This is a genomic window from Streptomyces sp. NPDC055815, assembly GCF_053616475.1.
The window spans coordinates 1-54,696 of sequence record NZ_JBSHDU010000004.1; the positions used below are offsets into that span (position 1 = coordinate 1).

Annotated in this window: 55 protein-coding genes and 1 pseudogene (1 of these 56 only partly in view); 34 read left to right on the forward strand and 22 right to left on the reverse strand. The window is 72.5% G+C overall.

What is annotated here, in order from left to right; translation table 11 throughout:
• The 5 genes and pseudogenes from ACWGN5_RS04260 to ACWGN5_RS04280 form a co-directional block, all read right to left on the reverse strand.
• Positions 1-274 (reverse strand): annotated as a pseudogene (locus ACWGN5_RS04260) (hypothetical protein); the annotation flags it as partial.
• Positions 267-1,574 carry an O-antigen ligase family protein gene (locus ACWGN5_RS04265; RefSeq protein ID WP_453511163.1) on the reverse strand — a complete coding sequence of 436 codons (1,308 nt, stop codon included), beginning with the start codon at positions 1,572-1,574 and terminating at the stop codon, positions 267-269. The pseudogene ACWGN5_RS04260 and the gene ACWGN5_RS04265, both read right to left, overlap by 8 nt.
• 2 nt (positions 1,575-1,576) lie before the next feature.
• The gene (locus tag ACWGN5_RS04270; RefSeq protein WP_453511165.1) at positions 1,577-3,025 is read right to left on the reverse strand and encodes a sugar transferase; all 1,449 of its coding nucleotides are present in this window, start codon (positions 3,023-3,025) and stop codon (positions 1,577-1,579) included.
• Positions 3,022-4,158 (reverse strand): glycosyltransferase, encoded by a 1,137-nt coding sequence (locus ACWGN5_RS04275; RefSeq protein ID WP_453511167.1) that lies wholly within the window; start codon positions 4,156-4,158, stop codon positions 3,022-3,024. Before ACWGN5_RS04275 ends, ACWGN5_RS04270 begins: the two co-directional genes overlap by 4 nt.
• Position 4,159: 1 nt before the next feature.
• Complete coding sequence (locus tag ACWGN5_RS04280; protein WP_453511169.1) at positions 4,160-5,218, reverse strand: DUF3344 domain-containing protein; 1,059 nt, start codon at positions 5,216-5,218, stop codon at positions 4,160-4,162.
• A gap of 382 nt (positions 5,219-5,600) precedes the next feature.
• Here ACWGN5_RS04280 and ACWGN5_RS04285 point away from each other — a divergent pair, with 382 nt between their 5' ends.
• The 6 genes from ACWGN5_RS04285 (at position 5,601) to ACWGN5_RS04310 (ending at position 9,843) form a co-directional block, all read left to right on the forward strand.
• Positions 5,601-5,840: a chaplin gene (locus ACWGN5_RS04285; protein WP_453511170.1), complete on the forward strand. Its 240-nt coding sequence runs from the start codon at positions 5,601-5,603 to the stop codon at positions 5,838-5,840.
• A gap of 276 nt (positions 5,841-6,116) precedes the next feature.
• A complete protein-coding gene (locus tag ACWGN5_RS04290; protein WP_453511171.1) occupies positions 6,117-7,049 on the forward strand; it encodes a hypothetical protein in 933 nt (310 codons plus the stop codon).
• Between the two features lie 221 nt (positions 7,050-7,270).
• Entirely contained in the window at positions 7,271-7,546 is a 276-nt protein-coding gene (locus ACWGN5_RS04295; protein WP_453511172.1) for a hypothetical protein, read from the forward strand.
• 233 nt (positions 7,547-7,779) lie between these two features.
• Positions 7,780-8,634 (forward strand): hypothetical protein, encoded by an 855-nt coding sequence (locus tag ACWGN5_RS04300; RefSeq protein ID WP_453511174.1) that lies wholly within the window; start codon positions 7,780-7,782, stop codon positions 8,632-8,634.
• Between the two features lie 153 nt (positions 8,635-8,787).
• Positions 8,788-9,264, forward strand: a complete 477-nt coding sequence (locus tag ACWGN5_RS04305; RefSeq protein WP_453511175.1) for a hypothetical protein — start codon at positions 8,788-8,790, stop codon at positions 9,262-9,264.
• 300 nt (positions 9,265-9,564) lie between these two features.
• Positions 9,565-9,843, forward strand: a complete 279-nt coding sequence (locus ACWGN5_RS04310) for a chaplin (protein WP_453511177.1) — start codon at positions 9,565-9,567, stop codon at positions 9,841-9,843.
• A gap of 61 nt (positions 9,844-9,904) precedes the next feature.
• On the opposite strand, the gene ACWGN5_RS04315 is transcribed toward ACWGN5_RS04310, so the two are convergent.
• On the reverse strand, positions 9,905-10,771 hold the full coding sequence (locus ACWGN5_RS04315; protein ID WP_453511178.1) for a tyrosinase family protein: 867 nt from the start codon (positions 10,769-10,771) through the stop codon (positions 9,905-9,907).
• Positions 10,755-11,171 carry a tyrosinase family oxidase copper chaperone gene (locus tag ACWGN5_RS04320; protein WP_453511179.1) on the reverse strand — a complete coding sequence of 139 codons (417 nt, stop codon included), beginning with the start codon at positions 11,169-11,171 and terminating at the stop codon, positions 10,755-10,757. Before ACWGN5_RS04320 ends, ACWGN5_RS04315 begins: the two co-directional genes overlap by 17 nt.
• A gap of 150 nt (positions 11,172-11,321) precedes the next feature.
• Between ACWGN5_RS04320 and ACWGN5_RS04325 the strand changes: the two genes are divergently transcribed.
• The 3 genes from ACWGN5_RS04325 (at position 11,322) to ACWGN5_RS04335 (ending at position 13,510) form a co-directional block, all read left to right on the forward strand.
• Complete coding sequence (locus tag ACWGN5_RS04325) at positions 11,322-11,825, forward strand: DUF5949 family protein (RefSeq protein WP_453511181.1); 504 nt, start codon at positions 11,322-11,324, stop codon at positions 11,823-11,825.
• A 19-nt stretch (positions 11,826-11,844) separates the two neighbouring features.
• Positions 11,845-12,492 carry a vitamin K epoxide reductase family protein gene (locus ACWGN5_RS04330; protein WP_453511183.1) on the forward strand — a complete coding sequence of 216 codons (648 nt, stop codon included), beginning with the start codon at positions 11,845-11,847 and terminating at the stop codon, positions 12,490-12,492.
• 88 nt (positions 12,493-12,580) lie between these two features.
• The gene (locus ACWGN5_RS04335; protein ID WP_453511468.1) at positions 12,581-13,510 is read left to right on the forward strand and encodes a glycoside hydrolase family 26 protein; all 930 of its coding nucleotides are present in this window, start codon (positions 12,581-12,583) and stop codon (positions 13,508-13,510) included.
• Here the strand turns inward: ACWGN5_RS04335 and ACWGN5_RS04340 are convergent.
• Complete coding sequence (locus tag ACWGN5_RS04340; protein ID WP_453511184.1) at positions 13,496-14,098, reverse strand: TetR/AcrR family transcriptional regulator; 603 nt, start codon at positions 14,096-14,098, stop codon at positions 13,496-13,498. The genes ACWGN5_RS04335 and ACWGN5_RS04340 overlap by 15 nt on opposite strands.
• Positions 14,099-14,116: 18 nt before the next feature.
• Positions 14,117-14,803, reverse strand: a complete 687-nt coding sequence (gene trhA, locus ACWGN5_RS04345; protein ID WP_453511186.1) for a PAQR family membrane homeostasis protein TrhA — start codon at positions 14,801-14,803, stop codon at positions 14,117-14,119.
• A gap of 198 nt (positions 14,804-15,001) precedes the next feature.
• Here trhA and ACWGN5_RS04350 point away from each other — a divergent pair, with 198 nt between their 5' ends.
• Positions 15,002-16,819 (forward strand): phosphoenolpyruvate carboxykinase (GTP), encoded by a 1,818-nt coding sequence (locus tag ACWGN5_RS04350; protein ID WP_453511188.1) that lies wholly within the window; start codon positions 15,002-15,004, stop codon positions 16,817-16,819.
• Between the two features lie 127 nt (positions 16,820-16,946).
• Here the strand turns inward: ACWGN5_RS04350 and ACWGN5_RS04355 are convergent, their stop codons facing one another.
• The 6 genes from ACWGN5_RS04355 to ACWGN5_RS04380 form a co-directional block, all read right to left on the reverse strand.
• On the reverse strand, positions 16,947-17,537 hold the full coding sequence (locus tag ACWGN5_RS04355; RefSeq protein WP_453511190.1) for a hypothetical protein: 591 nt from the start codon (positions 17,535-17,537) through the stop codon (positions 16,947-16,949).
• Positions 17,524-19,104, reverse strand: coding sequence for a substrate-binding and vWA domain-containing protein (locus ACWGN5_RS04360; RefSeq protein WP_453511192.1), 1,581 nt, complete (start codon positions 19,102-19,104; stop codon positions 17,524-17,526). Before ACWGN5_RS04360 ends, ACWGN5_RS04355 begins: the two co-directional genes overlap by 14 nt.
• Positions 19,101-20,318: a toxic anion resistance protein gene (locus ACWGN5_RS04365; RefSeq protein WP_453511194.1), complete on the reverse strand. Its 1,218-nt coding sequence runs from the start codon at positions 20,316-20,318 to the stop codon at positions 19,101-19,103. Before ACWGN5_RS04365 ends, ACWGN5_RS04360 begins: the two co-directional genes overlap by 4 nt.
• Positions 20,315-21,451 (reverse strand): hypothetical protein, encoded by a 1,137-nt coding sequence (locus ACWGN5_RS04370; protein WP_453511196.1) that lies wholly within the window; start codon positions 21,449-21,451, stop codon positions 20,315-20,317. The genes ACWGN5_RS04365 and ACWGN5_RS04370 overlap by 4 nt, the downstream gene beginning before the upstream one ends.
• Before the next feature lie 154 nt (positions 21,452-21,605).
• Entirely contained in the window at positions 21,606-22,001 is a 396-nt protein-coding gene (locus ACWGN5_RS04375; protein ID WP_453511197.1) for an SCO4983 family protein, read from the reverse strand.
• Between the two features lie 100 nt (positions 22,002-22,101).
• Entirely contained in the window at positions 22,102-23,313 is a 1,212-nt protein-coding gene (locus tag ACWGN5_RS04380) for a pyridoxal phosphate-dependent aminotransferase (RefSeq protein ID WP_369146207.1), read from the reverse strand.
• Between the two features lie 146 nt (positions 23,314-23,459).
• Between ACWGN5_RS04380 and ACWGN5_RS04385 the strand changes: the two genes are divergently transcribed.
• The 3 genes from ACWGN5_RS04385 (at position 23,460) to mptB (ending at position 27,951) form a co-directional block, all read left to right on the forward strand.
• Positions 23,460-23,909, forward strand: coding sequence for a hypothetical protein (locus ACWGN5_RS04385; RefSeq protein ID WP_453511199.1), 450 nt, complete (start codon positions 23,460-23,462; stop codon positions 23,907-23,909).
• Between the two features lie 530 nt (positions 23,910-24,439).
• Positions 24,440-26,458 (forward strand): bifunctional polysaccharide deacetylase/glycosyltransferase family 2 protein, encoded by a 2,019-nt coding sequence (locus ACWGN5_RS04390; RefSeq protein WP_453511470.1) that lies wholly within the window; start codon positions 24,440-24,442, stop codon positions 26,456-26,458.
• Between the two features lie 11 nt (positions 26,459-26,469).
• Entirely contained in the window at positions 26,470-27,951 is a 1,482-nt protein-coding gene (mptB, locus tag ACWGN5_RS04395; protein ID WP_453511200.1) for a polyprenol phosphomannose-dependent alpha 1,6 mannosyltransferase MptB, read from the forward strand.
• On the opposite strand, the gene ACWGN5_RS04400 is transcribed toward mptB, so the two are convergent.
• Together ACWGN5_RS04400 and ACWGN5_RS04405 are read right to left on the reverse strand one after the other, a co-directional pair.
• Positions 27,925-29,517: an N-acyl-D-amino-acid deacylase family protein gene (locus ACWGN5_RS04400; RefSeq protein WP_453511201.1), complete on the reverse strand. Its 1,593-nt coding sequence runs from the start codon at positions 29,515-29,517 to the stop codon at positions 27,925-27,927. The two genes, mptB and ACWGN5_RS04400, sit on opposite strands and share 27 nt — an antisense overlap.
• A 21-nt stretch (positions 29,518-29,538) precedes the next feature.
• A complete protein-coding gene (locus ACWGN5_RS04405) occupies positions 29,539-30,813 on the reverse strand; it encodes an alanine racemase (protein ID WP_453511202.1) in 1,275 nt (424 codons plus the stop codon).
• 123 nt (positions 30,814-30,936) lie between these two features.
• Here ACWGN5_RS04405 and ACWGN5_RS04410 point away from each other — a divergent pair, with 123 nt between their 5' ends.
• From ACWGN5_RS04410 to ACWGN5_RS04420, 3 genes are read left to right on the forward strand one after another with little or no spacing between them, the layout of a single operon-like run.
• On the forward strand, positions 30,937-32,187 hold the full coding sequence (locus tag ACWGN5_RS04410) for a sugar kinase (RefSeq protein WP_453511203.1): 1,251 nt from the start codon (positions 30,937-30,939) through the stop codon (positions 32,185-32,187).
• Positions 32,184-32,945: an IclR family transcriptional regulator gene (locus ACWGN5_RS04415; protein ID WP_453511204.1), complete on the forward strand. Its 762-nt coding sequence runs from the start codon at positions 32,184-32,186 to the stop codon at positions 32,943-32,945. The genes ACWGN5_RS04410 and ACWGN5_RS04415 overlap by 4 nt, the downstream gene beginning before the upstream one ends.
• Entirely contained in the window at positions 32,942-33,352 is a 411-nt protein-coding gene (locus tag ACWGN5_RS04420; protein WP_453511206.1) for a RidA family protein, read from the forward strand. The genes ACWGN5_RS04415 and ACWGN5_RS04420 overlap by 4 nt, the downstream gene beginning before the upstream one ends.
• A 51-nt stretch (positions 33,353-33,403) precedes the next feature.
• Here ACWGN5_RS04420 and ACWGN5_RS04425 read toward each other — a convergent pair whose 3' ends face one another.
• The gene (locus tag ACWGN5_RS04425; protein WP_453511207.1) at positions 33,404-34,756 is read right to left on the reverse strand and encodes a M14 family metallopeptidase; all 1,353 of its coding nucleotides are present in this window, start codon (positions 34,754-34,756) and stop codon (positions 33,404-33,406) included.
• A 114-nt stretch (positions 34,757-34,870) separates the two neighbouring features.
• On the opposite strand from ACWGN5_RS04425, the gene ACWGN5_RS04430 reads away from it, so the two are divergent.
• A complete protein-coding gene (locus ACWGN5_RS04430) occupies positions 34,871-36,256 on the forward strand; it encodes a serine/threonine-protein kinase (protein ID WP_453511208.1) in 1,386 nt (461 codons plus the stop codon).
• A gap of 62 nt (positions 36,257-36,318) precedes the next feature.
• On the opposite strand, the gene ACWGN5_RS04435 is transcribed toward ACWGN5_RS04430, so the two are convergent.
• Complete coding sequence (locus ACWGN5_RS04435) at positions 36,319-38,040, reverse strand: chitinase (RefSeq protein ID WP_453511210.1); 1,722 nt, start codon at positions 38,038-38,040, stop codon at positions 36,319-36,321.
• Positions 38,041-38,397: 357 nt separating this feature from the next.
• Between ACWGN5_RS04435 and ACWGN5_RS04440 the strand changes: the two genes are divergently transcribed.
• Complete coding sequence (locus tag ACWGN5_RS04440; protein ID WP_453511212.1) at positions 38,398-39,384, forward strand: hypothetical protein; 987 nt, start codon at positions 38,398-38,400, stop codon at positions 39,382-39,384.
• Between the two features lie 73 nt (positions 39,385-39,457).
• Positions 39,458-40,177 carry a Flp pilus assembly protein CpaB gene (gene cpaB / locus ACWGN5_RS04445; RefSeq protein WP_453511214.1) on the forward strand — a complete coding sequence of 240 codons (720 nt, stop codon included), beginning with the start codon at positions 39,458-39,460 and terminating at the stop codon, positions 40,175-40,177.
• Positions 40,178-40,189: 12 nt separating this feature from the next.
• On the opposite strand, the gene ACWGN5_RS04450 is transcribed toward cpaB, so the two are convergent.
• Complete coding sequence (locus tag ACWGN5_RS04450; RefSeq protein ID WP_453511216.1) at positions 40,190-41,416, reverse strand: RNA-guided endonuclease InsQ/TnpB family protein; 1,227 nt, start codon at positions 41,414-41,416, stop codon at positions 40,190-40,192.
• A 50-nt stretch (positions 41,417-41,466) separates the two neighbouring features.
• On the opposite strand from ACWGN5_RS04450, the gene ACWGN5_RS04455 reads away from it, so the two are divergent.
• The 11 genes from ACWGN5_RS04455 to ACWGN5_RS04505 all read left to right on the forward strand — a co-directional run bounded on the left by ACWGN5_RS04455 (position 41,467) and on the right by ACWGN5_RS04505 (position 49,417).
• On the forward strand, positions 41,467-41,625 hold the full coding sequence (locus tag ACWGN5_RS04455) for a toxin-antitoxin system HicB family antitoxin (RefSeq protein ID WP_453511217.1): 159 nt from the start codon (positions 41,467-41,469) through the stop codon (positions 41,623-41,625).
• Positions 41,626-41,721: 96 nt separating this feature from the next.
• Positions 41,722-42,972, forward strand: a complete 1,251-nt coding sequence (locus ACWGN5_RS04460; protein WP_453511219.1) for an AAA family ATPase — start codon at positions 41,722-41,724, stop codon at positions 42,970-42,972.
• 3 nt (positions 42,973-42,975) lie between these two features.
• A complete protein-coding gene (locus ACWGN5_RS04465; protein WP_453511221.1) occupies positions 42,976-43,344 on the forward strand; it encodes a TadE/TadG family type IV pilus assembly protein in 369 nt (122 codons plus the stop codon).
• On the forward strand, positions 43,341-43,772 hold the full coding sequence (locus ACWGN5_RS04470; protein ID WP_453511222.1) for a TadE/TadG family type IV pilus assembly protein: 432 nt from the start codon (positions 43,341-43,343) through the stop codon (positions 43,770-43,772). Before ACWGN5_RS04465 ends, ACWGN5_RS04470 begins: the two co-directional genes overlap by 4 nt.
• The gene (locus ACWGN5_RS04475; protein WP_453511223.1) at positions 43,769-45,109 is read left to right on the forward strand and encodes a CpaF family protein; all 1,341 of its coding nucleotides are present in this window, start codon (positions 43,769-43,771) and stop codon (positions 45,107-45,109) included. The genes ACWGN5_RS04470 and ACWGN5_RS04475 overlap by 4 nt, the downstream gene beginning before the upstream one ends.
• A gap of 139 nt (positions 45,110-45,248) precedes the next feature.
• On the forward strand, positions 45,249-46,193 hold the full coding sequence (locus ACWGN5_RS04480; protein WP_453511224.1) for a type II secretion system F family protein: 945 nt from the start codon (positions 45,249-45,251) through the stop codon (positions 46,191-46,193).
• A gap of 11 nt (positions 46,194-46,204) precedes the next feature.
• Entirely contained in the window at positions 46,205-47,092 is an 888-nt protein-coding gene (locus ACWGN5_RS04485; RefSeq protein ID WP_453511225.1) for a DUF5936 domain-containing protein, read from the forward strand.
• A gap of 215 nt (positions 47,093-47,307) precedes the next feature.
• A complete protein-coding gene (locus ACWGN5_RS04490; RefSeq protein WP_453511227.1) occupies positions 47,308-47,523 on the forward strand; it encodes a Flp family type IVb pilin in 216 nt (71 codons plus the stop codon).
• Entirely contained in the window at positions 47,520-48,197 is a 678-nt protein-coding gene (locus ACWGN5_RS04495; RefSeq protein ID WP_453511472.1) for a pilus assembly protein TadG-related protein, read from the forward strand. Before ACWGN5_RS04490 ends, ACWGN5_RS04495 begins: the two co-directional genes overlap by 4 nt.
• Before the next feature lie 14 nt (positions 48,198-48,211).
• The gene (locus tag ACWGN5_RS04500) at positions 48,212-48,784 is read left to right on the forward strand and encodes a hypothetical protein (RefSeq protein ID WP_453511228.1); all 573 of its coding nucleotides are present in this window, start codon (positions 48,212-48,214) and stop codon (positions 48,782-48,784) included.
• Between the two features lie 9 nt (positions 48,785-48,793).
• The gene (locus tag ACWGN5_RS04505) at positions 48,794-49,417 is read left to right on the forward strand and encodes an OmpA family protein (protein ID WP_453511229.1); all 624 of its coding nucleotides are present in this window, start codon (positions 48,794-48,796) and stop codon (positions 49,415-49,417) included.
• A gap of 312 nt (positions 49,418-49,729) precedes the next feature.
• Here ACWGN5_RS04505 and ACWGN5_RS04510 read toward each other — a convergent pair whose 3' ends face one another.
• Positions 49,730-50,692 (reverse strand): hypothetical protein, encoded by a 963-nt coding sequence (locus tag ACWGN5_RS04510; protein WP_453511230.1) that lies wholly within the window; start codon positions 50,690-50,692, stop codon positions 49,730-49,732.
• A gap of 122 nt (positions 50,693-50,814) precedes the next feature.
• On the opposite strand from ACWGN5_RS04510, the gene ACWGN5_RS04515 reads away from it, so the two are divergent.
• Together ACWGN5_RS04515 and ACWGN5_RS04520 are read left to right on the forward strand one after the other, a co-directional pair.
• Positions 50,815-51,201: a hypothetical protein gene (locus tag ACWGN5_RS04515; protein ID WP_453511232.1), complete on the forward strand. Its 387-nt coding sequence runs from the start codon at positions 50,815-50,817 to the stop codon at positions 51,199-51,201.
• Between the two features lie 31 nt (positions 51,202-51,232).
• Positions 51,233-52,483 carry a hypothetical protein gene (locus ACWGN5_RS04520; RefSeq protein ID WP_453511233.1) on the forward strand — a complete coding sequence of 417 codons (1,251 nt, stop codon included), beginning with the start codon at positions 51,233-51,235 and terminating at the stop codon, positions 52,481-52,483.
• Here the strand turns inward: ACWGN5_RS04520 and ACWGN5_RS04525 are convergent.
• Complete coding sequence (locus ACWGN5_RS04525) at positions 52,455-52,826, reverse strand: DUF192 domain-containing protein (protein WP_453511234.1); 372 nt, start codon at positions 52,824-52,826, stop codon at positions 52,455-52,457. The two genes, ACWGN5_RS04520 and ACWGN5_RS04525, sit on opposite strands and share 29 nt — an antisense overlap.
• A gap of 40 nt (positions 52,827-52,866) precedes the next feature.
• On the opposite strand from ACWGN5_RS04525, the gene ACWGN5_RS04530 reads away from it, so the two are divergent.
• The gene (locus ACWGN5_RS04530; RefSeq protein ID WP_453511236.1) at positions 52,867-53,604 is read left to right on the forward strand and encodes a prepilin peptidase; all 738 of its coding nucleotides are present in this window, start codon (positions 52,867-52,869) and stop codon (positions 53,602-53,604) included.
• Positions 53,605-53,792: 188 nt separating this feature from the next.
• Positions 53,793-54,696: the 5' portion of a DUF2079 domain-containing protein gene (locus ACWGN5_RS04535; protein ID WP_453511238.1), read on the forward strand. It continues 593 nt past the right edge of the window; only the first 904 of its 1,497 coding nucleotides appear in the window; its start codon is at positions 53,793-53,795; the stop codon falls past the right edge of the window.

Here is a 54,696-nt window from a genome sequence, read left to right on the forward strand (position 1 = left end):
CCCACCGGGCCCCGGCGATCAGCCCGGTGGCGGACGGCCGCCCCCCGGCCTCGGCGCGGGCGGCCCGGACGGCGGCGGCCCCCGCCCCCGCGGCCGAACCGTCCCCCGGCAGCACGACGGCCCCCGGGGGCCACGGGGAGTCCGTGGGGCCCGGAGGCGTGGTCGGCCAGGGGTCGGTCAGCGGGGCGCCGCAGGGCGGCCGGGGCGAGGGGGGCGGCCCGCCGGCCCACGGCGCGTCCGTGGGCTCCGGTTCCCCGGCCCACGGGTCACGCACGCCTCACCTCCGCCAGCGACCACCAGGCCGCCAGACCGAACACGACGGACATCAGGACCGTCGACGGGCCGCCGATGTCCGCGTAGAAGAAGTCGATGAGCTGCCAGGCGAGCAGGCCCGTCGCGACGAGCGCGCAGTCCGCGCCGAGCCGCCGGCGGCGCAGCGCGCCGACCAGCAGCGCCACCCAGCTGCCCGCCAGGGCGAGCAGCCCCACCAGGCCCTGCTCGCTCAGCACGAGGAGGTACATGTTGTGCGGGGACAGCAGCGGCTGGCGCGCGAAGGCCGCCCCGGCCCCGGCGGTGTCGCTGCCGGAGGAGAGCGCGAGGGAGGCGTTCGAGTCGCGGTACTGGGGGAAGCCCTTGAGGCCGACGCCCGTGACCGGCTCCGCCCGCCACATCCGGCCCGCCGCCGCCCACATCGTGTACCGGTCGGTCACCGACTGGTCCGGCGCGGCCGTCACCTGCGTGATGCTGGCGACCCGCTCCTTCACCATCTCCGAACCGATCCCGAGGCCGCCGACGAGGACCACCCCGAGCGCGGCCGCCACCAGCGCCACCCGCGCCGCCCGCCGGATCCCCGCGAGCAGCAGCTGGATCGCGCAGGCGAGGACGGTCGCGATCCACGCGCCCCGGCTGAACGACAGCACCAGCGGCAGGAACAGCAGCCCCGCGCAGACCGTCGCGGCCGTGCGGACCCGCCCGGGACCGCTGCCGAGCGCGATCCCGACGGCGACGACCAGCCCGTACGCCACGACCGTCGCCATGCCCATCACGTCGGTGGCGCCGAAGGTGCCGACCGCCCTGATGTCCTCGCCCTGGTACGAGGCTCCCGTGCCGGTCAGGTACTGGACGACGCCCACCGCGCCCTGCAGCAGCGCGAACGCGACCAGACCCCAGGCGATCACGGCGAAGTCCCGCCGGTCACGGATCATCAGGAGCACGGCCGCCGGCACGAGCACGAAGATCTGCACGTAACGGGCGACGCCCGGCAGGCTCGCCGCCGGGTCGTGCGAGGTGATCGCGGCCAGACAGATCCCGAACACCGGAAGCCCGAGGACGACGGCCGCCGCCCGGGTCAGCGGCCGGGTCCCGCCGCGCAGCACCCGCACCAGACAGATCAGGACCAGCAGCCCGGAGGCCGCGTCCGCGACCGTCCCCGTGCCGCCGGTGCCGCCCTGCGCGCCGCCGCCGCCCGGGACGAGCAGCAGCGCGATCACGGCGAGGACCGGGGACAGCGCCCCGGCCCGGCGGGCCCAGTCCCGTACCTCCGGCGCCGCCGGCACCGTCACGGCCGTGGCCATCCTCAGCTCCCCGTCGGTCGGACGAGCCCGGCCGCCGTGCGCAGCAGGATGCAGACGTCCTGCCAGAGCGACCAGTGGTCGATGTAGTGGTTGTCGAAGCGGCAGCGGTCCTCGATCGAGGTGTCGCCGCGCAGCCCGTGCACCTGCGCCAGACCCGTGAGCCCCACCGGCATCCGGTGCCGCGCCGCGTACCCCGTGTGGATCTTGCTGAACTGGGCGACGAAGTAAGGCCGTTCGGGCCGGGGCCCGACCAGGCTCATGTCCCCCCGCAGCACGTTCCACAGCTGCGGAAGCTCGTCGAGCGAGGACTTCCGCAGGAAGCTGCCGGCCGCGCTCATCCGCCGGTCGCCCGCCACGTTCCAGCGGGTCGCCGACTCCGTCTCGTCGGAGGGGCGCAGCGTACGGAACTTGAGGAGCGTGAAGTGGCGCCCGTGCTGGCCCACCCGCTCCTGCCGGAAGAGCACCCCGGGACCGTCCGAGAGCCGCACCGCGAGCGCGCACAGCAGCAGCACCGGCAGCGCGAGCGCGAGCGCGGGCGCGGCGAGCGCGATGTCGAGGGCGCGCTTCGCGGCCCGGCCGCGCCGCTCGCCCAGCGGGACGACCCGCTGCCAGGCGTACCCCCACATGTGCGCGCCCATCGGCCCGTCCTGCTGCCGGCCGCCGACCCGCCAGGTGGTGCAGCCGTACTGCTGGAAGAGCGACACCAGACCCGGGTCGTCGTCGAGGAACACCGCGTCGCGCACGGCGTTCTGGATGACGGCCCGGTGGATCTCCTCGGTCGTGGTGAGCACCGGAAGCCCGGCCTCCCCGGCGCTCCGGGCACCGCCCTGCTCCGGCACTCCGACGATCCCGACCGGCCGCACCCCGTACTCGGGGTGCTGGGCGGCCGCCGCGGCGAACCGGCGCGCGGCACCGGTCCCGCCGATGACGAGCGCCGAGCGGGGCCGCTCGCGGGCGATCCGGCGCCGCCGCCCGAGCAGCATCGCGCGGACCAGACAGACCAGGGCGACATGAAGGCCGTAGGCGGCGCAGAGCCGCAGCGGGCCGATCGCCAGGGCGGGGGAGTACGCGGCGACCGCGGCCGCCGCCAGACACCAGGCGAAGCCGGCGCGGGAGCCCAGCGCGGGCAGTTCGTCGAGGGCCCGGGTGTGCGCGGCCGGCCGGTAGAGCCCCGCGTGTCCGTCGAGGACGAGGACGACCGCCATCACCGGCAGCAGGAGCCGGACGTCCTGGTGCGCCGCGCTCAGCACCGACGCGGCGGCGAGGACTGCCAGCGCGTCGGCCGTCACGAGCGCCGCCACGCCGGACCGTTGCCGCACGCGCCGGTGGCGCGGCAGCGCGAGCCGGCCGGGCGCCCCGCGGCGCGGCGCGAGGGAGGCGAGGCCGAAGGCCTGGCCCGCCGTGGGCCAGGGGCCCGGCGAGGAGGGAACGCTGGTACTTTCCGTGGTCACTGCGCAATCGGCTCTCTGTGCTCGGCCCCCCGCACCCCGGCCAGCTCGCGGTAGACGTCCGCGACCGCCGCGCCCGTGCGCCGGACATCGAATCTGCTGAGGACGTGCTCATGGGCCTCGCGGCCCAGGCGGTGCCGCAGCTCCGGCCGGCCGAGGAGGCGGCCCAGAGCGGCGGCGAGCGCGGCCGGGTCCTCGGGCGGGACCAGGCACAGGGGTTCATGGGCGGACGGCAGGCTCTCGCGCGCCCCGTCCACATCGGTGACGACGACCGGCCGGCCGGCGGCCATGGCCTCCAGCGGCGCGAGCGCCATGCCCTCCCAGCGGGACGGCAGGACGGCCACGTCGGCGGCCCGGTACCAGGGCACGGTGTCCTCGACGGCCCCGGTGAACCGCACCGAAGGACCCGCGAGGGCCCGCAGCGCCTCCTCGTCCGGGCCGTCGCCGACCAGGACGAGCCGGGCCGTGGGCACCTCGGCGAGGACGGCGGGCCAGGCGGCGAGCAGGACGTCCTGCCCCTTCTGACGGCAGAGCCGGCCCACGCAGACGACGGTGGGCGCCGGGTTGCCGGGCGGACCGCCGGTCGCGAACCGGGCCGTGTCCACACCGTTGTGGACGACGGACCAGTCCGCCGCCACCCCGGCCTCTTCGCCGGTACGGCGCTCGGCCTCGCTCACACAGAGGATCCGGTCCGTCCACCGGGCGCCGAACCGCTCCCAGCGCCGGGCGAGCGCGGCCGTCCTCCCCTCGACGGCCTCGAACGACCAGGCGTGCGGCTGATAGACCGTCGGAATCCGTCCCCGCACGGCGAGTCGGGCGCACAGCCCGGCCTTGGCGCTGTGCGCGTGGACGAGCCCGGGACGGACCGTACGGACCAGCCGCCCGAGGTCCCGCGTCTCGCGGAGGACGGCGGGACCGGGGTCGCGGCCGGCCCGCCAGTCATGGGTCTCGGCGCCCTCGGCGCGGACGGCGGCCGACAGCCAGGTGCCGGGCGGGCAGGCGACCGCGACCCGCAGGCCGGCGGCGCGTTGGGCGCGGACCAGGTCGACGACGACACGGGCGACCCCGCCGTCGCCGGGCTGGACCGCGTGCAGGACGGTGAGGGACCCGAGGTCCGCGGAAAGTGGTGACAGCACGTCAGCGCCGGACGTCCGCCTGGAGGAAGACCGCGCCGAGCCAGACGGTGTCCTTCCGGCTGCCGACCCGGACGTGGACCCGGTCGCCCCCCGCGCGCAGCGCCCCCCGCAGGTCGAACACGTCGGAGTCGTATCCGAGGGTGTTCGTACGATCGGGCCGTCGTACGGTACGTCCGGTGCCGAATTCCGTGATGCTGGAGTTCAGCACGTCGTCCGCGGAATTGGCGGAATCGGAGAGACGGGTGCTCTTCGACCGGCCCGTTTCCACCGTCAGGTAATCCCCGGAAGTGCCGCGGTCGCCGTCATAGGCGATCAACCCGAGGCGCCCGGACACCCCCTTGGGAAAACGGTTTCCGTCGATCGGCACGCGCAGCTCGCCGGCGCGCGGACCGACCGTTTGGAAACCGTCCCAGACACTGATCCTGCGCAGCGGTTCCGAGGCCTTCTCGTACGCGGCGACGAGCGTCCAGCCGCCCCAGCCGCCCACCGCGGAACGGCCCATGGCCACATTGACCTGGGCCACGGTCCACAGCCCCGGGTGCGAGCGGCGGACCAGATCGGTGACGTCGGCGGAGGCCTGGAAGGCGTCGGCGCCGTCGGCCGTGCGATGGCCGATCAGGGAGTCCGCGCGCAGCGCCTTGTACTGCCCGCCGGGCTCGGCGATCAGGACGCGGCCGTTGTCCTTGGGCGGCTTCTGCTCGCCCACCCGCAGGTTCCCGCCCCAGTAGAGACGGGCCCAGGTGACGCGCGCGCCCGCGGGTACGGCGAGCTCGGCGCGGCTGGAGTTGTACGTGTTCGGGTCGCGGTCCACGTCGACGTACCGGATGACGGCGCCGTCGTTGGCCCGCTCGGTGCCCTTCGCGCCCTTCGCTGAGCTGTTGGCGGCGCGCACGATCCCCCCGTGCTGCACGGCCTGGTGGCGCGCGGCGAAGGGGACGCGGCTCGCCTCCCGCGGCTGGGGTGCGGCTGCGGAGGCGCCGGGCAGCGCGGCGGACAGGGCCGCACACGACACGGCGCACAACACGCCGCGACGCACAGCAAGAAGCGCTGAATTCCGCATACAGGTTCTCCGCTTTGATGAGAGAAGGGAGGGAAGACCCGAGTAGGCCGGGGGAGAAGAAGGTGTCGTCCGCACGAAATGGGTGAACGCGCGGCGGGCCCGGAAGCAACGTTCGGGAACGTTATAACCCCGATGCGGGGCGATAGTAAGCATTAGATGCCCGGAAACGCTAACTCCCGTATCCGCGCGGCCGGTTCCTCGTTGAGCGTGTTGCGCCATTCCACGCCCAGTCCCTCGAATGGCCCTCCTATGGCCCAAAGATCGGTTGAACGTCACCCGTTCGGGAGAGCAACCGATGAAAAGCCGGGGCGTTGTTGAGGGAGCCGGGCCGAACAGTCCGCGCAGTACGAGTCCGATGAATTCGATCGAGGAGCGCCTCCCCATGTCCCGTATCGCCAAGGCCGTTGTCCTGACCGCGGGTGCCGCCGCCGCCGTCGCCGGTGCCGCCGGTGCCGCCTCCGCCGACGCCGGCGCCGAGGCTGCGGCCGTGAAGTCCCCCGGTGTCATCTCCGGCAACGTCGTCCAGGTTCCGGTCCACGTGCCGATCAACCTCTGCGGCAACACCGTCAGCGTCATCGGCGCGCTGAACCCGACCTTCGGCAACACCTGCATCAACGCCTGATCTCGCACGCCTGATCGGTCCTTCCGAAGCCGGTGCGCCCACCCCGCCGGGGTGGGCGCACCGGCTTTTCCCTTGCCGCCACTGGTTCGGTCCTCGTTCGGACGCACCCTCGTGCGCCGTTCGGTGCAACGGCGTACGCCCCTCAGGGGGGCAGGCCGCGGGGGTGGATTCACTCGAACGGAGGCGTGGCGCTCCGTAGTTCTGCGGTTGCGGAGGGCTATACCCGCAGGCACGGTGGGAGAGAAGTTGTCCGACGCATAAGGAAAAGGAACATATATGCGTCCCCTGGCTACACGCCGCCTCACCGCCCTGGCGATATCCGCCGCCATCACCCTCGGCACGGCGGGAACCGCCTTCGCCGGCGAACACCACCCGTCCACCGCGGCCGAACGGGCCGCCCACGCACCCCTTCCCGACGCCGCCGCCCTCCTGGCCCAGGCCGAGGCGCTCGGCGACCTCGGTTCGGTGACCACCCCGGTGACCGAACTCGTCACGGCAGCGCTCAAGGCCGACTCCGGCCAGCTGTCCGCCGCCGACGCCGAATCCCTCAAGAGCAAGATCGCCGCGGCGGTCGAGGAGGCCAAGGGCACGGTCCCGGCCCCGCTCCCGGACACCCCGGCGACCCCGCCGGCGGCCGACCTCCCCGTGACCCCGCCCGCGGCCGACCTCCCGGTCACGCCCCCGGCCGCGGACCTCCCGGTGAAACCGCCGGCCGCGGACACGCCGGTGAAACCGCCGGCCGCGGACACCCCGGTGAAACCGCCCGCGGCCGAGCTGCCGGTCACCCCGCCCGCGGCCGACCTGCCGGTGAAACCGCCCGCCGCCGAGCTCCCCGTCACGCCCCCGGCCGCGGACCTTCCCGTGAAACCGCCCGCCACCCTGCCCGTCGCGGCCGGTGCGGCGGCCGCCGCGGCCGCGCCCGCGGACATCGTGTCCGACGCGCTCGCGAGCATCGAGAAGGCCGTCGCCGGACTGCTCGCCGCCGTCACCTCCGGGGACGCCGGCGGAGTCGTACCGCAGATCACCTCGACCCTGACCTCGCTGGTCAACCTGGCGGTCGCCACGGTGCTCGGCAGCGGGCTGCCCGCACCGGACCTGCCCGGTCTGCCCAAGCTCCCGGCACTCCCGGTCACCGCGCCCGAGCTGCCCGTCGACCCGCCGGTCGCCGCGCCCGAGCTGCCGCTCAAGCCGTCGCTGCCGCTCCGGTAGCACCCGCACGTCTGTGCCGGTCCGGCGTCCGCCGGACCGGCACAGACGTGTGCGATCGGCAAATCACACCGGTCCGCATCGATCGGGTGCAGTACCGAGAAATCCTTCCTCCCGGAGTTTCCGGCGCGCTCACTCCTCGTTACAGAAGCAGAACGATGTACAGGATTCGGCCAAGAACCCTGTACAGAACGTGACTTGAAAGCACAGAGGAAGGATTCACCATGAAGCCCACCAAGGTCGCCGCGGTCGTCGCCGGTTCGCTCATGGCCCTGGGTGCCGCCGCGCCCGCCATGGCCCAGGAGGCGCTGACCCCCACCAGCCTGAACGGTGGCCTCGAAGCGATCGCCGCCAACGGGCTGAAGAGCGACATGCTGAGCAGCACCACGGACGGCTCCCCGGTCCAGACCGTCACCAAGGCGGCGGAGCAGCTGAACACCGCCACCAAGGGCGCCCCGCTGCTCGGTGGCCTCCCGGTCCCCGGCGGTCTGGCCGGCTGACGTCACATCAGTACCACCGCCCCCACGGGCATTTACGGCGGTCTCCGTGCCGCTGTTCCTCACGGTCGGCTGATCGAATGATTTTCTGATCAGCTGCCGTGTGGCCCCGGTGGCACGCCGGGCGCCGACCCATACCCTCTGGCCGATCCCTCGTGAACTTCGGTGTGGATCAGGCCGGTCGGAGCGAGGGGGGATCCTCGCCGGTCTCTCCCTTTATCCAGAGGAAGAGCGGTATGCGGTCCATCATCAGCAGGAAAGTACTCACCGCGGCGGCAGCGACCGGCATCCTGTCGCTGAGCGGCGGATTCGCCCTGGCCGCGAACGCCCACGCCGGTTCGGGCGACGGGCCCGGCCCGGGCGCGGTCGGCCATGTGCAGGCCCCCCTCCCGGCCGACGTGTGCGGCAAGAGCATGGAACTCGGCGGTTTCGTCGCGGAAGCCGTCGGCGACCTCTGCGAGCAGGCGGAGGAACCCGGCGGCTACGGCGAGGAGCCGGGCCCCACGCACCCGTCCCACACCCCGCCGACGCACACGACCCCGCCGACGCACACGACGCCGCCCACGCACACGACGCCGCCCACGCACACGACCCCGCCCACGCACACGACCCCGCCCACGCACACCACGCCGCCGACACACACGACGCCTCCCACGCACACGACGCCTCCCACGCACACCACCCCTCCCACCCACACCACGCCGCCGACCCACACCACACCCCCCACGCACACCAAGCCGCCCACCCACCCGGGCCCCGGCGACTGCGACGAGGACTCGGGTTACGGGTGCGAGGGCCCCACGACGCCGCCGACGCACACGACGCCTCCCACCCACACCACCCCGCCGACCCACACCACCCCGCCCACCCACCCGGGCCCCGGTGACTGTGACGAGGACTCGGGGTACGGGTGCGAGTGGCCCACGGATCACCCTTCGTCGCCCGGACACCCCAGCCACCCCGGGCACCCGCAGCTCCCCGAGACCGGTAGCGAGCCCATGCTCATGGGCGCCGCCGCCATCAGCGCCGCCCTGATCATCGGCGGCACCGTCGTCTACCTCCGCGGCGGACGCATCGCCCGCCGGCACTGATCCCGCGGTCGAGCACCACGTCAACCAGGGCCCTCGCCTTCACCGGTGAGGGCCCTGCGCGTTGCTGCACATGGGTTCGTCCCGCGACGTTTCGGCCAAGGGGCTCGTTCTCCTCGTATGACTCTGCGTTCTCACGCGGGCATGGGACTCCTCATGACCGCATTCGCCTCCGCCGCCCTGGCCTCCCCCGCCGCCGCCGTCGAGGCCCCGGTGATCGTCCCGCTCCAGGGCCTCGAGCCGGTCCTGCCGATGGACGCGCCGACGGTGGCGACCGGCGTTCCCGTACCGATGCCCGGCGCGCCCACCGGCTTCCAGAAGGGCCTCGGCGCGCTCCCGGACCTCGCCCTGCCCAGCGTCCCGCTGACCGGCACCCTGCCGGAGACCGTCGTCGACGCGCCGCTGCCCGAGCTCCTCAAGGGCAGCGAGCCCGGCCACGCCCTGCTGAGCAGCCCGCACCGGGAGATGAAGGCGGCCACCCCGGGCGCCGTCGTCGGCAACCCGCTGGAGGCCCCCCGCGGCAACGGCCTCGAGGCCATTCCCGACCTGGCGGAACCTCAGGTCGGTCTGCTCACCCCGGTGCTCAGCGGCGCCCTCGACCCCCAGCTGGGTCTGGCGCCGGACGCGGGCTGACACGAGCCGCGTCCCCGTTCATTCGTACGACCGTTGACCGGGCGGGTGAAGACACGATTCTTCCCCGCCACCCCAAGGGATGTCGGTCGTTGCAAGAGAAGGCTTGTCGCATGGCCGCGGCCCGCGGGCCGAAGCCGTTCCGTCGTATCCGGCGGCGGACGGCATTCGGGTCGCGGGCCAATTTTCGGTTTTCCTTCCTCTCGTTCGGCCCAATGACCGTGACCCGGGACGGGGATCGGCGTTGAACGGAAGTGACGGCCGTGATTCCTGCGGTCGCTTTCCACGTCCAAGGAGTTCTTGATGTCTCGCATCGCGAAGGCTGCCGCTGTTCTCGCCGGCACGGGTGCCGTTGCCCTCAGCGGAGCCGGCCTGGCCGTCGCCGACTCGGGCGCCGAGGCCGTCGCCGCCCACTCTCCCGGTGTCGCCTCCGGCAATGTCGTCCAGGTTCCGGTCCACGTGCCGGTCAACCTCTGCGGCAACACCGTCAACGTCATCGGGCTGCTGAACCCGGCGTTCGGCAACACCTGCATCAACGCCGACGGTGGCCACGGCCACGACGACGGCGGTTACGGCGGCTGATCCCCCGCTTCACACGGATGTCCCCCCGGCCGTCGGCCGGGGGGACATCCGTGTGTGGGGCTCAGGCGTACCGGTAGATCCGGCTGTGGTCGAACATCGACGCCGGGGTCACGCCCCAGGGCGCCATCGGCTCGTGCCGGGCGGCGACCTTGCGGTACTGCGAGTCGCCCAGGGGCGGTGGTTCCGCCGGCAGATAGCCGGCGCCGGGGTTGCGCTGCTGCCAGCGCGACCAGACCAGGTCGACGAAGGAGTGGTGCAGCCAGAAGACCGGGTCGTTCACGGAGCCGCCGCCGAGCATCAGACCGCCGACCCAGCGGTGCACCCGGTTGTGCAGCCGGAACCGCTCGTTGCCCTGGCCCGGCGCCCAGCCCTCCAGGGCGTTGCGGAAGCCGGTCGAACTCGTCGAGTTCCAGGGAGCGGCGTCGTACACCCGCTCGCGCATCACCGCGTCCAGCTGGGCCGGGGTGGGGAGCGTGATCGGGTCGCGGGGGCGGCCGAAGTCCCTGGTCAGATAGCGGACGTCGGTCATCGACTGGGTGATCGTCCACCGTCCGGTGGCGTGCGCGAAGGGGCCCGTCATCACCTGGAGGTCGGCCCGGCGGCCGTTGCCGCCCATGAAGTCCTCGCGCCAGATCGAGGACGCCGGGGAGTTGTCCCGGGTCCAGTCCCAGTACGGGACGGAGACCGTCGGGTCGATCCGGCGCAGGGCCGTCTCGAACTCCAGCAGGAACTTGCGGTGCCAGGGCAGGAAGCTCGGGGTCATGTGGGCGATCCGGAGCCGGCCGCCCCCGTCGGCCGTGTAGTGGTCGATGTGGGTGCGGACGAAGCGGTCGTACTCGCCGGTGCGCTTGAGCTCCAGGACGGCGGCGACGAACGTGCGGCGCTCGGCGCCGGTCAGATCGCGCTGGTTCTTACGCGTGTACACCACGCGGGCTCCCTCCCGTCGGGTCGGTGGGGACGCCGTGGGCGCCCGCGAGCGGGGAGAGCCGGGCCGTGCCCAGCTCGTCCACGGCCGTGCGGGTGGCCGCCAGGGGCGTCGGACAGGACTCGTAGTGGTCGATCGGGGTGACCCAGCCGCCGTCGGCGCAGCGCATCAGATGCAGCGGACGGCCGTCGACGAGGGCGGTCGGCTCGCCGCCGGGGCCGGAGAAGCCCAGGAGGCGACGGCCCCGGTACATCTCGTCGAAGGCGTGCGGATCGCGGGCACCCCCCGATGCGGGTCGGGCCGATTCCGGTCGGCTCGCGACACGGCCGAGCGCACCGCCGGTGAAGGCGGTGACGGCCAGGGCGAACAGGGACCGCAGTGCGACGCGGCGCGGGACGATCATCAGTGATCTCCTGGTGGTCGGCTTATGCCCTCAGGGCACAACGATGAAAACCCGGGTTCGTTGCGGCGGATATGCCAGCGGCGTGAATGTCGGCCGTTCGAGTGAATTCGGCGCGGGGAAAGGGTGGTTGGAGCACTAGCATCCGTATTCATGACCACTTCCAACGTCGTTTCCTCGGCGCGCAGCGCCTCTCCGCTGGGAACTCTCACGGTGATTCCGTGGTCCAGCGAGCCCTCCGCCGAATCGGCGGGAACGCCGTTCCTGATGGCGTATTCGCTCGGCGACGGCCGGGACGGTCCCGAGGCCGGCCGGCAGGCGATGCGGGCGGCCCTGGAGTCGATGGGCCTCTCGGTCGGCGACCGGCTCTTCGACCTGGAGAAGGACGCGGGGATCAAGGCCTCGCTGCTCGTCGAGGCCGGTTCGGCCGTGCTCACGCTGCCCTTCCTGAAGGTGCAGTGCCCGGTGCCGGACGAGTGGCAGGCGGCCGCCCGCGAGCAGGGCAAGGTCTACTTCCTCTGCTCCGTGCGGCCCTGGGCCGAGGGCGTGCCCGGGGAGCCCGTCGAGGAGGAGAAGCTGAAGGCCTTCGTCTCGGACGAGGAGATGCTCGCCGACAGCGCCCACGTCCTGCTGCCGGTCCGCCGCATCCAGGGCTGACCGGGAAGGGGTCCGCGTCATGGCGACGGCGAACGTACGGGGCGGGGTGCCGGGGCAGCGGCAGGAGGAGGCCGAGCCCGAGACCGGTGGGCCGATCGGCGCGAGCCGGGCCCTCGGCTGGCTGCTGCTCGTCACCGGCGCGGCGGGCGTGCTCGCCGGCTGGGTGATCACGATCGACAAGTTCCTGCTCCTGGAGGACCCCGGATTCCAGCCCGGGTGCAGCCTGAACCCGGTCGTGTCCTGCGGCAACATCATGAAGAGCGAGCAGGCGGCGGTGTTCGGCTTCCCGAACCCGATGCTCGGACTCGTCACGTACGCCGTCGTCGTCGCCGTGGGTGCCGGGCTGCTCGCCGGGGCCCGCTACCGGGGTTGGTTCTGGCTCGGGCTCAACGCCGGGATGCTCTTCGGGGTCGGCTTCTGCACCTGGCTGATGTACCAGTCGCTGTACGAGATCAACTCGCTCTGCCTGTGGTGCTGCCTGGCTTGGGTCGCGACCATCGTCATGTTCTGGTACGTCACCGCGCACAACGTCCGGGAGCGGGTGCTGCCCGCCCCGGCGGGGCTGCGGACCTTCCTCGGCGAGTTCACCTTCGCCCTGCCCGTCCTGCACATCGGGATCATCGGGATGCTGATCCTGACCCGCTGGTGGGACTTCTGGACGAGCTGACGTGCGTCACCTCCCCTTCTGGTTCACCTGGCCGCGGGCCGCACTGACCGTGCTGCTCGCGGCCGTCGTCGTCCTGCTGTTCGTGCTGATGTCCGGGCGGACCGGGACGCGGACCGTGCCCGAGGCGGCGCCGGAGCCGCTGACGGGCGTCCCCTCGGGCTTCTTCACCGGCTCCGACGAGGCCGGGGTGCGGCGGATCGCCGAGGTGCAGGAGTGGCTCGGCGGCGGTTCGCTGACGGTCGGTCACACCTATCTGCCGGGCGACCGCTGGTCCAACATCGAGGGGCATCCGGCGCTCTTCGGGCCCTGGGCGCGCTGGAAGGCGGAGCGGCCGGGCCGTCTCTTCGTGCTGAACGTGCCGCTGCTCGACCGGAACGAGGCCGGGCTGCCGGACACGGAGGTGCGGGCCGGGCTGCGGCAGGGCGCCGGCGGTGCGTACGACGGGCACTTCAGGACCCTGGGGGAGCGGCTCGTCGAGCACGGGCTCGGCGACGCGGTCCTGGTGCTCGGCTGGGAGATGAACGGCACCACGTACAGCCATCGCTGCGGCCCGGACCCGACGGCCTGGAGGGCGTACTGGCGGCGGGTGGTGGGGGTGCTGCGGGAGGTGCCGGGGCAGCGGTTCCGCTTCGACTTCACGCCGAGCCGGGGTCTCGACGCGATTCCCTGGCCGCACTGCTACCCGGGCGACGACGTCGTCGACATCATCGGGATGGACGCCTACGACCAGCCGGCCGGGCTCTCCTTCGAGGAGCAGGTGGACGAGGAGTACGGGCTCGCGCACCATGTGCGGTTCGCGGCGGCGCACGGCAAGCCCGTCTCGTACCCGGAGTGGGGGCTCTTCAGGAACGGGGACAACCCGGCGTACGTACGGGGGATGCTGGACTGGTTCGCGGCGCACCGGCCCGTCTACCAGACCGTCACGGACTACTGCCCGCACGGGGTGTGGGAGTGCGCCGACAATCCGGAGTCGGCGCGGCTGGTCAGGGGTGCGCTGGGGGCGTCAGGCCGACGGTGAGGGCGTCAGGCCGGTCTTGAGGGTGTCGACCGTGCGGTTCAGGAGGGCGATCAGGTCGTCGGTGCGGCCGTGCTCGGCCCAGTACAGGGTCGCCTCGCGGAGCGCGCCGAGGGCGGCCGCCGTGAAGATCCGTACCTCCAGGTCGTCGGCGTCCCGGCCGGTGCGGTCGGCGATCGCGCGGGCCAGCCGGCGGCCCGTGGTGGCGGTGGTCTCGGTGAGCCGGGCGCGGACGGCGGGGATCTCCGCCATGAGCCGGGCGCGCAGCCGGGTCTCCTCGGGCTCCTCGTCGAGGGCGGCCCGGACGGCTTCGAGGACGACGGCCCGGAGCGATTCGAGCGGTTCCTCGGCGGCGGGCCGGGCGCGCAGCCGGGCTTCGAGGAGCTCGTCGTTCTCGTCGGTGAGGAGGATGTCCTCCCGGACCGGGAAGTAGCGGACGACGGTGGAGGGGGAGACCTCGGCGGCCGCGGCGATGCGATCGGTGGTGGTCGCGTCCCAGCCGTGCTCGGCGGCGAGCCGGTAGGTGGCCTTCCGGATCGCCGCGCGGGTCTTCGCCTTCTTGCGTTCGCGGAGGCTGGGGCGTTCGTTCATGACCTTCATCGTCCCAGGTCACGCGTGCTGGTACGCCACCAGGGAGATGCCGACGTAGTGGACGATGAAGGCCGCGAGGGTCAGCGAGTGGAAGACCTCGTGGAAGCCGAACCAGCGCGGGGAGGGGTTCGGTCGCTTGATGCCGTAGATGACGCCGCCCGCGCTGTAGAGCAGTCCGCCGACGATCACCAGGACGAGGACGGCGATGCCGCCGGCGCGCATGAAGTCGGGCAGGAAGAAGACGGCGGCCCAGCCCATCGCGATGTAGCAGGGCGTGTACAGCCAGCGAGGGGCGCCGACCCAGAAGACGCGGAAGGCGATGCCGGCGGCGGCCGCGGCCCAGACCGCCCACATGAGCGGCTTCGCGGTGGAGTCGGGGAGGAGCAGCAGGGTGAGCGGGGTGTAGGTGCCCGCGATGATCAGGAAGATGTTGGCGTGGTCGAGGCGCCGGAGCACGGCCTCGCCGCGCGGGCCCCAGTTGCCGCGGTGGTAGAGCGCGCTGATGCCGAAGAGCAGGCAGGCGGTGAGGACGTAGATCCCGCAGGCGATGCGCGCGCGGGGCGAGTCGGAGAGCGCGACGAGGGTGAGGCCCGCGACGATCACGGCGGGGAACATGCCCGCGTGCAGCCATCCTCTGAGCCGGGGCTTCGTCGGGAGCGACGCGGTGCGCTCGATCGGGGTCACTTCCGGCGTGGCTGCAGTCATGAGACGGAATCCTAGCTACGGCTCCGTAGGTACCGGATATGAGTGGCGATGCTCACGTGTGCACCCCCCTGGACATATGGGCGAATCCGTCGGATGATCAAATGAGTGCGGTCGGCACCGGATGAGCAGCTACGACGCATCCGGGTCGCAGCCCCCACGGGGCATACAGCGGAATACACCCCTCAACAAGGAGCAATCGTGGCGCGCGACAACGCGGCTCCCCTTCCCACCCAGCACCAGGAGCTCGTCTCCTGGGTGAACGAGATCGCCGAGATCACCCAGCCCGACAACATCGTCTGGTGCGACGGCTCCGAGGCCGAGTACGAGCGCCTGTGCGAGGAGCTCGTCGCCAAGGGGACCTTCAAGAAGCTCGACCCGGTCAAGCGCCCGAACTCGTACTACGCCGCCTCCGACCCGTCCGACGTCGCGCGCGTCGAGGACCGGACCTTCATCTGCTCCGAGAAGGAGGAGGACGCGGGCCCGACCAACCACTGGAAGGCCCCGGCGGAGATGAAGGACATCTTCGCGGGCGAGAAGGGCATATTCCGCGGCTCCATGCGCGGCCGCACCATGTACGTCGTGCCCTTCTGCATGGGCCCGGTCGGCTCCCCGCTCTCCGCCATCGGCGTCGAGATCACCGACTCCGCGTACGTCGCCGTCTCCATGCGCACCATGACCCGCATGGGACAGGCCGTCCTCGACGAACTCGGCACCGACGGCTTCTTCGTCAAGGCCGTCCACACCCTCGGCGCTCCGCTCGCCGAGGGCGAGGCCGACGTGCCGTGGCCCTGCAACTCCACCAAGTACATCTCGCACTTCCCGGAGACCCGAGAGATCTGGTCGTACGGCTCGGGCTACGGCGGCAACGCCCTGCTCGGCAAGAAGTGCTACGCGCTCCGCATCGCCTCCGTCATGGCCCGTGACGAGGGCTGGCTCGCCGAGCACATGCTGATCCTCAAGCTCACGCCGCCGCAGGGCGAGGCCAAGTACGTCGCCGCCGCCTTCCCGTCGGCCTGCGGCAAGACCAACCTCGCGATGCTGGAGCCCACGATCTCCGGCTGGACCGTCGAGACCATCGGCGACGACATCGCCTGGATGCGCTTCGGCGAGGACGGCCGCCTCTACGCGATCAACCCCGAGGCCGGCTTCTTCGGCGTCGCTCCCGGCACCGGCGAGCACACCAACGCCAACGCCATGAAGACCATGTGGGGCAACTCCGTCTTCACGAACGTCGCGCTCACCGACGACGGCGACGTGTGGTGGGAGGGCATGACCGAAGAGGCGCCCCAGCACCTCATCGACTGGAAGGGCAACGACTGGACGCCGGAGTCCGAGACGCCGGCCGCCCACCCGAACGCCCGCTTCACCGTCCCGGCCGGGCAGTGCCCGATCATCGCGCCGGAGTGGGAGGACCCGAAGGGCGTGCCGATCTCGGCGATCCTCTTCGGCGGCCGCCGCGCCTCCGCCGTCCCGCTGGTCACCGAGTCCTTCGACTGGCAGCACGGTGTCTTCCTCGGCGCGAACGTCGCCTCCGAGAAGACCGCCGCCGCCGAGGGCAAGGTCGGCGAGCTTCGCCGCGACCCCTTCGCCATGCTGCCGTTCTGCGGCTACAACATGGGCGACTACATGGCCCACTGGATCAAGGTCGGTCAGAACGCGGACGCCGCGAAGCTCCCGAAGATCTACTACGTGAACTGGTTCCGCAAGAACGACGCCGGCAAGTTCGTCTGGCCCGGCTTCGGCGAGAACAGCCGCGTCCTGAAGTGGATCGTCGAGCGCCTCGACGGCAAGGCCGAGGGCGTCGAGACCCCGATCGGCATCCTGCCGACCGCCGAGTCCCTCGACACCGACGGCCTGGACCTGCCGGCCGAGGACCTGGAGTTCCTCCTCAAGGTCGACCGTGACGTGTGGCGCGAAGAGGCCGCCCTCGTCCCGGACCACCTGAACACCTTCGGCGACCACACGCCGAAGGAACTGTGGGACGAGTACAACGCGCTCGTGGAGCGCCTCGGCTAGTCCCTCTCGAACTCGTGGTGGGCTGCCCCGAAACACCGCCCTGACCAGTGGGGTCACGACGGTCCATCACGACGCAACCGGCCCCCGGAGCCCCCTCAGGCTCCGGGGGCCGGCGCATGTCCTGACCTCAGTTGCCCCGCTCCTCCACATAGCGGGTGTGGACCTCCTGGCGGATCGCCTCCGCGTCCCGCAGGGCGGCCGCGATCGCCGTCATCTCCTCGTGCAGCGCGGCCAGCTGGCGTTCGAGGTGGCTCTCCGGGGGCTCGGCGCCCGGCGTGAACCGCGACCACCACCGCGTCCGTACGAAGGTGTCGACGGCCTCCGGGACGTCCTGGCGGACCGCGCGGGCCAGCACGTGGAGGTGCTCAGGATCGCTCACCCAGCCCGGTTCGAGGAGGGCCTCGACCAGGGTCTCGAGCGCGGTCACCTTCTCCCGGGTGTCCGGCGGCAGCTCCACCTCGGTGAGGTACGCGCGAAGGGTCGCGAAGTCGTCCCGCAGCGCGTCGAGTTGCTCGTCCGCGCTCGGGAAGTGCGGGGTGTCGGGGCGCTCCGGCGGCGCGATCAGCGCCCCCGCCGCGTACAGACCGCCGACGACCAGCGGCCACAGGCCGCCCGCCGCGCCGGTGAGGGTGATCCCGACGCCGGCCAGACCGCAGACGCTGCCGGTCAGGTTCTTGCGGGACTCGACGTACCCGAGCAGGCGGCTACTGGTACCCACGGATCTCCTCGAAGGCGCCGTCGAGCGAACCCTGGTGGGCGTCGAAGAGCTTTCCGCCGGTCAGGCTCGCGATGTGGTCGAGCTCGCCCCGGTCGGAGTCCCCGAAGAGGATCGGGAAGACCGGGGTGCGCTGCTGTTCGGCCGGGAGGGAGCGGTAGAAGCTGTCGAAGGCGGACGCCGGATCGCCGTCGGTGTTCTCCCCGTCCGTCATCAGGACGACCGAGGTGAAGGTGTCGCCCGGCGCCATACCGTTTCGGGGCTGCCCGAGGAACTTGTACGCCTCCTGGAGGCTGGAGTAGATCGCCGTGCCGCCGGAGGCCGAGAGCTTCCCCGCGTCGTCGCGGATCGCGTCGAGCGCCGCCTTCGGGGAGGCCGGGTCGACCGTGTGCGTACGGACCTCGTTCTGCTTCACCGCGGAGCCGAAGGGCATCAGGGTGACCTCCTCCCGGTCCCGGAAGTCACCGGTCAGCTCGACGAGCGCCGACTTCAGCCGGTCGAGCCGCTCGCCGCGCATGGAGCCCGAGGTGTCCAGCACGTACACCGTGCGGGAGGGCCTGCGCAGCGTGTTGTCGTACGCGTCGAGCAGATCGTCGGCGACCGCCCGGCTGCCCGGGAACGGCAGCTCGCGGCGCGCGTCACGGGCGAGCGCCGGAGCCGGGCGGACCCCGGCGACCACCGGGCGGCGCAGGGTCGTCTCCGTGATCCTCCGCTGGGCGTCCGGGGTGCGCAGCCAGGTGGTGAGCCGGTTCGCCGCCTCCTTCGCCTCGGGCCGGGCCGCGGTGAGCAGGGTCAGCGGGTAGTCGGCGGTCACGACACCGTCGGACGGCCGGATCACGGTCAGCTTCTCGGGCGCGGACAGCAGCACGGACTCGTAGTTCACCAGCGCGTCGACGTCGGTGCGGCGGGCGTAGGCGGTGGCGAGCCAGCCCGAGGAGCCCGAGGTCAGCTTCTGGCCGGTGAAGAACTCCTTGAGCTTCGGGGTGGCCTTGGTGACGTCCTGCTCGGTGAGGGCCGACTGCGCGCCGGACAGGCCGGAGGCGACCGAGACGAGCGCGGAGAAACCCGAGTTGGAGCGCTTCGGGTCCGTCATGCCGTACGTCAGCTTCCAGTCGGCGACCGCCCGGTGCAGCTGCGACCAGGTCACCTTCGCCGGGTCCCAGCCGAGCCGGGCGACGGCCGCGGGCCGCACGCCGAGCGCCACCGGCGAGGTCATGATCGGCGTCTCGTTGGTGATCTTCTTCGCGGTGTCGGGACGGAGCCGGAGGTAGTCGTTGGACGAGAGCCAGACCGCGTCGTACGCCTTGTCGGCCTCGCCGGAGGCGATGCGCTGGACGGCGTCCAGAGTGCCGGCGTACGTGGGCCGGACGGTGATGCCGGTCGCCTTGCCGGCCTCGTCGAGGACCGGGGCCATGTCGGCCAGCTCGGAGGAGGCGAGGACCCGCAGGGTGCCGGCCTTGAACTCCGTGTTCTGCGCCTCGGGGCGGTCGTCGCCGCCGCCGGAGCAGGCGGTGGCGAGGAGCGCGAGCGCGAGGGCCGCGATCGTACGGGTGGGGACGCGGGTTCTCATGCGGGGCCGCCCTCCAGGGAGCCGGTGCGGTGGCTGCGCTCCAAGTGGGCGCTCGCCTCCTGGAGTTCGGCCGACAGCGACGCGACCGTCGCCGCCATCGACTCCGTCGCCCGCACCTTGTACGTGTCGATCGCGTCGAGCGTCCGGTAGATCTGCTGGAAGGCGGTACGGAGCGTCTCCGCGCCCACCGCGGGGTCCGCCGCCAGGGCCTGGATGTCCCCGGCCTGCCGCTCCAGCATCTCCGCGTTGCCCCGGACGATGTCCTCGGTCGTCGAGCGCAGCGCGATCACCTGCTCGGTGACCTTCCGCTGGTTCTCCAGCGCGGAGGCGAGCATCACCGCGATCCGCAGCGCCGACAGGGTCGTCGTCGCCGCCCGGTCCACGCCCTTGATCAGCTCGTCGTTGTTCCGGCGGACCACGTCCATCGCCAGATAGCCCTGGGCGCAGACGGCGAGCTGGGTCAGCAGGTCCTGGTGCTTCTGCCGGACCGGGAAGAGGACGTCGGCGCGGAGCGCGTCCGCCTGCGCCGGGTCGGCGGTGAGCGCGATGCGCTCCTCGACGGCCGCGTCGAGGGCGTCGGTGAGCACCGCGTACTCCTGGAGCTTGCCCATGGTCTCCCACAGCCGGGCCCGCTCGGTCTGCAACGCGGCGTTGTCGCGGCTCAGTTCGTCCTGGCCACTGCGCAGCGAGCCGACGATCCGGTTCAGAGTGGCCTGCGAGGAGGCGTACTTGGCGACATGGTCGCGCAGCTTGTTCCCGCCGGGCAGCTTCGAGAGGAGGCCCTTGAAGCCCTTGGCGGGGGTGTCCCGGGGGTCCAGGTCCTCGACCGTGCGCCGCAGTTCGACGAGGGAGGAGCCGACCCGGGTCTGCGCGTCGCCGCCGCCCGCGCCCTCGCCGAGGGAGCGGATCGTGCGGTCGAGCATCCGGTTCGACTGCTGGGCGGCGGTGCGGATCTCGCCCGCGCCGAGCGCCGCGATCTCGTTGATGCGGCCGGTGAACTCGGGGGAGCGCGGGTCGAGTCCGGACAGCGAGCCGACGTACTCGACGGCCCGGCGGGACATCTCGGTGCGGACCGACTCGTCCAGCGGCACCAGGCCGGAGGCCTGCTCGGCGCGGACGGCGGGCACGGGCTCGGGCGGGGTCAGGACGAGCGGGGCGTCCTGCCCGGGCGGTGTCAGGGCCATCGTCCTTCTCGGATCCTCGGGCGTGGTCATGCGGTGTCCCCCTGGTCGCGGGCCCGCAGCGCCATCTCGTGCAGCACCTTGCTGGTGGGCACGGGCGCCTGGCGGACTCCGGTCAGCGTCTGGTTGAGGTAGGCGGTGTGGCCGCCGGTCGCGGCGGTGAACTCGCTCGCCGCGCCCTGCGGCCGGAAGCCGTGGCGGACCGCGAGCTTGCGCAACTCGGGGTCGGTGGCGAGGAGTTCACCGAGCGCGCGGCCCGTCTCGGTGAGCGGTACGAGGGTGTGGTCGCTGTTGACGGTGGTGTCCGGGTAGAGGACGACGAGGTCGCCCATGGGGCGCCCGGCGAGCAGCTGGGCGGCGACCTGCGACTCGTACACGAGGACGAGCGGGTTGCCGACGCCGCTGACGAAGTCCCGGAACGGCGCGTCCGAGCCGGACTGCTGGGCGCCCTGCACCTGCACCAGCTTGCGCATGAGCGGGGCCGTGCGGTCGACGGCGGCCTTGTTCCCGGCGACCCGCCCGCCGTCGGCGACATAGCTCGCGGCGGCGAGGTAGAGGGCGCCGGAGTTGGAGGCGACCGGGTCGGTGGAGGTGATGAAGAGGGTGCCGCTCAGTTCGGCGTGCCCGTCGGAGCCCTTGAGCTGCTGCCAGGTCCGGTCGGCGCGGGCCGCCGCGAGGTAGGCGTCCATCTTCAGGGTGCCGCTCGTCCCGCGCGGGCCGAGGGTCGCCAGGCCGTTGCCGGCGAGGACCTGTGCGGCGGCGCTGTGCGCGACGACGACCAGCGGCGAGTAGAAGGGCCGCAGCGGCGCGGAGGCCGCCTTGTCCTTCGTCTTCCGCTGCGCCTTGGCGCGGATCTCGTCGGCCGGGCCCTTGGAGGACGGGAAGGCGAAGTCGTAGCCGTCGAGCGGCAGTTCCTCCATGTCCCAGGACCCGGAGGTCTCGGTGGCCACGGTGAAGCCCTTGGCGGACAAGGCCTTCACCACCTGTGGATCGGCGAAGAACTCGGCCTTCTCCGATCCGATGACTCCTCGCACGGTCTTCGTTGCCGTGCCTGTGTCCTTGTCGCCGCCCGTCACGAGGACGGCGGCCACGCCGCCGAGGAGCAGGACGGCCAGGACGATTCCCAGGATGCGTCTCACGCGGGCAGCGTGCTCGCGGAAACCCACATTCCAGGGCGAGTTGGGTGTACGGGGGGTGAAGGAGCGATCCCGGTACCGAACCGGAGCGCGGGCTGCCGTATCCCGGCTGTTCGGGGTTCCTTCGGGTGCCGGATTGGTGGGCGCCCGGGCCGCGCGGTTCGTGCCGCGCGGCCCGGGGCCGTCAGGGGGCGGCGACCAGGGTGGGGTCCCCGGCCAGCGCCGCGGTGTGCGCGTCCATGCGCCCGGCGGCGAGGATCGCGGCGGCCGTGTCGGCCCGGGAGGCGGCGACGACCAGGGCGCGGCCCGCGAGGGCGTGCGCCTTGCGGTGCAGGTCCTGCGCGGGCGATCCGCTCAGTCCCGCGTGCCGCGCGGGCGGTGCGCCGCGCAGCCGCGCCACCTGCCGGGCGATGAGCTCGCCGGCCTCCGTGTCGCCCAGCTCGTCGGTGACGGCGAGCAGGGCGGCGAGGTGTCCTGCGAGCTGGATGTCCAGCTCCTCCTCGCGGGAGCGGTGGGGGTACGCGCCCTGGGCGTCGTCGGCCATCCGGTGGACCGACTTGGTGCGGATCGGTTCGTACATGGGGATGGCCTCCTGAGGTGCTCTGGAGCCATCCTAGCTTAGATTCGGTCTAAAGTTGAGTGGTGTCCGGGGTGGTGGGCCAGGGAGGGTCGGACAGCCCCTACGGCTGGCTGTAGCCGTCCAGGAAGCGCCCGATCCGCGTCACCGCGTCCGCCAGGTCCGCGGCCGCCGGCAGCGTCACGATCCGGAAGTGGTCCGGCTCGTGCCAGTTGAAGCCCGTCCCGTGCACGACCATGATCTTCTCGGCCCGCAGCAGGTCCAGGACCATCTGCCGGTCGTCCTTGATCTTGTAGACGTTCGGATCGAGACGCGGGAACAGGTACAGCGCGCCCTTCGGCTTCACGCACGTCACGCCCGGGATCTGCGTGAGCAGCTCGTACGCCGTGTCCCGCTGCTCGAGCAGCCGCCCGCCCGGCAGCACCAGGTCCTCGATCGACTGCCGGCCCTGGAGTGCCGCGGCCACCGCGTGCTGCGCCGGCATGTTCGCGCACAGGCGCATGTTGGCGAGGATCGTGAGGCCCTCGATGTACGAGGACGCGTGGTGCTTCGGACCGCAGACCGCGAGCCAGCCGGAGCGGAAACCGGCCACCCGGTAGTTCTTGCTCATCCCGTTGAAGGTGAGGACCAGGAGGTCGGGGGCGATCGCGGCGGTCGGGGTGTGCGTCGTGCCGTCGTAGAGGATCTTGTCGTAGATCTCGTCCGAGCAGACCACCAGGCTGTGTCGGCGGGCGATCTCCGTCAGCGAGCGGAGCATCTCGTCGTCGTAGACGGCGCCCGTCGGGTTGTTCGGGTTGATGATCACGATCGCCTTGGTGCGGTCGGTGATCTTCCGCTCGATGTCCGCGAGGTCCGGCATCCAGTCCGACTGCTCGTCGCAGCGGTAGTGCACGGCCGTACCGCCCGCGAGCGAGACCGAGGCCGTCCACAGCGGATAGTCCGGGGCCGGCACGAGGACCTCGTCGCCGTCGTCGAGCAGCGCCTGCATCGACATCTGGATCAGCTCCGAGACGCCGTTGCCGAGGTAGATGTCCTCGACGGAGAGCGGGATGCCCTTCGTCTCGTAGTGGCTCATCACCGCCCGGCGGGCCGAGAGCAGCCCCTTCGCGTCCCCGTAGCCGTGCGCCTCGGAGAGGTTGCGGAGCACGTCCTCCAGGATGGCGGGCGGACACTCGAAGCCGAAGGCGGCCGGATTGCCCGTGTTCAGCTTGAGGATGCGATGACCCGCAGCCTCCAGCCGCATCGCCTCTTCGAGCACCGGACCCCGGATTTCGTAACAGACGTTGGCGAGCTTCGTGGACTGGATCACCTGCATGACGAGAGCTTACGGCGAGGGCGGGCGCGATGCGGCGTGTTTTGGGACACGTCGGACAGCGGGGCGTGGCGGGGCCGTGCCGACGGGGCTGTCCGGAATGTGTGTGGACTCGCACTGTCTTTACGTGCTCTCTACAATGCGCGCCCATGAGCCACCAGGACAACAGCGTCTTCGTCGACGCCTCGGGGCGACGCGGCCGCACGGTGCGGTGGGCGGCGGCCGGAGTCGGCGTCGCCTGCCTCGGCTTCCTCGCCGTCGTCATCGCCGGATCCTTCGGCGCCGGACCGGCGGGAGGCCCGCTGCCCTGGGCGGACGACGAGAAGCCGGACGCGCCCGCGCTCATCCAGCCGGACGCCACGGCGTCCGGGGACTCCGACTCCGACGGCACGTCGAAGCGCCCGGCGACGCCGCGCGCCGGCGACGGGGCCGCCTCCACGGACCCGGCCACCCCCGGCGCGGAGAGCACGACCCAGACGCCGTCGCCCACCGCCACGACCGCCGCCCCCGCCACGACGGACCCCGCCCCGACGGCGACCACGACCGCCAAGCCGGGCAAGGCCGGCCAGGCGCCGGGCGCGACGAAGCGCCCGAAGTGACGAGCGACCGGCGCGGAGCGGGAGACCACGGGTACGAGTACGGTCACGCGGGTCCGCACGGGGAGGGGCAGGGGTACGGATACGTGCCCGGGGCCCCGGAGCCGTACGGGTACGAGGGGGGCGAGACGTTCGCGGCCCCGGGGCAGGAGCCGCAGCCGTACGCGGAGCACGGTCCGTACCCGACGTACCCCTCGTACCCGGAGCAGACGCCGTACGTCCGGCAGACCCCGTACGGCGAGGAGTCGCCGCAGGGCGGGCACGCGCCGTACGGCTCGTACCCCTCGCCCGCGGAGGGGAGCCCGTACCCCTCTCCCGCGGAGGGGAGCCCGTACTCCTCGCACGCCGAGCAGAGCCCGTACTCCTCGCACCCTTCGCACCTGGAGCAGAGCCCGTACGCCGAGCACAGCCCGCCGGTCGAGCGCGCCCCGTACCGGGAGGACATCCCGTACGACGCTCCCGCCAGGCCCGCCCCGCCCGCCGCCCCCCGCACGCGGCACGCGCTGCGGCGTGACCCGCGGGCGCACTGGGCCATGCTCTGCCTGATCCTCCTCGTCGCCGCCACCGCGCTCGTCTTCGCCGGCTACAGCCGCCACGAGATAGCCGCCACCGGCGCCCCGCCTGCGTCCTGCCCGACCACCCCCGCGAGCCGCGGCGAAGGCCCCGTCGTCCAGGTGGACCAGAACGGCATCGTCCGCAGCGCCACCCCGCCCGACGGCACCGTCGCCCTCACCTACGACGGCGGGCCCTCCCCGGAGTGGACCCCGCGCCTGCTCGACGTCCTCGCCGCACACCACGCGAAGGCGACCTTCTTCCTGACCGGCGCCGAGGCCGCCGCCCACCCCGACCTCGTCCGCCGCATCGTCACCGACGGCCACGAGCTCGGCTCGCACACGTACACCGACGTCGACCTCGCCCAGGTCTCGGACACCCGCGCCGACCTGGAGCTCTCCTTCACCCAGAACGCGCTCGGCGCGAGCACCGGCCTCGGCACCCGTCTGCTGCGGCTGCCCCACACCACCGGGCTCGCCACGTACTGCGAGGACCAGTGGGAGGCCGGGCGCCGGGTCGCGAAGGCCGGCTACGTCCTGGTCGCCGCCGACGGGAAGTCCGTCCTCCAGCTCACCGGCTCCCCGCAGGCCGCCGAGGAGACCGAGAAGCTCCTCGCCCGCCCCGGCGGCAGCACCCGGTACACCTCCGTCGGCCAGGCCCTCGGCCTCACCGAGACCACCTACCACGTCTCGACGCTCGCCGAATGGAAGGGCGCCGCCTTCGTCCAGGCCCAGAACGCGTCCCGGGCCTTCGCCGACGCCATGACCTGGCTGCTCGTCGCCGCCGGCGTCATCACCGCCGTCCGGCTCGCCCTCCTGATCGGCGTCGCCCGCCTCCACGTCCGCCGCACCCGGGCCAAGCGCCGCCGCGGCGCACCCCGGCTGCCTCCCGTGACCGAGCCCGTCTCGATCCTCGTGCCCGCCTACAACGAGGAGGCCGGGATCGAGGCGACCGTCCGCTCCCTGCTCGCCTCCACGCACCAGGACATCCAGGTCGTCGTCATCGACGACGGCTCCTCCGACCGCACCTTCGAGATCGCCGAGTCCATCGACGACCCGCGGGTGATGGTGGTGCGCCAGCCCAACGCGGGCAAGGCCGCCGCCCTCAACACCGGCCTCGCCTGGGCCCACCACGACCTCGTCGTGATGATCGACGGCGACACCGTCTTCGAGCCCGACGCCGTCCGCCGCCTGATCCAGCCGCTCGCCGACCCCCGCGTCGGCGCGGTCAGCGGCAACACCAAGGTCGGCAACCGGCAGGGCGTCCTCGGCCGGTGGCAGCACCTGGAGTACGTGATCGGCTTCAACCTCGACCGGCGCATGTACGACGTCCTGGAGTGCATGCCCACCGTCCCCGGCGCCATCGGCGCCTTCCGCCGGGGCGCGCTCGCGGGCGTCGGCGGGGTCAGCGAGGACACCCTCGCCGAGGACACCGACCTCACGATGGCGCTCTGCCGGGCCGGCTGGCGCGTCGTGTACGAGGAGTCGGCGATCGCCTGGACGGAGGCCCCGTCCACCGTCCGCCAGCTCTGGAAGCAGCGCTACCGCTGGTGCTACGGCACCCTCCAGGCCATGTGGAAGCACCGCAGGGCGGTCGTCGAGGGCGGCCAGTCCGGCAAGCTCGGCCGCCGCGGCCTCCTCTACCTGCTGCTCTTCCAGACCGTGCTGCCGCTGCTCGCCCCGCTCGTCGACGTCTTCGCCGTCTACGGACTGCTCTTCCAGGACCCCGGGCAGGCCCTCGGCGTCTGGCTCGGCTTCACCGCCGTCCAGGTCGGCACGGCCGTGTACGCGCTCCGCCTGGACCGCGAGCGGTTCGAGCCGATCTGGACGCTGCCGCTGCAGATCGTCGTCTACCGCCAGCTCATGTACCTGGTCGTCGTCCAGTCCGTCGTCACCGCACTCCTCGGCAGCCGGCTCCGCTGGCACCGCATGCAGCGCACCGGCACCGCGACCGAGACCCTGGACCGTACCGCCGCCGTGGGGCAGTCCACGGCGGGGTAGGTTGGCACGTCATGTGGGTTTTCAGTGCGTCCGGATGCCGATGGCTCGGTGCGGGCGGGTCGCTCGCCGTCGCCGTCGGCGGGTACGCGGCCGGCACCCTTCCGGTCCTCGGCGGCGGGCCCCTGTGGGAGCCGCGCGGCTCCGCGGTCGCGGTGGGCGGCGCGGTCCTGGCGACCCTCGGCCTGACCCTGCTCGTCGCCGCCTGGTGGCGTTACGGCGTCCTCCTCGCCCGCGGCCTGCGGGACGGGGTCCTCGCGACCCTCGCCTGCTGGACCGCGCCGCTGCTCCTCGCCCCGCCGCTGCACAGCGCCGACGTCTACAGCTACATCGCCCAGGGCGCGATGGTCCTCGAAGGCCACGACGTGTACGGGGCCGGGCCCGCCGTCCTCGGCCCCGGCGACCTCGGGGCGGACGCGGCGGCGAGCGTCGGCGGGAACTGGACCCACACCCCCGCCCCGTACGGACCCGCCTTCCTGCTCCTCGCCGCGGGGGTCGTGAAGCTGACCGGCGGGGCGGTCGTGCCCTCCGTCCTCGGCCTGCGGCTCGTCGCCCTCGGCGCGCTCGCCCTGATCGTCTGGGCCGTACGCGGGCTCGGCGGTGGCGGCGGCGGTCGGGACGGGGCGCTCTGGCTGGCCGCCCTCAACCCGCTGCTCCTCGTCCACGTCGTCGGCGGCATGCACAACGACGGCCTGATGATCGGCCTCATGTTCGGCGGCGTCCTGCTCGCCACGCGCGGCCGGTGGGTGCTCGGCAGCGTCCTCGTCGGCCTCGCGATGATGGTCAAGTCGCCGGCGGCGGTCGCGCTCCTCTTCATCGGCGTGCTCCTCGCGCGCGGTGGCGGCGTACGGGGGCTGGTGAAGGGCCTCGTCCTGCCGGGGGCCGTCGCGGGCGCCGTGGCCGCCGGGGCGTCGGTCCTCGCGGGGACCGGGTTCGGGTGGCTGCGGACCCAGAGCGTCGCCGCGGCCATCCACACGCCGCTGTCCCTGACGAGCGACCTCGGCCTCGGGCTCGGGCTGCTCCTCGGGGGCGAGGCGGAGCCCGTGAAGGGGATCGTGCAGAAGCTGGGGCTGCTGCTCGCTGTCGGGGTCATTGCGGCGCTCGCCTGGCGGGCCTACCGGGGGCGTCTCGACCCCGTCCTCGGGCTCGGGCTCTCGCTGGTCGCGCTCGTGGCGCTGTCGCCGATGGTGCAGCCGTGGTACGTGCTGTGGGGGACGGTTGTTGTTGCGGGTGTCGCGTGGCGGAGTCGGGCCGGGCAGGTGTTGGCGGTCGTGACCGCCGCGTTCGTCTACGAGACGCAGCCGTCGGGGCACACGCCCTGGTACGGGTTCGTGCTGGCGGGGCTCGTACTGGTCGTCGGGCTGGTCTGGGTGCGGCGGGAGCCGTGGGTCCTCGGAGCCGGCGGTCTTGCCGAAGGTACCGTTCCGCCCCAGCGCACGGGCGGTCCACGGCCGGTGGTGGTCCGCGACTCAGCGGGCCTGCGTCCGCCGGATTGACCGGCCCGCGAGGGTGTCCGTTCTCCTCCCGTCCTCCATGACGAACTTTCCGTCGATCAGGACGTGCGGGATGCCCACCGGCAGGGTGCGTGGGTGTTCGTACGTCGCGCCCGGGGCGATCGTCGTCGGGTCGAAGAGGACCAGGTCCGCCACGTAGCCCTCCCGGACCAGGCCCCGGTCCGGGAGGCGGAGGCGGGCCGCCGGGCGGGAGGTCAGGTGGGCGACGCACTCCTCCAGGGAGAGGACGCCCAGCTCGCGCACGTACCGCCCCAGGTACTGCGGGAACGTGCCGTACGCGCGCGGGTGCGGCTTGAGGCCCTGGAGGATGCCGTCCGAGCCGCCCGTGTGCACCCGGTGGCGCATGATCGACCGGACGTTCTCCTCGTGACCCACGTGCTGGAGGATCGTCGTGCCGAGGCGGTCCTCCAGGAGGAGCCGGCGGGCGGTGGGCCAGCCGTCGACGCGGCGCCCCACGTGCTCCGTCAGGGCGGGCGCGGTGACTCCCGAGATCTCGATCGTCGCCCAGTCGACCGGCACCCCGTGGCAGCCGTCCGAGCCGAGCTCCTCCAGGTGGCGCCGGATCCGTTCCGCCGTCGCGTCGTCGCGGAGCCGGGCCAGGGCCGCTTCCGGGCCGCCCTCGCTCGCCCAGCTCGGGAGCAGCGCGAGCAGGGTCGTACTGCCCGGGGTGTACGGGTACGTGTCGAGGCTGATGTCGGCGCCCGCGTCGAGGGCCGCGTCGAGGAGGGCCAGGAGCTCCGGGGCCCTGCCCTCGTTCACGCCGAAGTTCATGGTGGCGTGGGCCAGGTGCAGGGCGCAGCCCGCCTCCCGGGTGAGCGCCACCATCTCCTCGTACGCGCGCAGCGCCCCCGCCCCGTACGAGCGGTGGTGCGGGCAGTAGTAGCCGCCGTACTCCGCGACGACCCGGCACAGCTCGGTGAGCTCGGCGTCCGGGGCGTACATGCCGGGGGTGTAGGTGAGGCCGGAGGACATGCCGACCGCGCCCTGTTCCAGGCCCTCGGCGACGAGCCGCCGCATGCGGTCGAGCTCGGGCGCCGTCGCCGGGCGGTCCTCCCAGCCCATCGCGTACATGCGGACCGTGCCCTGGGGGATCAGGTACGCGGCGTTGACCGCGATCCCCCGGTCGAGCCGGTCCAGGTACTCGCCGACCGTGCGCCAGTCGAGGTCGATGGTCGTGTCCCCGGGCGCACCGCCGTTCCAGCCGGTGATCGCCCGGCGGACCTCGTCGAGCGTGCGGTCGTCGACGGGGGCGTACGACAGGCCGTCCTGGCCCAGGACCTCCAGGGTCACGCCCTGCGCGGCCTTCGCGCTGTGGTCCGGGTCGCGGAGCAGCGCGAGGTCGCTGTGGGCGTGCATGTCGATGAAACCGGGGGAGAGGACGAGGCCCTCGGCGTCCAGGACGCGGCGGGCGGTCGGCCGCTGGCAGCCGGCCGCCGCGGCCTCCTTGACGATCGAGACGATCCGGCCGCCCTCGATGCCGACGTCGGCCCGGTAGGAGTCGCCGCCGCTGCCGTCGACGACCTCCGCGTCACGGAAGACGAGATCCATCACCCCGGCCCTCCCTCGCTCCTAGAAGAACGTGCGGATGTGGTCGACCACCGTGCCGTCCGCCTCGACGAGCGGGATCAGCTGCCACTTGTCGAAGATCGTGCAGGGGTGGGACAGGCCCATCCCCACCCAGTCGCCGACCTCCAGGTCCGCGCCCGGTTCGGTGGCGAGCCAGGCGTGCTGGTCGGAGAGGCCCGTGACGGTGATGCCCTCCGCGGGGCGGATCTCCCCCGTGCGCGCGTCGCGGACGATCTGCGCCTCGGGGAGGTGCAGATCGTGGGCGGCATCGCGCTTGCCGGCGTTGGTGAAGGCCTGCCCGTCCGTGGGGCGGGACACGACCTGCGACCAGAGCCGGAACGCGGGCTGGAGCGCGCCCTCCTCGGGGATCCGGTTGAAAGGGGTGCGGTTGCGGTACTGGCCGTCGTCGTGGGAGACGTACGCGCCGGAGCGCAGCAGCTTCAGGACCGGGAGGGAGAAGTCGGGGATCTCCGCGAAGACCTCGGCGACCGTGTCGAACCACTCGCTGCCGCCCGCGCTCACGACGATCTCGCCGATCGCCGGGTCGAAGCGGTCGGCCTTGTCGAAGTCGGCGGCGAGCCCGACGAGGCGGTGCAGCCACTCCCGCACGCTGTCGGCGTCGGCGCCGGGCATCGTGCCCTCGTACCCGGCGACGCCGACGAGCCGCAGGGTGGGGGCGGCCGCGACGGCGTCGGCGACGGCCGCGCACTCCGCCTCGGTCCGTACGCCCGTCCGCCCGGTCGCGCCGGCGGCCAGCTCGACGACGACGTCGACGGGGCGGGCCGCGCCGGCTGCCCGCAGGGCCTCGTCCATCAGCTCGACGCCGCGCACGGAGTCGACGTAGCAGATGAGCTGGAAGGCGGGGTCGGCGTCGAGTTCGGCGGCGAGCCAGCGCAGCGCGACCGGGTCGACGACCTCGTTGGCCAGGAAGATACGGGCGATGCCGTGGGCGCGGTAGACGCGGGCCTGGTGGGGGACTGCGGCGGTGATGCCCCAGGCGCCGTGCTCCAGCTGCCGGTCGAAGAGCTGGGGGGCCATGGAGGTCTTGCCGTGCGGGGCGAAGGCCAGGCCGTGGCGCTCGGCGTAGGTCTCCAGGAGGCGGAGGTTGTGCTCGACGGACTCGGCGGAGAGGGCGAGGACCGGGGTCGTGTAGCCGCCGGTGAAGAGGTTGCGCCGCTGGGCGGAGAGCTCGCCGACGGTCAGGCCCTCGGCGTCCGGGGGCAGGGCCTTGAAGCGGTGGTCGACGCGCTCGTTCGCCAGGTCGGGCGTGCGCGGCATGAGGCCTCCTCGTCGTGGGCGTTGCGTCGTGTGCAACACTCGTTGCGCATGGTGCTGATGGCTGTCTAACATCCGGGCCGAGGCCGGGTCAATGAACCCGTACGAGTCCGAGGGAGCCCGAGAGTGAGCGGACCCGCGCGCGTGTCGGCGACCCCGGACGTCGTCTGTCTCGGCGAGTCCATGGTGACCTTCCTGCCCACCCGGCCGGGCCGCCTCGCCGACGTCCCCTCCTTCACCCGCGCGATCGGCGGCGCCGAGTCGAACGTCGCCTGCGCGCTGGCCGCCGCCGGGCACCGGGTGCGGTGGGTCGGGCGCGTCGGGCGGGACGGCTTCGGCGACCACCTCGTCGAGACGATCGCGGGGTACGGGGTCGACGTCGGCGCGGTGGGCCGCGACCCGCACCGTCCGACGGGCGCCTACTTCCGTACGGACGAGGACCGGGCGAGCGAGGCGCACGAGGTCGTCTACTACCGGGCCGGGTCGGCCGCCTCCGCGATGTCGCCCGCGACCGTCCCGTACGCCTCCGTCGCCGACGCGCGGATCCTCCACCTCACCGGCATCACGGCGGCGCTCTCCTCGGACTGCCTGGCCCTGATGCGCGAGCTCACGGCCCCGCGGCCCGGTCGGCCGCTGGTCTCGTTCGACGTGAACCACCGGGCGGGGCTGTGGCGCTCCGGCCGCGCGCCCGGGGTGCTGCTCGAACTGGCGCGGCGGGCGGATGTGGTGTTCGTGGGCGCGGACGAGGCGGAGGTGCTGTGGGGTGTGGCGGACCCGGCCGGGGTCCGTGCGGTGCTGCCGGAGCCGGCGGTGCTGGTGGTGAAGGGGGGTGGGGCGGGGGCGGTGGCGTTCGAGCGCTGCGCGGCCTCTTTCCCCACCCCTCCCCCTACGCCTGGCGGCGTGGGGGGACCCCCACTTCCCGAACTGGGGGCAAGCCCCCAGCCCCCCGTACGGCCTTCGGCCGTGCCCTCAAACGCCGGGCGTGCTGGAAATCCAGCCCCGCCGGCGTTTGAGGCGCGGGGGTCCGGGGGCGGAGCCCCTGGTTACGGGAAGGGGCGGGGTGGGGGAGAAGCCCCGCGCACCGACACCGTCACCCCCGCCCCCTCCCCCCGCGTCACCGTCGTCTCCCCCGTCGGGGCCGGGGACGCCTTCGTCGCCGGGTTTCTGTCCGGGACCCTCCGCGGGCTCGGCATGGGCGCGCGGCTGCGCCACGGGCATCTCGCCGCCGCCGCCGCGCTCACCGTGCCCGGGGACTTCGCCGCGCCGCCCCGCAGGGAGCACGCCGACCGGCTGGCAGCGCTCGACGACGCCGCCTGGGGCACACTTCACCTCGGCCCCGGCTGGACGGGGGACGACCAGGAGGTACGTACGCCATGAGCCAGACCGTCGACCGGGCGCTCAGCATCCTGCCGCTGCTCGCCCAGGGACCCGCCGATCTCGGGCAGGTCGCCGAGCGGCTCGGCGTGCACAAGTCCACCGCCCTGCGGCTGCTGCGCACGCTCCACGAGCACGGGCTCGTCCACCGGCAGCAGGACCAGCGCTACCGCCTCGGCGCCCGCCTCTTCGCGCTCGCGCAGGAGGCCGTCGAGAACCTCGACGTCCGCGAGATCGCGCACCCCTACCTCATCGAACTCAACGAGCGGATCGGGCACACGATCCACCTCGCGGTGTACGAGGAGGGCGAGGTCGTCTACATCGACAAGGTCGAGTCCCGCTACCCGGTCCGCATGTACTCGCGCATCGGCAAGCCCGTCGCGATCACCGTCGCCGCCGTCGCCAAGCTGCTCCTCGCCGACCTGCCCGAGCCGGAGCGCCGCGCGGTCGCCGCGAAGCTCGACTACCCCCCGTACACGCCCCGTTCGACGCCGAACGCCGCCGCCTTCCTCAAGGAGCTGGCGACCGTACGCGAACAGGGCTGGGCCACCGACCTCGGCGGCCACGAGGAGTCCATCAACTGCGTCGGCGCGCCCATCCGGGGGGCCGACGGGCGGGTCGTGGCCGCGATGTCGGTCTCGGCGCCCAACGTGGTCGTCACGGCCGAGGAACTCCTCACCCTCCTCCCGCAGGTGCGCAGCACCGCGGACGCCATCAGCCGCGAGTACTCCGGCAAGCCTGCTACGAAGGACACCCCATGACCGAGAAGACCGCTCTCACCCCCGCCACCCACACCGCCCCGCCGGCGAAGTTCTCGCACGGCGTCCGGAAGGGCAACATCCTCCAGGTCGCCGGCCAGGTCGGTTTCCTGCCCGCCGTCGAGGGCCAGGCCCCGACGGTCGCGGGCCCGACCCTGCGCGAGCAGACCCTGCAGACCTTCGCCAACGTCAAGGCGATCCTGGAGGAGGGTGGCGCGAGCTGGGACGACGTGATGATGATGCGCGTCTACCTCACGGACGTGGACCACTTCGCGGAGATGAACGAGATCTACAACCAGTACTTCGAGGACCAGAACCTCAAGGCCCCCGCCTCCGCCCGCACCACCGTCTACGTCGGCCTCCCCGCCGGTCTCCTCATCGAGATCGACGCGCTCGCCGTCCTCGACTGAGAAGTGCCCCGGCCGCAGCTGCGGCCGGGGCACCCCCTCACCTACGGGCCGTCAGGCCGCGCAGTACTGCGCCTGCTTGCCGATCGAGCGGTACATGCAGTCCGCGTTCTCCAGGAGCTGGAGGACGGCGTCGCGGTTGCGGCTCGTCTCGCGCTCGATGACCTCGTCGGGCGGGTAGAAGCCGCCGCCGCCGGACGCCGGGTACATCTCGAAGGTGTACGCGAAGATCTTCTGCGCGCCCCACAGGTAGTCGTCGATCGAGCCGTCCGTGATGTACAGGTCGCTGGACTGCTCGGGCGTGTAGCCGTTGCTCGCGGCCATCTTGCCGCCGACGGTCGCGAAGGCGTCGCGGTCGTCCTGGGTCATGCCGGTGGTGGTGTTGGCCGTCGTCCAGCCGAAGGGCCAGAGGACCAGTTCGCTGTACGTGTGGAAGTCGATGGCCGCCGTGATCTGCTGCTTGCCGCCGACGACCCGGGAGCGGACGAAGTCGGCGACGACCTTGACCTCGGGGGCCGACTCGGGGGCCGTGCCCCGGTAGGTCTCGGAGCTCTTCGTGCCGGAGGAGCCGCCGCAGCAGCCCCACTTGTAGTCCCAGTTCCGGTTCATGTCGGTGCCGATGTAGGAGGAGTTGGCGTTGGGCTGGCGGTTCTTGCGCCAGCTGCGGTAGGAGCCGCTCGCGATGTCGTACTCGCCGCCGTCCGGGTTGAGGTCCGGGACGATCCAGATCTCCCGGTTGTTCACCATGCCGGTGATGCGGGAGTCCGTGCCGTAGCCCGCGCCGAGTTCGCGCAGCAGGTAGAGCGCCATCTCGACGGTGAGGTGTTCACGGGCGTGCTGGTGGTGGGTGAAGAGGACCTCGGGCTCGTTCTCGTCGGTGGCGACGTTGTCGCTGATCTTGATGGCGACGATGTCCCGGCCCTGGTACGTCTTGCCGATGACCCGCTTGTTCATGATCGAGGGGTAGGCGGCGAGGCGCTGGTCGATCTCCGCGGTCATCTCGGCGTAGTTGTGGTACTTCGCGTCCGCGGAGGGGAAGTCGAGGGGGCCGGCCGTCTTGTCGGCGTCCGTGTTGCGGTTCGGCGGCCCGGGGAGCGCGACCGGCTCGTAGCCGAGGGCCTTGAGGCGGGCGAGCTGTTCGGTGTTGGCGCTGACGACGACCGAGCGGGCGTCGACCTCGTCGATCGAGACGCCGGTGATGGTCAGCGCGCTGCGGGCGGCCGGGGTGGACGGTCCGGCGATCTCGTACTGCCGGATCACCTCCTCGGCGCCGGACGCGATACGGGCGGCGGTCGGCGCCGGGTCGGCCCCGGCGGGGGTGCTGAGGGCGGAGAGGGGCGCCGCGAGGGCGAACGCCACGAGGGCCGCGAGGGTGGCGGTCCTTCTGCCGCGGAGGGGACGTCGCATGGTGTCTCCTGGGTGGGGAGTGTGGGGGAGTGCGACCGAGCCAAGTCGTGCGGTTGCCCGGGGGTGTGACTGCATGGCAGATGACGTTCCCCGGGTACGTGCCTGTCCGGCCACATGGTCCGGCTATGTCATGGACCGGTCAAGACGGCGAGTTCGGCCATACTGTCCCGCGTGGGGACCCGAATCGGTAGATACGTCATCGAGCACAAGCTAGGCGAAGGAGGCATGGGCACCGTCTATCTGGCCCGATCGCGCGGCGGGCGCGCCGTCGCCGTCAAGGTCGCACGGCCGGAACTCGCCTCCGACCCGTCCTTCCGCGCCCGCTTCCGCGCCGAGGTCGCCGCGGCCCGGCAGGTCGGCGGCTTCCACACCGCGCAGGTCGTCGACGCCGACCCCGAGGCGGAAGCCCCCTGGCTCGCCACCGCCTACATCCCGGGCCCCACCCTCTCCGGACTCCTCACCGACCGGGGCCCCATGGACGAGGCCCGGCTCCGCTCGCTCGGCGCCGCGCTCGCCGAGGCCCTGGAGGCCATCCACGCCTGCGGGCTCGTCCACCGCGACCTCAAGCCCGGCAACATCGTCATGGCCGCCGACGGGCCGCGCGTCCTCGACTTCGGGATCGCCCGCGCCCTGGAGTCCACCCGGCTCACCGCCACCGGCAACGCCTTCGGCACCCCCGGCTACCTCGCCCCCGAACAGGCCCTGGGCGAGGAGGTCACCGGCGCCGCCGACGTGTTCGCGCTCGGCGCCGTCCTCGTCGCCGCCGCGGGCGGACGGCCCTTCGGGGAGGGGACCCCGATGGGGCTCATGTACCGCTCGGTGCACGAGGCCCCCGACCTCGGAGCCGTACCCGAGGCGCTGCGCTCTCTCGTGGGGCGCTGCCTCGCCAAGGACCCCGCCGAACGGCCCACACCGGACACCATCATGGACGAGCTGGCGGGGACCTCGCACGAGCCCGAGGCGGCGCCTTCCGCGTCGCCGGTGGTCGCCGCGTCTCCGGTGACCCCCGCGCCTCCGGTGGTCCCGGATCCCCGGGTCGCGTCGGGGCCCGTCGACGCCACGCCCGCCGACGCCGTCCCGCCGCTTCCCGGGCCCGGGGTGCCCCCGCGGGCCGCCGGTGTCCAGGACGCCGTGCCCGTGCCCGTACCGGCGCCCGCGCCCGTCCCCGTACCGCATCCCGCCTACCTCCACGTTCCCCCGCCGCCCCTCGCCCCGCCGCTGCCCGCCCCGCAGTTCACCGCCGCCGACCGGAACTCCGGTGTCGACGTCGACGGGACCGGCGTGTTCCTGAACTTCTTCGGCGAGGAGGCCGACTTCCTCTGGAGTGAGATCGGGGCCGTACGGTACGAGCGCGTCCGGCGCGACCGGGTGCTGCGCGTCACCGTCACCCTCTACGACGGCTCGGTCTACGACTGCGAGGTCGACGGCCGCAGGGCCGCCCGTGTCGACGAGTGGATCCTGCTGCTGGACCCGGTGCTGCGCCACTACCTGCCCGCCTGAGGAGACGACGCAGCGCCGCCGGGGGAGCGGCGGCGCTGCGCGGGTCCCGGGACCGGGTTCCGCTACGGCAGGTTGTGCACGTGCGGGCCCACCGCGTTCGACCAGGCGTTGCCGGCCGTCGCGTCCCAGTTGGTCGACCAGGTCATGGCGCCGCGCAGCGACGGCCAGGTCTGGGCCGGCTTGAAGGTGCCGCAGCCGGTGCCCCTGGTCAGGCAGTCGAGCGCGTTCTTCACGATCTGCGGGTCGACGTAGCCGCTGCCCGCGCCCCGGGTGGAGGCGGGGACGCCCAGGCCGACCTGGGACGGGTCGAGGCCGCCCTGGAGCTGGATGCAGGCGAGCGCGGTGAGGAAGTCCACCGAGCCCTGGCTGTAGACCTTGCCGTCGCAGCCGAGCATCGAACCGCTGTTGTAGTACTGGGTGTTGATCACCGTGAGGATGTCCTTCACGGCGAGCGCGGTCTTGAAGTACTCCGAGCCGGTGTTCTGCATGTCGATGGTCTGCGGGGCCATCGTCAGGACCATCGAGGAGCCCGCCTTGGCGGAGAGCTGGCGCAGCGCCTTGGTGAGGTACGTGGCGTTGACGCCGTGCTCCAGGTCGATGTCGATCCCGTTGAAGCCGTACTCCTGCATCAGGGCGTACGCGCTGTCGGCGAAGGCGGTCGCGGTGGCGTCACTGTTGATGGTGACGTTGCCCTTCTCGCCGCCGACCGAGAGGATCACGGACTTTCCGGCGGCCTTCTTGGCCGCGACGTCGGCCTTGAAGTCGGCGGTCGAGGCGTAGCCGACGGCCGGGTCGAGGTTGAAGGTGATCTGGCCGGGCGTGGCGGTCGAGTCGGCGAACGAGACCGCGATGATGTCGTACGCGGCCTGGACGTCGCGCAGCTTCTGCTTCGCGGCGCCGTTGTCGAAGTTCTGCCAGTAGCCGGTGACGGCGTGCTTGGGCACGGCCGGGCCGGGGCCCGGGTCGGTGGCCCTGGCGGTGCGGGCCGTCACGGCGGCGGACTTCGCGGACTCGCCCGCGGAGTTCGTCGCGGAGACCTGGAACTGGTACGCGGTGTCGGCGGTGAGCCCGGTGACGGCGGCCGAGGTGCCGGTGACCGTCTGCGGGTTGGCGCCGTCCCGGTACACCTTGTAGGCGGTGGCGCCGTTGACCGCGCCCCAGCTCAGGGCGACGGAGCTGGTGGTGACCGTCCCGGCGGCGAGACCGGCCGGGGTGGCCGGGACGACCGGGTCGGGGTCCTGGCCGCCGCCCCCGTCGGGCCCGAAGACGCTGACGTCGTCGACGAGGTAGGGGGAGGTGCCGTACCAGCCGTGGGTCCAGATCTCGACGGAGGTGGTGCTCGCGCCGGTGGTGAAGGTGGTGGTGAGCTGCTTCCAGGAGGGGCTGTCGGGCGTCCAGGTGGAGACGGTGCCGGTGCCGGTCCCGGTGTTGTTCGCGCCGAGGTAGGCGTAGCCGCCCTGGACCCAGGCGCTCAGCGTGTACGTCGAGTTGGGCTTCACGGTGACGGTCTGCGCGCACTGGGCGTAGTCGAGGCCGGCCGGGGTGGCCTTGAGCGCGCCGGTCCCGGTGCGGACCGGCGAGGAGACGACGGCGCCGCTGCCGGCGGAGCAGGACCAGTTGGTGAGGCCGTTCTCGAACCCGGCGTTCTTGGCGACGTTGACGTCCGCCGCCTGTGCGGTGCCGGCTCCGCCGACGAGGACGAGCCCGGAGCCGACGGCGAGCGCGAGGGCTCCGGCGAGCCGGCGCCGTCCGTGCGGGCGGGGGGTGGTGCGGTCCACGTGCATCCTCCGGTGGGGGAGTTGGGGATGTGGAGGTGCCGTACGTCGTCGTACGGAGGGGAGGTGCGGGGGTACGGGGGTACCTGCGGTGGCCACCGCTGTCGCAACAAGTTGGTCCAGACCAATCGCGTTGTCAATACCTGTGGCGGCAAAGGGCGTTCGGGCGGGAGCCGTGCACGGCGATGACCAGGGTTGTCGGCCGGGCCGCAATAAATGGAGGCAGCTTGGCGGATTGTGTGTTCACCACCCCGCGGGACGTGGATAAGGTGCAGAGACGGCGGCACCCTGCGGTGACGCCGCGAACGCGGTAAGTGAACCGCGGCCCCCGGGGCACCGGAGGCCGGAGGGGACGGGGGGTCCGACGTGCCGACAGCGATCGCCGTCACCGGTGCCGACCTGGTGCTGCCGGCGGCCGACCCCGGGACCCCGCAGGCCGCCGTGCTCCCGCCCCCCGAGAGCCGCCCGCTCGACGCCTCCCTCGCGGACATGCAGCAGCTCCTCGCCCGCTACGGACACGTGGTCGTCGTCTGCCCCACCTCCGCGCCGACCGCCGTCGAGCACCGTCTGCACGCCGTCCGCGCCCTCCTGGAGAGCGACCGCATCGCCCTGGTCAGGACCGACCTGCCGCCCCTCGGCGCGGCCGTCCTCGTCCGCCAGCTGCGGCAGCTCGCCGGCTGCGACTTCAGCCCCGGAGTCCTCGCCTCCGCCGCCCGGCTGCTCGCCCACTACATCTACGCCGGCGCCGTCCTCGGCTCCGTCTCCCGGCTCGACCGCGTCCCCGTCGGCCTCGGCTCCCACCTCAAGAGCTGGCTCCCGGGCGCCCACTTCGCCGTCCTCGCCGGACCGACCCCGCAGATGGTGCGGATCGGAGCCTCGGAAGAACCCCTCGCCGGACCGGAGTTCGCCACCGAGCTCCTCCTCGCCCGCGGCCAGCTCCAGACCGACTGGCCGACCACCACCCTCGTACCCCGCTGGCGGATCCCCGGCCCCGTGCACGAGACGGCCCTGCCCGCGTCCTCGCCCGGCTGGTGGGGCACCGGCAAGCTCGTCGAGTTCGCCGCGTACCTGCCCGACCTGCCCGTCCTCCACCAGCTCGTCTCCTCCGTACGGCGCGAGACCTGCCACTGGTGCGGGATGGACCTCATCGGCGACCGCTGCGGCTTCTGCGCGGCGCCGCTGGCGCCCGTGGCGCCGCCCGACCGGGGGGCGTACGCCGTCGGTCCCGGGCGGCAGGCCCTGGGGCCCGGGCAGCAGTCGGGACCGTACGCGCTCGGGCCGGGGTCACAGGCCGGCGCACCCGCCCGCGCCCTCGGACCCGGCGGCCGGTCCGCCCGCGCCGCGCTGCCGTGAGCGACCCCGTGAGCCCCGGCCCCCGCCGCCACCCCCGCCAACTCCCCACGTCTCCGATCGAGGAAGTACGGCCATGAACTCCCGCCAGCGCCGCGGCGTGATCCTGTTGCTGCTCTCCGTCCTGTGCGCCCTCGGCGCGTTCGCCGGTGTCCTCGCCGTCATCAGCGACGTGAACTCGAAGGTCGGACCGGAGACCACGGCGTACCGGCTCAAGGACGACGTGGCCCCCTACAAGCCGCTGAAGGCGGGCGACTTCGAGAAGATCTCGATGCCGAAGCGCTGGCTCTCCCCGACCGCCGTCACCGACCTCCGTCAGATCGAGGGCCGGATCGCCGTCACCCGGCTCAAGGCCGGCTCGCTCCTCCAGACCGACATGATCGTCGAACGGCCCCAGCTCAAGCCGGGCGAGCAGGAGATCGCGATCATGGTCGACGCCGCCACGGGCGTGGCCGGCAAGATCTACACGGGCTCGACCGTCAACATCTACGCGACCTTCGCCGGCGAGAAGAAGGGCGACCCCGACCAGTCCCGCATGATCGTCGCCGGCGCCCGCGTCCTCGACGTCGGCCGCCTCACCCCGGCCGCCGAGACCAACGACCGGGCCGGCCGGGCCACCTCCACCGTCCCCATCACCTTCGCGCTCTCCACCCTCGACACCCAGCGCGTCGCGTACGCCGAGTCCTTCGCCGAGCACGTACGCCTCGCCCTCGTCGCCCCGTCCGCCGACGGCTCCCAGGGCGGCTCCCCGGCCGACAAGGGCGACCGCACCTACACGCTCGACAAGGACAATTGAATCCTCCCCTCCCTAGCGGGAGGGGATTCCTGGCTCACGTTGGCTGCGGACCGGCGATCCGGCAGCTCTTGCACGATCAGCACCAGCCGGGTTGAGACCAGCCCGGACGAGCATCACACGGGCGGAGTTCTTGTCCCGAGGGGACACGGCTCCGCACGTGGTGCAGGTATAGGTACGTTCTGAGAGAGGTAGCGCGTGCTTGGTTCTCGCTCCGCACTGTGCACAGTCCATGGTGGTGTGCGCGGGGTGCACGAGGCGGACGTCCCGCCCGTGCTTGCGGCCCATCTCGATCAGAGCCGCTTTGGTGGCGCCGATCGCGGCATCCGCCGCCTTGCGCGCCATGGTCGTCTTCGCGAGGAACCTCGGCCGGAAGTCCTCGATGGCCAGGACGTCGTGATCGGATACCACGCGCTTGGCCCACTTGCGGCCGGTGTCCTGCCTCTGCCGGGCGACCTTCTTGTGGAGCTTCGCGGTCTGGCGCTTGGCCTCCCGGTAGCCCTTCGAGGCGGGCCGGCCGGACTTGGGCCTGCGGCGGGCCATCATCCGCTGGTAGCGGGCCAGGCGCTGGGCGGCGTTCTTCCCATGTTGTGCGTGGGGGAGGTCGTAGGCGTCCGAGGTGGTGGTGGCGGTTTCCCTGACACCCCAGTCGATACCGATCGCGCGGCCGGTGGCAGGCAGAGCCTTGACGGTTGTCGCCACGACGAACGATGCGTACCAGTGCCCGAGGCTGTCGCGATGGACGCGGACGGATGTCGGCGGCCCGGGCAGGTCACGGGACCACACCACCGTCAGGCTGATGCCGCCCGCGAGGTGCAGACATCCGTCCTTCAGCCGGAAGCCGCGCAGCGTGTAGTTCAGCGATGGGTCGGTGGTTTTCTTCTTCTTGCTCTTCGGCATCCCGGCGCGCTGCCGTTGCGGCAGCCGGTCCTTGATGTCCTTCAGCGCCTTCGTGCGGGACTTGGCGAAGTCTCGAATAATCTGCTGCTGCGGCACCGAACTGCCCTCTCGCAGCCACCCGTTCGAGGTGCGGGCCTCAGTCAGCATCTTGTCCAGCCGGGCCGGACCGCACGACTCCCCCTCTGCGTACGCCTTCTTCGAGCGGGCGCAGCACTCATTCCAGATCCACCGGCAACGCGCCCACTCCGCGAGCAGCGCGGTGTGGGCAGTCGACGACACGCGAAGCCGGTAGGTGTACCTGGCATGCCCGGTACCCTCGCCCGCTCCCCGCAGTGTCGCCATGGTGTCATTCTGCCACCGTCGAGACGTCAAGGGGTGATTACAGTGGAGTCATGGATGAAGAGAAGCGCATCACGCTCCGGTTGCCCGCTGACCTCCACGCATGGCTGGCCGTCGAGGCAAAGTCCGCCCGCAGGTCGCTCAACTCCGAGATCGTCCATCGGCTGGAGGCGGAGCGCGACGCAGTCGTGGCCGGCGACGCGTCGCCCTGACGGTGATTCACTTACTCCCGTCGCGCTTCGCACGTCTTCGATTCCTCGGCGGCCTCAAGGCCGACGCGTCTCCGGAAGGGGTCTGGTGAGGCCGGTATGACCACCAGGATCCTGCCGGCCGTCGGCGACCCCGACGCGGCCCGGTCCGTCAGTACGCTGCTCAGCCAGCTCCCCGACGCCGAACCCGCCCAGCCGGTCGCCGACTCCACCCAGCTCGTCGACACCCTCGCGCGGCTCGCCGCCGCCTCCCTCGACGAACTCCCCGAGGTCGTCCTCGTCCACGAGCGCATCGGGCCCGTCCCCGCGCTCGAACTCGTCCGCGAGGTCGCCCTCCGCTTCCCCGCCGTCGGCGTCGTCCTCATCACCGCCGACGCCAGCCCCGTCCTCTTCTCCGCCGCCATGGACTCCGGCGCCCGCGGCCTCGTCACCCTCCCCCTCGGCTACGAGGAACTCGCCAGCCGCGTCCAGGCCGCCGCCCAGTGGTCCCTGGGCGTCCGCCGTCACCTCGGCGGCGGCGCCGAGCGGATCACCGGCCCGGGCGGCACCGTCGTCACCGTCAGCGGAGCCAAGGGAGGCGTCGGCGCCACCGTCACCGCCGTCCACCTCGCCCTCGCCGCCCGCGCCGCCGGGCGCACCGTCGCCCTCGTCGACATGGACCTCCAGAGCGGCGACATCGCCTCGTACCTCGACGTCCAGTTCCGCCGCTCCGTCGCCGACCTCGCCTCGATCGCCGACATCTCGCCCCGCGTCCTCCAGGACGCCGTGTACGTCCACGAGACCGGCCTCTCGCTGCTCCTCGCCCCCGCGGAGGGCGAGCGCGGCGAGGAGGTCACCGACCGCGCTGCCCGGCAGGTCGTCAGCGCCCTGCGCGGCCGGCACGAGGTCGTCGTCCTCGACTGCGGCTCCCGGCTCGACAGCGCCAACGCCGCGGCCATCGAGATGGCCGACACCGCGCTCCTCGTCACCACCCCGGACGTGGTCGCGGTCCGGGCCGCCAAGCGGACGGTACGGATGTGGGAACGGCTCCAGGTCCGCAAGGCCGAGGAGACGGTCACCCTCGTCAACCGCCACCACCGCTCCACCGAGATCCAGCCGCCCCTCGTCCAGAAGATCACCGGCACCCGGATCGCGGGCGTCGCCGTCCCGGCCCACTTCAAGGAGCTCGCGGCGGTCGTCGACGCCGGCCGCCTCCACGAACTCGACGCCAAGTCGACGGTCAAGCAGGCGCTGTGGAGCCTCGCCGGGGAACTGGGCCTGGTGCAGGCGGCGGGACAGCCCGGCAAGGAACTCGCCCGCGCGGCCGACCGCGGCTCCCTCGGCCTGCGCCGCCGCACCGGAGGCCGCTGACCGATGCGGGCGGACCGGGACGACGACAGGGGGCAGGTGGCGGTGGAGTTCCTGGGCATGGTGCCGCTGATCCTGCTCACGTTGGCGCTGCTGTGGCAGGTGGTCCTGGTCGGGTATACGTACACGCTGGCGGGGAATGCGGCGGACGAGGCGGCGCGGGCGGGGGCCGTCGGCGACGACTGTGGTGAGGCCGCGCGGCGTCACCTGGACGGTGCCTGGCTGGACGGCGCCGAGGTGAGCTGCCCGCAGGGCGACGGGATGGTGAACGCGGTGGTCACGCTGCAGGTGCCGGTCCTGTTCCCGGGCGTGGGAGGCCTGTTCCACGTGACGGGAAAGGCGGGCGCCGTCGACGAGAGGGGTCTCACGCCATGAGGGGCGATCCGGGCGACGGGCGCGGGCGGCGCGACCGGGGGCAGGCCGCCCGCGACGGGCGCGGACGGCGCGACCGGGGGCAGGCCGCCATCGAGTACCTCGGCTTCCTCCCGATCCTGTTGATCGTCGGGCTCGCGGGTCTGCAGCTCGGGGTCGCGGCGTACGCGGCCCAGCAGGCGGGCACGGCGGCGCGGGCGGCCGCGCGGGCGGCGAGCAGCGACGCGGAGGACGGGCCCACCGGACAGGACGCCGGCTACGCGGCCGCCGACTGGGTCACCGGAGTGTCCGTCGACCCCGCGGGCGACGAGGTCGTCGCCACCGTCACCGTACGCATCCCCTCGGTCGTCCCCTTCTGGAGCTTCGACGACATCACGAAGACCGCCACCATGCCGCTGCCCGAGACGCCCGACGAGGAGGACCTGCCATGAGCCTGCGCGCCAGGATCAGCGCCCCCGAAGAGAAGGCCGCGGCCGCGCGCGAGGACGGCCACCTCGTCGCCGCCTTCCGGGCCAAGCTCCTGGAGGAGATCGACCTCACCGAGATGTCCGCGCTCGCGGCGGCGGAGCGGCGGGCCCGTCTGGAGCGCGTCCTCGGACACATCATCAGCCGCGAGGGCCCCGTCCTCTCCACCGCCGAGCGGGCGCAGCTGATCCGCCGGGTCGTCGACGAGGCCCTCGGGCTCGGCGTGCTCGAACCGCTCCTCGAAGACGCCTCCATCACGGAGATCATGGTCAACGGCCCCGACCAGATCTTCATCGAGCGCGGTGGCCGCGTCGAACTGCTCCCGCTCCGCTTCGCCTCGCACGAGCAGCTGATGCAGACCATCGAGCGGATCGTCTCCACCGTGAACCGCCGCGTCGACGAGTCGAACCCGATGGTCGACGCCCGGCTCCCCTCCGGCGAGCGCGTGAACGTCATCATCCCGCCGCTCTCCCTCACGGGCGCGACCCTCACGATCCGCCGCTTCCCGCGCGCGTACACCCTGCACGAGATGATCGGCCTCGGCTCCCTCGACGAGCAGATGCTGCTCCTGCTCTCGGGACTGGTTCAGGCCAAGTTCAACCTGATCGTCTCCGGCGCGACCGGCACCGGGAAGACCACCCTCCTCAACGCCCTGTCCGGGCTCGTCCCGGACGGCGAGCGGATCATCACCATCGAGGACTCGGCGGAACTCCAGCTCCAGCAGTCCCACGTGATCCGCCTGGAGGCCCGCCCGCCGAACATCGAGGGCCGCGGGGCCATCTCCATCCGCGACCTCGTCCGCAACTCCCTGCGCATGCGCCCCGACCGCATCATCGTCGGTGAGGTCCGCGGCGGCGAGACCCTCGACATGCTCCAGGCGATGTCCACCGGCCACGACGGCTCGCTCGCCACCGTCCACGCGAACTCGGCCGAGGACGCGCTGATGCGGCTCCAGACCCTCGCGTCGATGTCCGAGGTGAAGGTGCCGTTCGAGGCGCTGCGGGACCAGATCAACAGCGCGGTCGACGTCCTCGTACAGCTCACCCGGCATCCGGACGGCACCCGCCGCATCACCGAGATCGCGGTGCTCGCCTCGCACGGCCGGGAAAGGTTCCTGCTCGCCACGGTCTGCCGCTTCCAGGCCCAGCCGGTGGCGGCGGACGGGCGGGTGTACGGCAGGTTCACGTACCACCCGCTGCCCCGGCGCGTCGCCGAGCGCCTGTATCTGGCGGGCCAGCCCATCCCACAGGCCTTCGGCGTGGCCGCGACCGATGCCCACCTGGCGACCCGAGAGGCGGAGTGATGACAGACGCCGGCACAGCGATGACCGACGACCCGACATGGCGACCGGGGGCCGGGGCGACGACGGACGACCCGACGTGGCGACCCGGGGCCGGCGTGACGGCCGACGACCCGACCTGGCGGCCGGGGGAGCGGCGACGATGACCGACCCCTTCTGGCTGACGGCCGGAGTGACGCTGCTCGCGTGCGTACTGGGCGTCGTCGGCGTCCAGGTGTACGCGAGCGGGGCACGCCGTCACGCGGCCCTCGTCGCCCGCCTCGACGAGAGCGGCGAACCGGAGGCCGTGACCGGCCGCCGCAGACGCCGCTTCCGGGGCGTGGACCGGCGCGTCCGGAAGACGGCGCTGGGCCGGAAGCTGGAGCTGCGGATCGCGGCGACGGGCCTCGACATCACGCCGGGGGAGTTCACGGTCGGTCTGACGGCGACCGTGGCGGTCCTGTGGGTGGTGGGCCAGGCGGCGCTGTCGCCGTTCTTCGGCCCGATCTGCGGGCTGCTCGGCATCTGGGTGGCGATGGGCTTCCTCAACTGGCAGCGCCAGAAGCGCATCGAGCGGTTCATCAACCAACTCCCGGAACTCTCCCGGATCCTGGCCAACGCGACGCAGGCGGGCCTGGCCCTCCGCATGGCCTTGAGCCTGGCGGCCGACGAACTGGAGGCACCGGCGGGAGACGAACTGGAGAAGGTGGCACAACAGCTGGCCGTAGGAACATCCCTGGACGACGCACTGGGAGAACTGGCGGAACGCCTCCCGTCCCGAGAACTGGTCGTCCTGGTCACCACCCTCGTCCTGGCCAACAGGGCGGGCGGCACGGTCGTCTCCTCGCTGCGGAACCTCACCGAGACCCTGGAGGAACGCAAGGAGACCCGGCGCGAGGTCCGCACCCAGCTGTCGCAGGTGAGCATGACGGCGTACTCCGTCCCGGTCATCGGGGTCGGCTCGCTCCTGCTGATCGACAACATGCAGCCGGGCGCCCTGGACCGCATGACGGCCTCGGGCATCGGGCAGGCCGCGGTGGTCGCGGCGTTCGCGCTGTACGTGGTGGGCTTCGCCGCCATCCGCCGCTTCTCGAAGATCGACGTGTAGGGACAGCCGAAGTGGACCTCCTCCTGGCCCTGCTGGCCGGCCTGGCCGTGGCGGGCATCGCCTACGGCCTCCGCCTGTACCGAGCGGACGCGAAGCTCCCGGACGACCTCAAACTGGCCCTGGAGGTCGGCGCGACCCGCACCGGAGCGGTCGACTCGGCGGTGGACCGCCTCGGCATGCGCTGGTCGCCGGCCGTGCTCCGCCTGATGGGCCCGAAACGCGTCAACGCGGTCCGCCGCCGGATCGACCTCGCGGGCAACCCCGGAGGCCTGACGATCGACCGGTACGGGGCCAGGCGGGCGGTCTACGGCTTCCTCGGCGGGCTCGGCGGCCTGGTGATGCTGAGCAAGGGCTCGTACCTGACGGCGCTGCTGCTCCTCGCCTTCGGCGCGTTCTGGACGGAGGTCGGGATCTGGTCCGCGGTCCGCATCCGCAAGGACCAGATCGAACGCACCCTGCCGGACTTCCTGGACGTCCTGGCGGTCGTGGTCAGCGCGGGCCTGGGCTTCCGGCAGGCGCTGGAGCGGGTGGCGGAGAAGTACGAGGGCCCGTGGGCGGACGAACTCCGCATCACGCTCCGCCAGATGGACATGGGCGTGAGCCGCCGCCAGGCCTTCGACGAACTGCGCCGACGCAACGACTCCGAGCAGGTGGCGCAGTTCGTGACGGCGCTGCAGCAGGGGGAGGAGCTGGGGGCGCCGATCGTGGACACCCTGATCCAGATCGCCAACGACATGCGGCGCACCGACGCCCAGAACGCCCGCCGCAAGGCCGCGAAGGCGGTCCCGAAGGCCACGATGGTGATCACGACCCTGATGGTCCCGGCGACGATGATCCTCCTCGGGGCGGGCCTGTTCCTGGGCACGGGAACGGACTTCGGGTCGGTGACGGGCGAATGAACCGTGCGGTTGCGCTGACATATTCGCGGCAAACGACTTCGCGTGCGCAACCCGATGTGCCAGAGTGCGGACAGAGTGTGAGGGGGGTGGAGCTGATGAACCGGATCGCCGCGACCGGCTGCCTCGGCCCCACCCGATGAACGGGCCCTGTCCGCCGACCCGCCCGTCGGCGTACGGTGCCCAGGCGCAGGCGTCCGAACGCGGAGGGGACCACGATGAACGACCCAATCCTGAAGGCCCTGACGAAGGCCCGTGTGTGGTGGCTGGGCGACTGGTCAACCCGCCGGAGGGGGGACCGCGGGCAGACGGCGGTGGAGTATCTGGGGATCATTGTGGTGGTGGTGGCGATCGTGATCGCCATCACGGGTACGGATATCGGGACGACGATCATGACGGCGATCAAGAACAAGATCGCCGAGCTGACCGGATAGCTGCCCCGGGCGCCAGAGGCCGGGACTCAGGGCAGGCCTTTCCTGTCTATATCGCCGTGATCGCCGGATTGCTGTTCCTTGCTTTCGTCTACTTCGCGGTGGGGCAGGCCGCGTCTACTCGCAACGGAGCTCAAACGGCCGCAGATGCCGCTGCGCTGGCGGCAGCTCAGGACGCCAGGGAGCAGCTGCGTACCGGTTGGCTTGAGGTGATCACCGATCCCGCGCAGTGGGACGGGTTCCTCCATGGGAAGGCGTACGACGTTTCCCCCGCATGCCAGCGAGCGGTTGCCTTTGCTGCAATGAACGGCGCGGGAATCCCCGACGGCGGTTGTACGCCACTTCTTGCGGGGCGGGAAGGCTTCAGCGTCACGGTGCGAACGACAGGAAGCGTGGGGCACTCCATCGTCCCGGGAACTGAGGCCCGGCATGCCACGGCGTCTGCGAAGGCTGTGATCGAGCCGAAGTGCACGTTTACTGCAGAGGAGGAGCCTGGCTCCGAAGGCCCGGAATCAAATCCCGACCCCACGGATCCGGGTGAGGAGCCAGACGAGGGCGACGAGCCGATTGTCGGCCTCACTTGTGATGGTGAAGCCTGGAGCATCGATCCCCATGACCCGACACTGCCGAGTGCCGCAGACCTCTTCACTGTTCGACTGACCGGCGACAACGAGTAAAGGAAGCGCCCTTCATGGATGTTCGGTATGCGCGAAAGGGGTTGGCCTCCCTAGCGGTTGCGTCAATGGCGATCTTCGCGGTCGGCTGCGCGGCCGAGGAGAAACCGAAGGCGGACAAGCCGGAAGCGACGACGTCTGCGACTCAAGGGAATGCGAACACGCCAGGGACTCAGCCGGTTGAGGAGCCGGCGGAGACGCTGGCGGTCGCCAAGGGGCAGGATGGGTTTGAGCTCACCATCACCTCGGCAGCGCGCGATGCCGGTGGATTCTTGACACTCAAGGGAACCTTGAAGAACACCTCCGACAAGGGGCGCGCCGTTCCGGACAACGTGAGAGGGGACGAGACGGAGGTGCTGAAGCACGGCACATCTCTCGGCGGAGCCACCCTTGTGGATGGTGTGGGGAAGAAGCGCTACTACGTTCTGCGGGACACGGACGGGCGGCCGTTGACCACGACGGGTCTGGGAATTGTCTCGGCCGGCAAGTCGGTCGACGTCTTCATGCAATTCCCCGCACCCCCCGCCTCCACCACCGAAGTAAGCTTCCAGCTCCCCACCTTCGAACCCGCCACCCTCAAGCTCTCCTGAGGCGACGCCATGATGACGACAAACCGCCGCCTCGCCGCTTTTGTGCTCGTCTGCGTCGCCCTGGGTCCGCTCGTCGGGCCCGTCGCGTACGCCGATGACGGGCCCGGGCCCGCCGGTACCTCCTCGCCCGCGCCCGTCATCGATCCCACCTCGCCCGGCCTGATGCTCCCCGACGGCGCCACCCTCGCCCCCGCCAAGGTCCTCGACATCAAGCAGATCGTCGAGGAGGACGGCGGCCAGCAGCGGCGGCAGGACACCAACGTGGACGTGACGTTCGCGCTGCAGGCCGAGGTGCTGTTCCCCAAGAACAGCGCCAAGCTCTCGCCCGACGCCACCGCCCGCATCGCCGCCATCGCCGCCGAGATCAACAAGATGGGCTCCGGCCGTGTGCGGGTCTTCGGGTTCACCGACAACCTGGGCACGTACGAGCACGGGCTCAAGCTCTCCAAGGAGCGGGCCGTGGCCGTCCAGCAGGTGCTCGCGCGGGCCCTCGACCCCGGGACGAGTTTCGACATCCGCGGCTACAGCGAGGACTACCCGATCGCCGACAACCGCACCGAAGAGGGCCGCAAGAAGAACCGCCGCGTCGAGATCTCCTTCCCCCGGACCACGTCCACGTCCCCCACGCCGTGAGCGGCCGGCAGGGCGCGTGGCCGTGGATCACCGCCCGAACCTCGAAGCTCAAGCTTCGGGCCGCCCTGCCCGGCCCCGCCGGAACCAGCGCCGTCACCCCCCCCAGCTTCCCGCGTGGACGACGATCCGGGCGTGCCCGGAGGCCTCGGCCCGTTTGGGTGACGTGGTCAGGGCCGGGTCGACTGGTCATCGGCCCCGGCCCCGTCGGTGCGCTGGCCCCGCCCACCTGGTCCCCGCCTACCCCGTCCCCGCCCACCTGTGTCACCCCGCCCGCAGCCACACCCTCGGCCCCGAATGCAACTCCCCTTTGGGCTAATCCTTTTCCCCAGCCGTGAGCTCTCGTGACAAGGGCTCCGACAGGCTCAGTTCGAGCGCCGCCCTGATCGTCGCCGTCATCCGCTCCGGGTGCTGGAACACCTCCCGTGCCGTGAACCGCAGCACCCGGCGGACCTCCCGGCACGACTGGAGGGCGTTGAAGCGGGCCACGTCCCGCTCGTGGGCGCGGCGGGTGCCGTGGAAGGCGTAGCCCTCCACCTCGACCGCCAGGCCCGCCGTGCGGAAGAGGAAGTCCGGGCGCAGCGGGCGGCCGTCCGCCGTGAGGAGGGTCGGCTGGCACTCCGGGACCAGGCCCGTGTCGCCCATCCGCAGCCGGGCCACCGTCTCCGCCGGCGAGCCCGACGCCGGTTCCGCGAGGCGCAGCCAGGCGCGGGCGCGGGCGGCTCCCCGGCGGGGTGCGGCGAGTTCGGCGGCCAGTTCGCCGTACCGGACCAGGGGCTCGCGCCGTACCCCTTCCACCACCCGGCGGGAGAGTGCGGAGTCCGCGACGACGACCGCCTCCTCCCGGGTGGCGGATGCCCGTATCAGGTCGCCGACCGTCCGCGTCGGGGTCGTCGTCCGCAGGCCCCGTCTGACGGACCTGTCCCCGTCCGTCAGGAACGTCGTCGTGTGGATCCGTATACCCGTGCCGCGCGACGCCCCCGTCCTCGGCGGTGCCGTGAAGTCGAGGCGCCGGGACGGGGACTCCAGCACCTCGATGCGGTGCAGTCGCGCCGCCGTCCCGTGGCTGCACACCAGCTCCGGGCGCAGGAGCTGGACGGCCGTCGCCCTCAGCCGCCAGTCCACCTCCCTCCCGGGGGCCGCCCACGCGCCCCGGCAGATCCGCTGCCAGCCGTCGCGGCGCAGCCGTCCGGCCAGCCGGCCCGGCGGCCAGCCCGCCGCGACCGCCCAGACCGTCAGGAGGACCCCGCCCCTGGCGAGGATCGCCAACTCGTACATACGCCCAACGATCCACGGAAGAGGGACACTTCGCACCCCCTGTGGAAAACCCGGCGAAAGACGTCGCCAGGAAAGCGTAAATCCGGCGAGACGTATGCCTCGGGCAGGAGCATTCTGGGGAGATGACGGCGACCCCGGGCGTGAACCCGAACACCGCTCCGAGCATGCAGTTGGTCAGTGATCTCGTCACCCGGATCCCCGAGTTCCGAGGGGCGTACGAGACCCATGTCTTCCATCAGGGCGGTGTCCTGCCGCACGTCTTCTTCTGGGACGTCGTCCAGGACACCGTCCGTTCCTTCCTCGGCGAGGCCCCCGGCGCCGCCGACTGGCGTCGCACGCTCGACTTCCTGGAGGAGCAGAGCGCGCGCGGTGTCCTCGGCATCGACGAGGTCATCGTCACCTCCTTCCTCGGTGACCTGCCCTCGCCCCAGGAGCCCGGGCACGCCATCGTCGAGCAGCTCGGTCCGGTCATGGCCGCGAAGTTCGTCCGCATAAGGCCCCTCGGGTGAGCCCCCGGGGGACCCCGGGATAATCGGGCGCATGCCCCCGACCAGGCCCGATCCGACTCCCCCCGATTCGACTCCCCCCGATTCGACTCCCCCCGATCCGACTCCCACCGATCCGACTCCCACCGGACCGTCCAGCCCCGGCCCGTCCCGCTCCGAGTCGGCCGAGCCCGCCCCGAACCGCCCCCGTCGGCTCCTTCCCGACCGCCCCGCCCTCGCCGCCCTCGGCGGGTACGCCGCCGCCCGTATCGTCGGGCTCGTCGTCCTCGCCGTCGCGGCCGGCGTCACCGGGAAGGACGGGCTGCACCGGCTCAAGGGGCGCTGGGACTCCGTCTGGTACGTGCGGATCGCCGAGCACGGGTACGGGTACCAGGTCACCCTGCCCAACGGCGACGTCCACTCCGACCTCGCCTTCTTCCCGCTCCTCCCGGCCCTGGAGCGCGGCCTGTGCGCCGTCCTCCCCGTCGACGCCGCCACCGCCGGGCTCCTCGTCTCCTGGACCGCGGGGCTCGCCGCCGCCTGGGGCATCCACCGGTGTGGTGCGCACGTCTTCGGTGCGAGAGCCGGTGTGCTTCTCGCCGTCCTCTGGGGCGTCTACCCGACCGCGTTCGTCCAGTCGATGGCGTACACGGAGACGCTGTTCACCGCCCTTGCCGCCTGGTCCCTGTACGCGGTGCTCCGCGGGCGCTGGATCCTCGCCGGTGTCCTGTGCGCGGCCGCCGGGCTCACCCGGCCTACGGCCGCCGCGCTGATCGCCGCCCTCGTCATCACGGCCCTCGTCGCCCTCGTACGGGAACGGCGGCTGCCCCCGCGGACGGTCGCCGGGGTGCTGATCGCCCCGCTGGGCTGGCTCGCGTACGTCGCCTACGTGGGGGTCCGTCAGGGGAGCCCGACCGCGTACTTCGAGGTCCAGGCCGCCTGGGGCAACTCCATCGACGGCGGTGTCGCCCTCGCCCGCTTCATCGCCGGGCTGCCCTGGCCCGCCGCCCTGGGGTTGTGCGCGGCGCTCGCGCTCCTCGGCCGGCTGATCGTCCTGTGCGTGCGGCAGCGGCAGCCGCTGCCGCTGCTCGTGTACACGATCGGCGTCGTGTTCGTCTCCCTCGTCGGCGCCGCCTACTTCGGTTCCCGGCCGCGCCTGATGATGCCGGCGTTCGGGCTGCTGCTGCCGCCCGCCGTGGCCCTCGCGCGCGTGCGGAGCCGTATCGCCGTGCCCGTCCTCGCCGGGTTGGCGCTGGCCTCCGGCGTGTACGGGGCGTTCACGCTCCTCGGTTCGGGGCCCCCGTGAGGTCCACGCGCACGCGTACGCCCGGTTCAAGACCCCATCCGGCCATCGCGCCGGCCTCCGCCTCCAGGACGTGCCGGCCGCGCGGCCGGATCATCCCGAGCCGTCCCGGCCGCATCGTCACCACGGACCGGACGGTGAACGAGCCGTCCAGATAGGCCACGTCGATCGGGAACCGCATGCCGAAGGTGTGCACGCTGTTCGTCCGGGTGATCAGCAGGGCCCCGGCGATGCCGTCGCGGCCGAGCAGGCCCCGCCGTCGTGCCCGGTACGAGGCCGCCACCTCCAGCGGGACCTCCCGTGCTGCCACCCTCAACGTCCCCGTGCCGTCCGCCCATTTCCCCATGCGGCAGACCGTAGCGGTCCGGGCGCCTAGGGTCTCGTCCGTGTACGTCACCCTGATCGCCGTCGCCGCCCTGTGGGGGGCCGCCGTCGGGCTGCTCGTGCCCCGGGCCGCGTACCGCCTCTCCGTCGAGCCGGAGGAGCCGTGGCGGGACCGCTGCCCCGCCGGGCACGTCCTCCTCGGCCCCGGGGGCGGCTGGCTCGGCGGGCCCGGACGGCAGGCCTGCGCGACCACCGCGAGCCCGCTCCTCGCGCCGCTGCTCACCGCCCTCGCCTGCGCGGCGCTCGCCGCCGCCACCGGCGGGCCGCGGCCGGAGCTCGCGGTCTGGCTGCTCGGTGCGCCCTTCGCCGTGCTCCTCGCCTGCGTGGACGCGCGCGTGTACCGGCTTCCGGACGCCGTGACCCTGCCGCTCGCGGTCGCCGTACCGCTCCTTCTCGGAGGCGCCGAACTCCTTCCGTACGACGCTGGATCCTGGATCCACGCGCTGCTCGGCGGGCTCGTCCTCGGCGGGGCCTATCTGGTGCTGTTCCGGATCAACCCGAGCCAGCTCGGCCTCGGCGACGTGAAGCTGGCGGTCCCGCTGGGCGCCGCCCTCGGCTGGTACGGCTGGGGGGTGCTCTTCGCCGGGGCCTTCGCCGGCTTCCTCCTCGGCGCGGTGTACGGCCTCGGTCTCGTCCTGCTGCGCCGCGCCGACCGGTCCTCGGCGATCCCCTTCGGCCCCTTCATGCTCGGCGGCGGCCTCCTCGGCCTCTTCCTCGGCGCGTTCACCGCCATTCCCTGAAAACCCGCACCTAGGGCCTGCCCTTCGGGTCCGGCCGGGCTCGCGGTGTCTGGCACGCACGCTCGCCGCGTTGTCGTCGGCCGCCATGGCTCCGCCATTGTCGACCTCCTCCGCCTTGCGATCGCACGCACCAGACACCGCTCTCTAATCCGGCCAGACCCGAAGGGCAGGCCCTACCATCGCCGCACATGCGGACAATTGCGACCGACCCACCCGTACGAGACAGGGCGCCCGCGCGCCCCACCCCCTGGTACCGCCGCCCCGCGCTCATCCCCTGGGTCTGGGCCGGCGGGCTCTTCCTCCTCTACTCCGCCGTCGCCGTGCGCCGCCACCAGCTCCTGCGTACCACCGGCTACGACCTCGGCATCTTCGAGCAGGCCGTCCGCGCCTACGCCGAACTCCGGGCGCCCGTCGCCCCCTTGCGCGGCGAGGGATTCAACCTGCTCGGCGACCACTTCCACCCCCTGCTCGCCGTGCTCGCCCCGCTCTACCGGCTGTGGCCCTCCCCGCTCTGTCTGCTCCTCGCCCAGTCCGCGCTGCTCGCCGTCGCCGTCGTCCCCCTCGCCCGCCGCGCCGGGGACGTGCTCGGGCCCGCCGCCGCCCACACCGTCGCCGCCGGGTACGGGCTGAGCTGGGGCATCGCCTCCGCCGCCGCCTTCGACTTCCACGAGGTCGCGCTCGCCGTCCCGCTGCTGTCCTTCTCCCTCGAAGCGCTCGCCCGGCGCCGCTGGGGGCGGGCCGCCGCCTGGGCGGCGCCGCTGCTGCTCGTCAAGGAGGACCTGGGGTTCACGCTCGCCGCCGTCGGCGCCTACATCGCGCTCAAGGGGCCCCGCCGCCTCGGGCTCGTCACGCTGGCGGCGGGCGTCCTCGGTTCGGTCCTGGAGGTCGAGGTCCTGCTGCCCGCCTTCAACCCCGGCGGCGGCTACGCCCACGGCGGCAACCTCGCCGACGCGCAGGGCTCCCTGCTCTCCACCCTCGCCCACGCCCCGCTCGACATGCTCCGTCCCGAGGTCAAGGGGGTCACCCTGATCCTGGTCTTCGCCCCGTCCGCGCTGCTGGCGCTGCGCTCACCGCTCGCCCTGATCGCCGTCC

Bases quoted from the DNA above. Each gene is read 5' to 3' on its own strand.
- ACWGN5_RS04265 (WP_453511163.1), bottom strand. From the start codon at position 1,574: ATGGCCACGGCCGTGACGGTGCCGGCGGCGCCGGAGGTACGGGACTGG.
- ACWGN5_RS04280 (WP_453511169.1), bottom strand. From the start codon at position 5,218: ATGCGGAATTCAGCGCTTCTTGCTGTGCGTCGCGGCGTGTTGTGCGCC.
- ACWGN5_RS04285 (WP_453511170.1), top strand. From the start codon at position 5,601: ATGTCCCGTATCGCCAAGGCCGTTGTCCTGACCGCGGGTGCCGCCGCC.
- ACWGN5_RS04290 (WP_453511171.1), top strand. From the start codon at position 6,117: ATGCGTCCCCTGGCTACACGCCGCCTCACCGCCCTGGCGATATCCGCC.
- ACWGN5_RS04295 (WP_453511172.1), top strand. From the start codon at position 7,271: ATGAAGCCCACCAAGGTCGCCGCGGTCGTCGCCGGTTCGCTCATGGCC.
- ACWGN5_RS04300 (WP_453511174.1), top strand. From the start codon at position 7,780: ATGCGGTCCATCATCAGCAGGAAAGTACTCACCGCGGCGGCAGCGACC.
- ACWGN5_RS04305 (WP_453511175.1), top strand. From the start codon at position 8,788: ATGACCGCATTCGCCTCCGCCGCCCTGGCCTCCCCCGCCGCCGCCGTC.
- ACWGN5_RS04310 (WP_453511177.1), top strand. From the start codon at position 9,565: ATGTCTCGCATCGCGAAGGCTGCCGCTGTTCTCGCCGGCACGGGTGCC.
- ACWGN5_RS04320 (WP_453511179.1), bottom strand. From the start codon at position 11,171: ATGATCGTCCCGCGCCGCGTCGCACTGCGGTCCCTGTTCGCCCTGGCC.
- ACWGN5_RS04325 (WP_453511181.1), top strand. From the start codon at position 11,322: ATGACCACTTCCAACGTCGTTTCCTCGGCGCGCAGCGCCTCTCCGCTG.
- ACWGN5_RS04330 (WP_453511183.1), top strand. From the start codon at position 11,845: ATGGCGACGGCGAACGTACGGGGCGGGGTGCCGGGGCAGCGGCAGGAG.
- ACWGN5_RS04335 (WP_453511468.1), top strand. From the start codon at position 12,581: ATGTCCGGGCGGACCGGGACGCGGACCGTGCCCGAGGCGGCGCCGGAG.
- ACWGN5_RS04340 (WP_453511184.1), bottom strand. From the start codon at position 14,098: ATGAACGAACGCCCCAGCCTCCGCGAACGCAAGAAGGCGAAGACCCGC.
- trhA (WP_453511186.1), bottom strand. From the start codon at position 14,803: ATGACTGCAGCCACGCCGGAAGTGACCCCGATCGAGCGCACCGCGTCG.
- ACWGN5_RS04360 (WP_453511192.1), bottom strand. From the start codon at position 19,104: ATGAGAACCCGCGTCCCCACCCGTACGATCGCGGCCCTCGCGCTCGCG.
- ACWGN5_RS04365 (WP_453511194.1), bottom strand. From the start codon at position 20,318: ATGACCACGCCCGAGGATCCGAGAAGGACGATGGCCCTGACACCGCCC.
- ACWGN5_RS04375 (WP_453511197.1), bottom strand. From the start codon at position 22,001: ATGTACGAACCGATCCGCACCAAGTCGGTCCACCGGATGGCCGACGAC.
- ACWGN5_RS04380 (WP_369146207.1), bottom strand. From the start codon at position 23,313: ATGCAGGTGATCCAGTCCACGAAGCTCGCCAACGTCTGTTACGAAATC.
- ACWGN5_RS04385 (WP_453511199.1), top strand. From the start codon at position 23,460: ATGAGCCACCAGGACAACAGCGTCTTCGTCGACGCCTCGGGGCGACGC.
- ACWGN5_RS04390 (WP_453511470.1), top strand. From the start codon at position 24,440: ATGCTCTGCCTGATCCTCCTCGTCGCCGCCACCGCGCTCGTCTTCGCC.
- mptB (WP_453511200.1), top strand. From the start codon at position 26,470: ATGTGGGTTTTCAGTGCGTCCGGATGCCGATGGCTCGGTGCGGGCGGG.
- ACWGN5_RS04400 (WP_453511201.1), bottom strand. From the start codon at position 29,517: ATGGATCTCGTCTTCCGTGACGCGGAGGTCGTCGACGGCAGCGGCGGC.
- ACWGN5_RS04405 (WP_453511202.1), bottom strand. From the start codon at position 30,813: ATGCCGCGCACGCCCGACCTGGCGAACGAGCGCGTCGACCACCGCTTC.
- ACWGN5_RS04415 (WP_453511204.1), top strand. From the start codon at position 32,184: ATGAGCCAGACCGTCGACCGGGCGCTCAGCATCCTGCCGCTGCTCGCC.
- ACWGN5_RS04420 (WP_453511206.1), top strand. From the start codon at position 32,942: ATGACCGAGAAGACCGCTCTCACCCCCGCCACCCACACCGCCCCGCCG.
- ACWGN5_RS04425 (WP_453511207.1), bottom strand. From the start codon at position 34,756: ATGCGACGTCCCCTCCGCGGCAGAAGGACCGCCACCCTCGCGGCCCTC.
- ACWGN5_RS04430 (WP_453511208.1), top strand. From the start codon at position 34,871: ATGGTCCGGCTATGTCATGGACCGGTCAAGACGGCGAGTTCGGCCATA.
- ACWGN5_RS04435 (WP_453511210.1), bottom strand. From the start codon at position 38,040: ATGCACGTGGACCGCACCACCCCCCGCCCGCACGGACGGCGCCGGCTC.
- cpaB (WP_453511214.1), top strand. From the start codon at position 39,458: ATGAACTCCCGCCAGCGCCGCGGCGTGATCCTGTTGCTGCTCTCCGTC.
- ACWGN5_RS04450 (WP_453511216.1), bottom strand. From the start codon at position 41,416: ATGGCGACACTGCGGGGAGCGGGCGAGGGTACCGGGCATGCCAGGTAC.
- ACWGN5_RS04455 (WP_453511217.1), top strand. From the start codon at position 41,467: ATGGATGAAGAGAAGCGCATCACGCTCCGGTTGCCCGCTGACCTCCAC.
- ACWGN5_RS04460 (WP_453511219.1), top strand. From the start codon at position 41,722: ATGACCACCAGGATCCTGCCGGCCGTCGGCGACCCCGACGCGGCCCGG.
- ACWGN5_RS04465 (WP_453511221.1), top strand. From the start codon at position 42,976: ATGCGGGCGGACCGGGACGACGACAGGGGGCAGGTGGCGGTGGAGTTC.
- ACWGN5_RS04470 (WP_453511222.1), top strand. From the start codon at position 43,341: ATGAGGGGCGATCCGGGCGACGGGCGCGGGCGGCGCGACCGGGGGCAG.
- ACWGN5_RS04475 (WP_453511223.1), top strand. From the start codon at position 43,769: ATGAGCCTGCGCGCCAGGATCAGCGCCCCCGAAGAGAAGGCCGCGGCC.
- ACWGN5_RS04480 (WP_453511224.1), top strand. From the start codon at position 45,249: ATGACCGACCCCTTCTGGCTGACGGCCGGAGTGACGCTGCTCGCGTGC.
- ACWGN5_RS04490 (WP_453511227.1), top strand. From the start codon at position 47,308: ATGAACGACCCAATCCTGAAGGCCCTGACGAAGGCCCGTGTGTGGTGG.
- ACWGN5_RS04500 (WP_453511228.1), top strand. From the start codon at position 48,212: ATGGATGTTCGGTATGCGCGAAAGGGGTTGGCCTCCCTAGCGGTTGCG.
- ACWGN5_RS04505 (WP_453511229.1), top strand. From the start codon at position 48,794: ATGATGACGACAAACCGCCGCCTCGCCGCTTTTGTGCTCGTCTGCGTC.
- ACWGN5_RS04510 (WP_453511230.1), bottom strand. From the start codon at position 50,692: ATGTACGAGTTGGCGATCCTCGCCAGGGGCGGGGTCCTCCTGACGGTC.
- ACWGN5_RS04515 (WP_453511232.1), top strand. From the start codon at position 50,815: ATGACGGCGACCCCGGGCGTGAACCCGAACACCGCTCCGAGCATGCAG.
- ACWGN5_RS04520 (WP_453511233.1), top strand. From the start codon at position 51,233: ATGCCCCCGACCAGGCCCGATCCGACTCCCCCCGATTCGACTCCCCCC.
- ACWGN5_RS04525 (WP_453511234.1), bottom strand. From the start codon at position 52,826: ATGGGGAAATGGGCGGACGGCACGGGGACGTTGAGGGTGGCAGCACGG.